The organism is Aquabacterium humicola (assembly GCF_030167915.1).
Lineage (GTDB): Bacteria > Pseudomonadota > Gammaproteobacteria > Burkholderiales > Burkholderiaceae_C > Pseudaquabacterium > Pseudaquabacterium humicola.
Genome location: NZ_JARGNB010000007.1, coordinates 54,921 through 109,058, shown reverse-complemented (window position 1 = coordinate 109,058; position 54,138 = coordinate 54,921). Strand labels below are relative to the sequence as shown.

Sequence of the window (54,138 nt, the reverse complement as noted above, 5' to 3'; positions counted from 1 at the left end):
GGCTGCTCGCCGCCGGCCGACGAGCCCGCGGGCAGCGTGCGCGCGACGTCCTCGGCCAGCGCGTCCAGGGCCGGGGCCGCGTGCGCCGGCTCGGCCGGCAGGCGGTGGTGCGCCGCGGTGTCACCGGCACTGTCGCCGAGCACGATCGCACCCGGCGCGTCGTGCAGCTGCAGCGCGGCGAAGAGCTGCATCTCCAGCGTCCAGCGCTCGGGATTCGCCTCGAGGCCCGCGGGCGCCAGGCGCTGCGCGAGCAGGCGGCCGAGGAAGCCCTGGGGCCGCAGCGGCGCCAAGTACCACGGCAGCCGATCGTGCTGCAGGTCGTCGAGCAGCTCGCCGCCGACGTGCAGCCGGCGACCGTCGCCCAGCAGGCTCAGCGTACCCAGGCGATGCGGCACGCCGCTGGCATCGATCCACCACAGCGGCTGCTGCGCCGGGCGGCCCAGCATCGGCCGCGCCAGCCCGTAGCGGGTGCGCCGGCCGCGGCCAAGCGGCAGCACCTGCGACGACAGCCCGGCCAGCAGCCGCGACAGCGTCGGCTGGCTCTTGCCCAGCGCCGCCTGCAGCTCGGCCGAGCTGGCGACGCCGCCCCGCGCCTGCAGTTCGGCGAGTACCGCCAGGCGGTCGGACTCGAGAAGATTCATGAATGGATGTTCGGCACCTTCTTCACCTGTTGGCAGCCGACATCCATGAATGGTATATGAATGGTTTTTGAATAGATCGATCTATCGCACGCCAGTCCAAGCGGCCGCCGCGGAACCGGCTCTGCCGGGCCGCTGGGGGCCTTGCAGGCCGCGTCGGGCCTTGCGGCCCGACCGCTCGCCAGGCGTGGAAGCTGCGCTTCCACGTCCGGGCTCGCCCCCCTTGAGGGGGAGAGGCCGAAGGCCGAGGGGGCCTCGCCGAAGGCGCTCCGGGGGTGGGCCAATCACTGGGCTGCGAAGCAGTACAGCAGCCCGTCGCCGCCGGTGCCCTTCAGCGCCGGCAGGCTGCAGCCGCCGCGCGACTGGTGCGACGAGTTCCACGAGGTCGCCCACGGGTCGCCGGTCGGGCCGATCTTGTCGTGGTGGCCGACCATCACCGCACCCTCGGCGCCGCTGCGCGTCCAGTTGCCGCAGGTCATGTCGGGGTCGTTGGGCGAGAACGCGTTGCCGTCGCTGCGCGAGCCGGTCAGGATGTCGTGCCGGTTCGGCGTGTCGCCGCGGCCGCTGACCACCTCGCCCTTCTCGTTCAGCGCGGTCGCCTTGGCGATGTTGTTCGATGCGCTGTGCAGGTGCTCGACGTCGCGCGCGATCAGCTCGCCCTTCTTGTTGTACCAAGGCCCCTTGCCGATGCGGTCGCGCGCGTTGACGGTGGCCGCGCCGTCCCTGGCCTGCGTGCTGAGGTAGGCGCGCCAGGTCTGGCCGCCGGCGCCTGCCGCCGCCGCGAGCGACTGGCAGTGCTGGTCGGCGCCCGTCAGCCCGCCGAGGTTCGCACCGTTGCCGGTGCCGGTGCTGGTGACGAAGAAGCTGAACGGACCGGAGCCGCCGCCGCTGCCGCCGCCGGCCATGCCGGCACAGGCGACGATGCCGAACGGGACGGCCAGGACAAGAACCGACGACAGGGTCACGCGCAAACCTCGGGCCATGGATCACTCCTTGTGGTGGGTGGGGAGAAGGACGAGTGAGCGGTGTACGCGAGCGCGGGCCCATTTCTTCCGAAGACCCCGTTGCCGGCGTAGCATCGGCGCCCCGCAGCCCGATTCCCCTGTCCCGATGTCCGTGCGCCCGGTCTTCCTGTTCCTGCCTGTGCTCGCCGCTGCCCTCGCCGCGGCGTTGTCCGGCTGCGGTTCGTCCCCCTCGGCGTCCGACAGCGCGCCGGCGAAGCCGTCGGCCCCCGCGCTCTACACCCGCTCGTTGACCGGCGCGGCCGCGGCGGCGGCGGTGGCTGCCGCGATGGACGACGCCGACCTGCGCCGGCTCGGCGCGGTGATCGAAAAACCCCAGGGCGGCCCCGGCCGCTGGACCGGCGCGCGCGGCCACGACTTCGTCGTCACCCCCGTCAGCAGCTTCGCCGGCGACCACGGCACCTGCGGCGAATTCCTGGTCGACGCCACACGCAACGGCGCCACCGAACGCTGGCGCGCCAGCGCCTGCCAGCAGGCCGACCGGCGCTGGCAGGTGCTGCGCTGACCAGCGCGGCTGGCGTCAGCGGTCGGCCGCGGGCGAGGGCAGCACCGTGCCCTCGCAGTCGCCGAAGCCGATGCGGCGCACGCCGTCGCGCTGCCCGTAGGCGCGCAGGCGCACGCTGTCGCCGTCCTGCAGGAAGCTGCGCGTCTCGCCGTTGGCGAGGATCAGCGGCTGCTTGCCGCCGGAGGTCAACTCGAGCAGCGAACCGCCCTGGCCGGCCTCGGGACCCGATTGCGTGCCCGAGCCGAGCAGGTCGCCGCTGGAGAGGTTGCAGCCGTTGCTCGCGTGGTGCGTGATCAGCTGCGCCAGCGTCCAGTACGAATCGCGGAAGTTCGACGCCATCAGCTTCTGGTGCGGCAGCCCGGCCTCGCGCATCGCGGCGGTCTGCAGCCACACCTCCAGCACCAGGTCCAGCCCGCCGCTGGCGCGATTCGCTTCGCTGTCAAGGTAGGGCAGCGGCTGCGGATCGCCCGCAGGCCGCTCGAAGGGCACGCGGAAGGGCGCTAGCGCCTCGGCGGTGACGATCCAGGGCGAGATCGTCGAGGCGAAGCTCTTCGACAGGAACGGGCCCAGCGGCTGGTATTCCCAGGCCTGCACGTCGCGCGCCGACCAGTCGTTCAGCAGCACCAGGCCGAAGAGGTGGTCCTCCGCGCGCTGAATGCCGATCGGCTCGCCCAGCGCATTGCCGCCGCCAACGAAAGCACCGAGCTCCAGCTCCCAATCGAGCCGGCGGCACGGGCCGTGCACCGGCGCCGCATCGTCCGGGCCCTTCATCTGGCCGAGCGGACGTCGGAAGGGCGTGCCGCTGGGCACGATCGACGAGCCGCGGCCGTGGTAGCCGATGGGCACCCACTTGTAGTTCGGCAGCAGCGGGTTGTCCGGCCGGAACAGCTTGCCGACGGTCGTCGCGTGGTGGATGCCGGTGTAGAAGTCGGTGTAGTCGCCGATGCGGCAGGGCACGGCAAGCTCGACCTCGGCCTGCGGCACCAGGCACAGCTCGAGGAAGGGCCCCTGCTCGCTGCCTTCGGCCAGCGCCTGCGACAGCGCGGCACGCAGCGTGCGACGTGCGGCGGGGCCGAGGTCCATGAAGGCATTCAGGTCGCCGCCGGCCAGCGGCTCGAGCAGCCGCGACACCTCGGTCGGCCAGGGGCACTGCGCGGCCGCCAGCTTCAGGTCCAGCACCTGGTCGCCGATCGCGACGCCGATGCGGAACGGCTCGTCGGCCTTTCGGCGCTTGAAGCGCCCGAACGGCAGGTTCTGGATCGGGAAATCGGTGTCCGCCTCGTTGGCGGAGGCGACCCAGCTGCGCAGCGCGGGGTCGTGCGTCGCGTCGATGAGGGTGTTGCTCATGCGCCGCCCTTCGTCGTGAACTGGTCCTTCAGGCCCTGCCAGCATTGCGCGTACGCGGCATCGAGCGCACCGCCGTTCATCGCGAAAGCGGTCGGCACGAAGCGCAGGCGGCTCTCGAACATGAAGGCCAGCGTGTTGTCCAGCTTGTGCGGCTGCAGCGGCGTGCTGCTGGCCTTCTCGAAGGCCTCTTCATCGGGGCCGTGCGGCACCATGCAGTTGTGCAGCGACGCGCCGCCGGGCCGGAAGCCCTCGGGCTTGGCGTCGTACTGGCCGTAGACCAGGCCCATGAACTCGCTCATCAGGTTGCGGTGGTACCAGGGCGGGCGGAAGGTGTCCTCGGCCACCATCCAGCGCGGCGGGAAGATCACGAAATCGCAGTTCGCGGTGCCAGGCGTGTCGCTGGGCGAGGTCAGAACGGTGAAGATCGACGGATCGGGATGGTCGAAGCTGATCGAGCCGATCGTCATGAAGTTCGCGGTGTCGTACTTCAGCGGCGTCAGGTTGCCGTGCCAGGCGACCACGTTGAACGGCGACTGCGGCATCGTCGCGCGCCAGAAGCGGCCGCCGAACTTCTTGATGAGCTCGTAGGCGCCGCCGGTGTCTTCGTAGGCCGCCACCGGGGCCTGGAAGTCGCGCGGGTTCGCGAGGCCGTTGGAGCCGATCGGGCCCAGCTCGGGCAGGCGGAACTGCGCGCCGTAGTTCTCGCAGACATAACCGCGGGAGGCGCCGTCGGGCAGCTCCACCTTGAAGACGACGCCGCGCGGCACCAGCGCGATCTCGCCCGGCTTCACGTCGAGCACGCCCATTTCGGTCGTTATCACGAGTCGCCCCTGCTGCGGCACGATCAGCAGCTCGCCGTCGGCGTTGACCAGCGCGCGCCGCCCCATCGATCGGTTCGCCAGGTACACCAACGCGCCGATGCCGGATTGCGCCTCGGCATCGCCGTTGGCCGCGACCGTGTGCAGCCCGTCGACGAAGTCCGCCGGCGCGTCGGGGATCTGGAACGGCCCCCAACGCAGCGGTTCGGGCGGCAGCACCGTGCCGGCGGCCGCGCCGGTCAGCCAGTGCGGCTGCGCGTAGGGCGCATAGGCGCCGCTGACCACCGACGGCTGGCGCCGGTACAGCCAGGTGCGGCGGTTCTCCGCGCGCGGCGCGGTGAACGCGGTGCCGGAGATCAGCTCCGGGTACAGCGCGAACGGCGCGCGCTGCGGGCTGTTGCGGCCCTGCGGCAGGGCGCCGGGCACGGCCTCGGTGGCGTGTTCGTTGCCGAAGCCGCTCTGGTAGCGGCGGGTGGAGTCGCTCATGGCGTGTCGATCCAGGTCGGGAGGGTGGAAGGTGAAAGGTTCAGGCTGCGTCGCGCGCCGCCTGCAGCGCTTCGCGCAGCACGGCCAGCGAGCCGATGTGGTTCGCGAGCAGGAGCACGAGGCGGGCGTTCAGCGCCTGGCTCTGCGCGGCATCGAGGCCGCGGTGCGCGTCGATCAGCGCTTCATAGAAGTCGTCCGGCGCCTCCAGGCGCGGCGTGGTGATCAGGTGTTGTTCGCTCATGCGGTCCTCGGCCATCAGGTGAGTGCCAACGCCCGCCGCAGCGCGGCGCGCAGCGCATCGCCGTCGGGTGTGCGCCAGCGCGCGCAGACGTGGTGGTCGGGCCGCAGCAGCACCGCGCCGCCCGGCTGCAGGTCGTAGCGTTGCGCGACGCAGCCGTCGCTGTCGACCAGCGGCGCGTCCGAGCCCGGCGGGCCGATGACACGCCAGGTGAGCGGCGCCAGCCCTTCGGCGGCGTTCCGCAGCTCGTCGGCCAGGCGCGAGATGCCGGGCCCCGCGCCCATCAGCAGCGTGAAGCCGTCGCCGAGCTGGCGCAGCAGCCAGGTCGGTGCGCCGGCCGCATCCTGCAGCGGGGCATCGACCGCCGGTGCGCCGGGCACCAGCCGGCCGGCGAAGGCCTCGCGGTCGGGCGTGCTCAGCGCCGAGCCGTGCAGGGTCGCCGGCACCGACAGCCGGCCGCTGTTGACCAGCGTGCGCGCGAAGGCATGCCGTCGCGACAGCTGCAGCACCGCGTCGCGGAAGACGCGGCTGATCTCGCTCTTCGGCGTGATGAAGTCGGTGGCGCGGGTCGAGTTCAGGATGTTCTCGTCGGCCGCGTACGCGCGCTCGGCCGCGTAGCTGTCCAGCAGCGCATCCGGCGCCGCGCCGCGCAGCACCGCGTCGAGCTTCCACGCCAGGTTCTCGGCATCCTGCACGCCGGAGTTCGCGCCGCGCGCGCCGAACGGCGACACGCCATGCGCCGAGTCGCCGGCGAAGAGCACGCGGCCATGGCGGAAGCTGTCCATGCGCAGGCACGAGAAGGTGTAGACGCTGGCCCATTCCAGCGTGAACTCGGCGTCGCGCAGCGCCGGATTGCCCGACGCGGCCAGCAGGGCCTTCACGCGCGGAACGATGCGCTCGGGCTGCTTCTCCTCGTCCGGGTTCGCGTCCCAGCCGAGCTGGAAGTCGATGCGCCAGACGTTGTCGGGCTGGCGGTGCAACAGCACGCTGCTGGGCGTGCTTCGCCCGCCGGGCACGCTCTGGCCGGGATGGAAGGGCGGGTCGAACCAGAACCACCTTTCGGCAGGGAAGTCCGCCTGCATGCGCACGTCGGCGATCAGGAAACGGTCCTTGAAGGTGCGGCCGTGGCTTTCCTGGCCGATCAGCTGGCGCACCGACGAACGCGAGCCGTCGCAGGCGATCAGCCAGTCGGCATCGAGCGTGTACGGGCCGTCCGGCGTGTCGACCGTCAGGCGTGCGCCGTCCTCACGCTGCTCGACGCCGCTGACGGCGTGGCGCCAGCGCAGGTCGATCAGCGGCAGCTCGGCCGCACGTTCGGCCAGGTAGCCCTCGACGTAGTACTGCTGCAGGTTGATGAACGCCGGACGCTCGTGCCCGGTCTCGGGCAGCAGGTTGAACTCGTAGACCTGCTCGTCGTGGAAGAACACGCGGCCGAGGTTCCACGACACGCCCTTGTCGACCATGCGCTGGCCGACACCGAGGCGATCGAAGATCTCCAGCGTGCGCTTGGCGAAGCAGATGGCGCGCGAGCCGGCGGACAGCTTGTCGTCGTTGTCCAGCAGCACGACCGGCTGCCCGCGCTGGGCGAGGTCGATCGCGACGCTGAAGCCCACCGGGCCGGCGCCGACCACGACCACCGGATGGCGGACGGGCGACGCCGCGTCCTGGTCGGGCGAGCGGCGGTACGGGAAGGTGAGGGTCTGGTAGTCCACGACGGCAGCAGCCCCGGCCCTCAGGATTCGAGGGCTTTCCACATCGCGACGTCGCGCTCGGCGGTCCAGATGCGCGGATCGGGGTACTGCGACACCTCGTCGAAGCAGCGCGTGACGTCGAACGGCAGACAGTGGTCGAAGATCACCCAGTGGCCGTACTTCGGCTTCAGGGCCGCGTACGTCTCGCGATAGACGGTGTTGAGGTCCTTGCCCGCGGCGACGCCGGCCTGCACGCTGGCATGCATGTCGGCGATGAACGATCGTGTGCCGGCCAGGCCCTGGGCCACCGCCTCCGGCGTCGTCAGCGCCGCGCCGCGCCCGGGCACCAGCGCGCGCGGCTGCAGCGCGGCAAGCTTGTCCAGCGTCTGCGGCCAGTCCTTGAAGTAGGCGTCGCCGGCATAGGGCGTGGCGTCGAACTCGACGAGGTCGCCCGAGAACAGGATCTTCTGCGCGGGCAGCCAGGCCACCGTGTCGCCCTTGGTGTGGCCGCGGCCGAGCTGGATCAGCTGCACCTCGAGCTTGCCCAGCCAGATCGACATCCGGCCCTCGAAGGTGATGGTCGGCCAGGTCAGGCCCGGCGGCACCGATTCGACGTTGCGGAACAGGCGCGGGAAGCGGCCGATCTCGCTGGCCTTGTCCTGCTCGCCGCGTTCGACGATCAGGTCGTAGGTGTCGCGGCTGGCGATGATGTGCTGCGGCGCATAACCCGACGCGCCGAGCACGCGCACCGCGTGGTAGTGGCTCAGCACCACGTACCGGATCGGCTTGTCGGTGACCTCGCGGATGCGGCGCACCACGTCCTGCGCCATCACCGGGGTGGCTTGCGTGTCGATCACCATCACCGCGTCGTCGCCGACGATGACCCCGGTGTTGGGGTCTCCTTCCGCGGTGTACGCATAGGCGTTGTCGGACAGCTTGGTGAAGCTGACCTGCTTTTCTTCCAGGTCGGCCTGGCTGGCAAAGGTTTTGCTCATGACGAACGCGTTAGGCTATGTGAAAGTCGGTTGATGATAATCAACCGGTTCGATAATGTCGAATCGATTTTGTTAAGTGAAAGTACCGAAGGGGTGAGGCAGCGGCAATGGACAGCACCGAAGACGATGGCGAGCGCGGCTCCCGCGGCATCCAGAGCATCGAGGTCGGCGGCCGGTTGCTGCTGGCGCTGGTACACCACGGCCGTCCGATGGCGCTGAAGGACCTGGCGCGCGAGGCCGACATGACGCCAGCCAAGGCCCACCCCTACCTGGTGAGCTTCGGCAAGCTGCGCCTGATCGAGCAGGACGCGGCCAGCGGCCGCTACGGCCTGGGCGCGCTGGCGCTGCAGCTGGGGCTGATCGGCCTGCAGCAGACCGACCCGATCCGCCTGGCCAGCGCCGAGCTGCCGGCGCTGGCGCTGGCGGTCGGGCAGACGGTGGGCATCGCGATCTGGGGCAACCGCGGTCCCACCTTCGTGCGGCTGGAAGAAGGCCCGACCGCGGTGCACGTGAACATGCGCCACGGCACCGTGGTGTCGGTGCGCGGCACCGCGTCGGGCCGGCTCTTCGCCGCCTTCATGCCGCGCGAGCAGGTGCTCGCCGCGCTGCGTGCCGAAGCCGGCAAGGCGGTGCGCATCGACGCCGCCTTCGACGACGAGCTCGCCCGCATCCACGAGGAACGTTTCGCCGCCATCGTCGACGGCACGGTGCGCGGCGTCACCGCACTGGCCGCGCCGGTGTTCGACGGCTTCGGCGAGATGGTGCTCGCGCTGACGGCGATCGGGCCGAGCGCGACGCTGGAGCCCTCGCGCGACGGCGCCGCGGCGAGGGCCCTGATCGCATGCGCGGCGGCCTTGTCCAGCCGCATGGGCGCGCGGCCGGCGGCGGCGGACGCGGGCTGACGCGGACCAGGCCGCCACGCCCGGCGGCCCTGTCGCGTCGCTCGCGGCTCGGCGGCCAGTGCCGCGTCTTTCAGCCGTTACGGAACAGGAAGCTGTAGGCGTTCAGCGCCGGCACGCCGCCCAGGTGCGCGTACAGCACCTTCGAGCCCGCGGGAAACTCGCCGCGCTTGACCTTGTCGATCAGGCCCTGCATGGACTTGCCCTCGTACACCGGGTCGGTCAGCATGCCCTCGGTGCGCGCGCACAGGCGGATCGCCTCCAGCGTCTGCTGGCTCGGCAGGCCGTAGGCGGGCGCGGCGTAGCGGGTGTCGAGCACCACGTCGGACGCGACGATGTCGCGCCCCAGCTCGACCAGCTGCGCGGTCGACTGCGCGATGCGCAGGATCTGCGCATGCGTCTGCTCGGGCGTCGCCGAGGCGTCGATGCCGATCACCTTGTCGGCACGGCCATCTGCCGCGAAACCGACCACCATGCCGGCCTGCGTGCTGCCGGTGACCGAGCAGACGACGATGTAGTCGAAGCGCAGCCCCATCGCGGCTTCCTGCGCGCGCACTTCTTCGGCGAAGCCGACATAACCGAGACCGCCGAGCGGATGCTCCGAGCAGCCGGCCGGGATCGGAAAGGGCTTGCCCCCGGCGCGCTTGACGTCGTCCATCGCGCGCTCCCAGCTCGGCCGGATGCCGATGTCGAAGCCCGCGGCGTCCAGGCGCACGTCGGCGCCGAGGATGCGCGACATCTGGATGTTGCCGACGCGGTCGCACACCGCGTCGTCATGGTCGACCCAGTGCTCCTGCACCAGCACGCACTTCATCCCGAGGTGGGCGGCCACCGCCGCCACCTGGCGCGTCTGGTTCGACTGGATGCCGCCGATCGACACCAGCGTGTCGCAACCCTGCGCCAGCGCCTGCGGGATCAGGTATTCGAGCTTGCGGGTCTTGTTGCCGCCGAAGGCGAGGCCCGAGTTGCAGTCCTCGCGCTTGGCATACAGCTCGACTTCACCGCCCAGCGCGGCCGACAGGCGCTTCAGCGGCTGGATCGGGCTGGGGCCGAAGGTCAGCGCATGGCGGGGGAATTTCTCGAGGTTCATCGTGGCGGCTCCGGTTCGAAGGGCAAGGCCCCGATGCTAGGCAGCACGGCGGTCAACATGGTTGCAAAATCTCGGCGCTTGACGCACGCTTTCCGGACCATCTCGCGACAAGCGGCTTCCTTCGTTGTGCCAAACAAGCCATGAACGCAACAAAATCTCGTCCATCGCCGAAGCGCCGGGCTGCCGTGCCGCGCAGCATGCCGGCAGCCCCTCCGCCTCCCCCGGCCCCCGAGCTCGACCGCACCGACCGTGCCATCCTGCGCCAGCTGCAGCGCGACGCGTCGCTGTCGAACGTCGCGCTCGCCGCCAAGGTGCACCTGAGTCCCGCGGCCTGCCTGCGCCGCGTCGAGCGGCTGAAAGCCAATGGCTGGATCCGCGGCATCGTCGCGCTGCTGGAGCCGCGGCGGCTCGACGCCGGTATGCTGGTGATGATCGGCGTCGTGCTCGACCGCTCGACACCCGACTCGTTCGCGGACTTCGAGAAAGCCGCGGCCGGCGTGCCGGGCTGCCTCGAATGCCATGTGATCACCGGCGAGTTCGACTACTTCATGCTGCTGCGCACCCGCGACAACGACAGCTTCAACCGCCTGCATGCCGAGCAGCTGCTGCAGTTGCCCGGCGTGCGGCAGATCCGCTCATTCATCGGGCTGAAGCAGGTGCTCTCGACGACGCAGCTCGTCCTCTGAACGGCCTCGACACCGCTGCCGCCCCGCCATGCGACGCCGCCGCCTGCTGCAGTTGATGGCCACCACCGCGTTGGCGGACGAGGCGGTCGCGCAGCCCGCGCCGGCGCAGCGCCGCATCCCGTCCAGCGCCGAGTCGATCCCGGCGATCGGCCTCGGCAGCTGGATCACCTTCAACGTCGGCGGCGACGCCGCGTCCCGCACCGCGTGCGCCGAGGTGATGCGGGCCTTCCTCGAGGGCGGCGGCCGCCTCATCGACTCGTCGCCGATGTACGGCTCCTCGCAGGCCGTGATCGGCGAGGGCCTGGCCCGCATCGGCGGGCTGCCGCGGGTCTTCGCGGCCGACAAGGTGTGGATCGGATCGGGCGCGCGCGGCCCGGGGCAGATCGAGGCCTCGCGCCGCCTCTGGGGCGTGCCGCGCTTCGACCTGCTGCAGGTGCACAACCTGCTGGGCTGGGAAGACCACCTGCCGGCGCTGCTGGCGATGAAGGCCGCGGGCCGGCTGCGCTACGTCGGCATCACCACGTCCGAGGGCCGGCGCCATGCCGAGATGGAACGCATCATGCGCACGCAGCCGCTGGACTTCGTGCAGCTGAGCTACAACCCGCTCGACCGCGAGGCCGAGGCCCGCCTGCTGCCGCTGGCGCAGGAACGCGGCATCGCGGTGATCGCCAACCGCCCCTTCCGCGAAGGCGCGCTGCTGCGCGCGCTGGCGCGCCATGCGCTGCCGGCCTGGGCCGCCGAGCTGCAATGCGACGGCTGGGCGCAGCTGGTGCTGAAGTTCATCGTCTCGCACCCCGCGCTCACCTGCGCGATCCCGGCGACCGGCCAGGTGGCGCACGTGCGGCAGAACCTGGCCGCCGCGCGCGGCCCGATGCCGGACGAGGCGATGCGGCGGCGCATCGCGGCACACATCGCATCGCTCTAAACCATCAAGTGAGCGGCCGATGAGCGAGTGGTGGACTTACCGGCCGTCCGACTTCCTGATGTTCTCGCCGCGCACCTACCAGCGGCTGTTCGAGCTGATGAATGCCGCCACCTGGCCGGCGCCGCTGCTCGGCCTGCTGGCCGGCCTCGTCGTGCTGGCACTGCTGGCGCGCCGTCGCGCCGGTGGCACGCGCGCGCGCATCGCCTTCGCGCTGCTGGCGCTCGCGTGGGCCAGCGTCGGCCTGGTCTTCCATGCGCGCTGGTTCGCGCCGATCAACTGGGCGGCAACGGGCTTCGCGGCCGCCTTCGTCGCGCAGGCGCTGGTGTGGCTGGCGCTGGCGGTGAGGCCCGCGCTGCAGCGGGTGGATCGGCGCCGTCCGCGGCATCACGCGGGCATCGTGCTGGTCGGCATCGCGGTGCTGGGCTGGCCGCTGCTGGCACCGGCGTTCGGCCGGCCGTGGCGGCAGGCCGAGCTGTTCGGGCTGGCGCCCGATCCGACGGTGCTGGCGACTTTCGGCGTGCTGCTGCTGCACGAGATGCCGTCCGTCGCGCTGCGCCTGGCCGCGTGGACCGTGCCGCTGCTGTGGCTCGCGTGGGCGCTGCTGCTGCAGTGGACGATGGCGTCGCCGTGACGGGCGCGGCAGCCCCTCAGCCGGCCGGCACCGCCGCCAGCAGCCACGCCGCCTTCGGTTGCGCATAGCGGTCGATCACCTGCTCCTCGAGCGCCAGGTGCTGCCAGTGCCGGGCATCGAACAGGCGCTGGACGTCGGCGCGGTCGAAGAAGCGCTTCGGCTGGCCGTCGACGAGGCGGAAATGCGGGTCGCCGTCGATCGCCGGATGTCCACTCGCGCCCCAGTGGTGGTCGGCGGTCGAGTTCAGCCGGCACAGCAGCAGCCCGCCCGGCGCCAGCGCCCCGGCCACGCGCTGAACCAGCGTTTCGGTGGTCGGCCAGTCGAAGTAGTGCAGCGACAGGCTGGCCAGCACCGCGCCGTACGGGCCGGGCGGCCAGGGATCGCGCAGGTCGCCGCGGCTGAAGTGCGCGCGGCCGCCACCGGCCGGTCGCAGCAGCCGCCCGCGCGCGACCAGCAGCGAACCGCTGGAGCGGTCGAGCGCCTGCACGTCGAAGCCGGCGCCGGCCAGCACGGCGGTGTCGCGGCCATCGCCGCAACCCAGCTCCAGCACCGGCCTTCCGCCGGCGTGCTGTCGCAGCGTCTGCAGCCAGGGGTCCAGCCATCGGTCGTCGTCCCGCATCGCCTTCATCGCTCCTTCGATCCGTGTCGCTCGTTCATCTTGGCCCCCGAGGAGGTGAGCGCCTTCGGAACGGCCGCTCGGCACTCACCGGTACACCGCCGCGTGACGCACATAGTCGACGCGGGCATCCAGCGCCCGCCACCCGCCACCGCGCCGCTGCATCGGCGGCACGCGGCCCTCGTAGCGAAGCACGCACCGCGTGGCCTCGTCGAACTCCACCCGCAGCGGCGCCACCGCCAGCCGCACCCACCAGCGCACCGGCGTGATCGTAAAGGCGCGGCGGCCGGGTGCCGCATGCGGCGCCTGCCGGATGCGGAAGCCGTAGCTCGTGCGCTGCGCGAGCACGATCATCCGGACGTCGATGGCGGCGCCGGTGGCCAGGTGCGCCCAGTGCTGCAGGATGTGGCCGTGCAGCGACGGACCGCTGACCGCCGGGGCGTCGATGTGCTGCTGCGCGGTCCAGGTGCGGTTGCCGCGCTGCAGGATGAACTGCAGGCGCCGCCCTTCGCGATCGACGGTCACCGAGCCGCTGTAGCCCTGCTGAGCGTTCACCGCGTCGAAGCGGCGCAGCGTGTAGTCGCTGCCCATCACGGCGGACTCGACGATGATCGGCGGCGCGTCGGGCGCCGCGGCGTCGTGCGTGACATGCGAGGCGACCAGGCCGGACGGTGTCTCGCGCAGCCGCCGCTGGTAGCGGAACAGCTGGGGCGCAACGCCGTGACGGTGGCGCAGCGCATGCACATCGCCGTCGTAGATCCAGGTGCCGGCGGCATCGGGCGTGGTGTGCAGGGTCTGCAGGGTGTGCAGGGTCTGGGGCAGGTCGGGCAGGTCGGGCAGGTCGGGCAGGGCGGTCATCGTGGGCACTCGCAGCAGGGGTTGAAGCAGTGCCGTCACTGTAGGAACCGGGCGGCGCCGCACCCAGCCGCAGCGCCGCAAGGCAGCCTTGACGGCAGTGGAAGAATCCAGGCCATGGACCAGCTGCGCGCACTGCGCGTCTTCGTCGCCGTGGTGGACCAGGGCAGCCTCGCCGGCGCGGCACGCCTGCTCGACCTGGCGCCGGCTGTCGTCACCCGCACGCTGGGCGAGCTGGAAGCCCACCTCGCCACCCGCCTGCTGCACCGCACCACCCGCCGCCTCGCGCTGACCGAGCCCGGCGAGGCCTACCTCGCCCACGCGCGCCGCATCCTCGCCGCGCTGGACGAGGCCGACGCCGAAGCGGGCACCGCCAGCACGCAGGCCCGCGGCACCCTGCGCGTGCTGGCGCCGCCGGCCTTCGCGGTGCATTGCATCGCGCCGCTGCTGCCGGCCCTGCGCGAGCGCCATCCGCAGCTGGCGCTGGAGTTCGCGGCGCCGGGGCCGGTGGAAGCGGCGGATGCGAACTTCGACGTGTCCATCGTCTCGCTCGGCCAGCAGCCGCTGCAGGGCGACTTCATCGCGCGCCGCCTCGCGGTGTCGACCTTCGTGCTGTGCGCTTCGCCGCGCTACCTCGATGCCCGGGGCCGGCCGGCCACGCCCGATGAGCTGCTGCCGCACGTCGCGCTGCTGCCGGCCGTCGACGCGGTGCGCCAGGGCCTGCGGCTCTATCGCGACAAGTCAGCGGCCACGGCAGCGGCCACGCCTGCGGCGGCAGCGGCCGTGGCGCCGGTGGTCGACCTGCCGCTGCCGGTGCCGGCGCTGGCCACCAGCCACCTCGAGCTGCTGCTCGCGTCGGCCGAGGCCGGCCTGGGCATCGCCGGACTGCCCAGCTTCCTGGCCGCCGAGGCATTGCGCGCCGGTCGGCTCGAGCGGGTGCTGCCCGACTGGCACGGCGGCCGGCTGACGCTCTACGCCGCCATGCCGACGCGCCGCCATCTGCCGGCGCGCACGCGGGCCTTCGTCGATCACCTCGTCGAAGCCTTCGGCGGCGCCGACGAGGAGGCGGAAGCCGACCGATGGCTCGCGGCTACTGCAGCTCGACGCCCGCCTTCTTCACCAGCGCCGCGTACTTCGTCAGCTCGCTCCGGAAGAAGTTCTGCGCATAGTCGGTCGCGCTGACGTTGATCACGTTGCCCTGCTTGGCCATCGCGTCCTTGACCTCCGGCTGCGCGAACGCCGACACCACCGCGTCGTGCACGCGCTTGACCTCGGCGGCCGGCAGACCCTTCGGCCCGATCACCGCGAACCAGGCCTCGACCACATAGCTCGGCACGCCCTGCTCGACGAAGGTCGGGATCTCGGGCGCGGCCGGGATGCGCTGCGAGGTGGCGACGCCGATGGCCTTCAGCGCGCCGGTCTTCAGGTGCTGCTGCACGCTGGGCAGCGCGACGGTGGCGAACTCGATCTGGCCGCCGATCAGGTCGGTGACCATCGGGCCGACGCCCTTGTACGGGATGTGGCGCGCCTTGGCGCCCACCGCGTCGAGGTACATCTCCGACGCCAGGTGCAGGATGGTGCCGTTGCCGCCGGAGCCGAAGTTCAGCTCGCCCGGCTTGGCCTTCAGCAGCGCGGTGAACTCCTTCGCGTTGCTCGCCGCCACCTTCGGGTTGACGACCAGCACCACCGGCGTGAAGCCGCAGATGGCGATCGGCGTGAAGTCCGCCGGCATGTTGAAGGGCAGCGTCTTGTAGACGCTGGGGAAGATCACGACGTTGTTCGACACCACCGACAGCGTCATGCCGTCCGGCGCCGACCGCGCCAGCGCCTGCAGCCCGACGATGCCGCCGGCGCCCGGCTGGTTGTCGACGATCACCTGCATGCCCAGCGCCTTGGCGAGCGCCGGCTGCGCCGCGCGGGTGATGGCGTCCACGCCCGAGCCGGTGGCATTGGGCAGGATGAACTTCACCACCTTGTCCTGGGCCCCGGCCATCGGCAGCCACGCGCCGGCACCGGCGGCGGCCAGGCCTTGCAGCGCGCGGCGGCGGGAGAGGGAAGGGTCGAGGCTCATCGATGTCTCCAGGTGTTGTGGGCCGCAGCGCAGCAGGTCGCAGCGAGGTCGAAGCTCGGCGCACTCTAGGCCTTCCGCGAGGCGTCGCAAGCGGTATTTCGGCAATGCCGACTTTCCGCCAGGGAAAGTCAGGCGTGCGCCGCCACGTCCTGCAGACGCGTGGCATTGACGGCGCAGATGGCGCGGAAGGCCTCGCTCAGCCGAGCATCCGCCGCCGCGGCATGCCAGAAGGTGAGCGCCGCGTCGAAGGCCGCCAGCCAGGGCAGGCGCTGCGGCGGCCGCGGCAGCGGCGGCTCGAACTGCCGCACCGGCACCTCGCCGCCAGCGAGCGGCGCATAGAGCATCGGCAGCATGTCGTAGGCCGGCGCCAGTGTCAGCCGCTGGTCCTCGGGCCGGAAGCTCAGGTTGCCGGTGTGCATGTCGGTGTTGGCGATCTGGCGGCCGAACCACCACAGCATCTGGATGCGCGCTTCGTCATCCGTCTCGAGCAGGCCCGCCGCGACCAGCCGTTCGGCCAGCAGGGTCCAGTCCGACGTGCCGATGCCGAGCAACGCGCCGTCGATCAAGGTCAGGCTCGTGAGCCGGCTGCGCCCGAAGAAGCCGTGTCGATCGAAGCGCTCGACCTCGAGCAGCGTGCGGCCGCCAGCGCCCAGCACGCGGCTGCGCGCGACTTCGACGCCCGGCAGCAGCGCGCAGCACTGCAGCGCGAGGTGCTCGCACACCAGCAGGTCGGCCCAGCGGCGTTCGGCCGGCGAAGCGGCATCGGCGCCCGAGAACTTCACCAGCACATGCGGCGTGCGGCTGTCGGCACCGGCTTCGGCTTCGCGCAGCGCGGTGAACTTCGGAAACTCGCCCGCCGCGCTGGACCGGAAGACCCCGCGCGAGACGGCCTGGTCCGCCAGCGCGGCATAGGCCTTCGCCAGGCCACGCGCCGGCAGCGGCTCGTCGCGCTGCAGGCGCTGCCGCTGCCAGCGCTCGAAGGCCGGATCGCCGAGGATCAGGTTGCCGATGACGTCGGCGCCGGCGCGGTTCAATACATGCACGATGTGCTCGTCGCGCCAGCGCTCGGGGTCGTCGGGCACGGCCAGCGCCGCGTGTTCGGCGCGCGCGAACTGGCGGCCCAGGTAGCCCTGCGGCCGCATGTCGTAGAAGGGGTAGGGCAGGCCTCGCCACCAACCGTCGCGCGACTCGTCCGGCACCGGCCAGCCGAGCGCCGCCAGGTCCAGGCAGCTGCCCTCGGGCTGGATCAGCGCGAACTCGGCCACGCGCTCGGCGCGGCCTTGTTGATCCACCTCGTACAACGGCAGCGGCGCCAGCTCGCCCCGCAGCGGCTGGCGCAGCGCATGGCGCGTGCGGCGCGCCCGTCCGGTGGTGACGATCTCGTCGGCGAGCTCGGCGAACAGCCGGTGCAGCGTGGGCTTGCTGATGCCGAGCTCGGCCGCGATGTCGGCCGCGGCGCCGGCCGGGCGTCGCGCCAGCACGCCGCGCAGGCGTTCACGGGCGGTCTGGTTGCGGGGGCGCATGGCCTCATTATGAAACGATTACTGAGACGATATCTCAAGCATTCTTCCTGTGACGGTGTCTCAGGTCGTGAGGATTTATGAAACGATTCACGCAGCGATGGAAGCTCGCAGCGCCGCCCGCGCCAGCAGCCGCGTCGAATCCAGCGTCGGCAGCGCCGAATTGCTGTCGTCGATGATCAGCGGGATCTCGGTGCAGCCCAGCACCACCGCGTCGCAGCCGCGCGCCTTCAAGCCTTCGATCGCCCGCTGGAAGGCCGCCACCGAACCGGGCCGCACGTGGCCGGGCACCAGCTCGTCCATGATGATGGCCGACAGTGCGTCGCGTGTCGCATCGTCCGGCTTCACGCAGGCGAGGCCGCGCGCGGCGAGCGCGTCCGGGTAGACCGCGCTGTCCACCAGCCAGCGCGTGCCGGTCAGCCCCAGCGTGCGCAAGCCGCGCCGCGCGGCTTCGTCGGCAACCACCTCGGCGATGTGCAGCCACGGCCGCGGCGACTGCGGCAGCACCCGCGGCAGCGCCTGGTGGATGGTGTTGTCGGGGCACACCAGCAGCTCGGCGCCGGCCGCGGCGAGCTTGTGCGCCGACGCCAGCATCAGCGCGGCCACGCCCGCCCAGTCGCCGCGGTCGAGGCAATGCACGTAGTCGGCCAGCGAGGCGCCATGCAGCATCACCTCGGGGTGCGCGTGGGCCTGGCCGAGCAGCGCCGGCGCTTCGCTGCAGATCGTGCGGTAGCACAGCGATGCGCCTTCGGCGGAGCAGGCGACGATGCCGATGGCACGCGGCGGGCGGTCGGGTGAATCAACAGGGGTTGTCACGAAGGGTCCTCGGGTCGGGTGTCGCGGTAAGTTTGCATCGTCCCCGACAACGATCCGGAGCTTCCATGACCACGCTTCCGCGCGCGCCGCGCCTGGTCTCGATCGCGCTCGCCGCAGCGGCGGTGCTGCTGCCGCTGTGGATCGCGGGTTGTGGGCGACCGGCCGAGCGCGCGTCCGGCCGCGCACCGGACGATGCGCCCGTCACCGCGGCCACGCTCGCGTCGCACGCCCGCTTCGCCGCGGCCTTGAAGCTCGACGACCCGCTCGACTTCGAGGATGCGAAGCGCGGATTCATCGCCCGCCCCGAAGGCCGCATCACCACCGCCGACGGCCGCGTGCTGATCGACTTCGACCACTTCAAGTTCGTCGACGGCCCCGCGCCGCCGACGGTCAACCCCAGCCTGTGGCGGCAGGCGAAGCTCAATGCGCAGACCGGCCTCTTCAAGGTCACCGACGGCATCTGGCAGCTGCGCGGCTTCGACATCGCGAACATGACCCTCGTCGAGGGCAAGAGCGGCTGGATCGTCGTGGACCCGCTCACCTGCCGCGAGAGCGCCGCCTTCGCGCTGGCCTTCGCCCGAAAGCACCTCGGCGACAAGCCGGTCACCGGCATCGTCTACACGCACAGCCACATCGACCATTTCGGCGGTGCGCTGGGCATCGTCTCGCCCGAGGAAGCGAAGCAGCGGGCCCTTCCGATCGTCGCCAGCGAAGGCTTCGTCGAGGAAGCGACCAGCGAGAACGTGCTGGTCGGCACCGCGATGGGCCGGCGCTCGGGCTACCAGTTCGGCAAGGACCTGCCGCGCTCGCCGCTCGGGCTGGTGGACACCGGCCTCGGCAAGGCCGTCGCGTATGGCACCTTCGGGCTGCTGCCGCCGACGGTGCTGATCAACCAGCCGAAGCAGGAACTGGTGATCGACGGCCTGCGCTTCGTCTTCCACAACGTGCCGGGTGCCGAGGCGCCGGCGGAGCTGAGCTTCTCGGTGCCCGAGCGGCGCGCCTACAACGGCGCCGAGATCCTCGCGCAGACCATGCACAACCTGCTGCCGGTGCGCGGCGCCAAGGTGCGCGATGCGCTGCGCTGGGCCGGCTACCTGCAGCAGGCGCTCGACGAGCTGGGCGATGCGGACGTCTACCTCGCGCAGCACAACTGGCCGATCTGGGGCCGCGAGCGCATCGTCGGCTTCATCACCCGCCAGCGCGACCTCTACAAGTACACGCACGACCAGACGGTGCGCCACATCAACGCCGGCCTGACGCCGCGCGAGATCGCCGAGCGCATCGTGCTGCCGGCGTCGCTGTCCGGCTTCGGCGTGCGCGGCTACTACGGCGACCTGCGCCACAACGTGAAGGCCGTCTACCAGCACTACCTGGGCGCATACGACGGCAACCCGGCGAACCTGAACCCGCTGCCCCCGCAGGAATCGGCGAAGCGCTATGTCGAGCTCGCCGGTGGCGCCGACAAGCTGGTGGCCGCCGCGCAGGCCGCCTTCGACCGCGGCGACTACCGCTGGGCCGCCGAGCTCTTGAACCACGCGGTGATCGGTGCGCAGCACGACGGCGCGAAGCGGCTGCTGATCCGCACCTACGAACAGCTGGGTTTCCAGAGCGAAGCCTCGACCTGGCGCAACAGCTACCTCACCGCCGCGGCCGAGCTGCGCGACGGGCCGCCCAAGCGCGGCGTCGACCGCGCCAGCGCGATCGAGCTGCTGGCGCAGACGCCCGTCGAACGGTTCTTCGAGGCGATGGCCGCGTCACTCGACGGCGAGGCGGCGGCGGACAAGACGCTGAAGATCAACCTCGTCTTCAGCGATACGCGCGAGTCCTACGTGCTGTGGATCGAGAACGCCGTGCTGCACCACCGCGCCGCGCCGCCGGCTGCGGACGCCAACGCCACGCTGACGCTGACCCGCCCGGTGTTCGTCAAGATGGTCGCCGGCACCGCCGGGGCGAAGGACACGCTGCTGAACGACGCGGTGAAGGTCGACGGCAGCCGGATCGACCTGGTGCGTTTCTTCAGCCTGATGGAGAAGGCGCCGGGGACGTTTCCGATCGTCACGCGCTGAACCGGCCCCGCGAAAGCGCCGAGCGGTCACAGGGCGTTGCCGGCCGCCGCGGCCGGCGGCACTAGGATCGGCGCTGGCCAGTACCAGCAGGACGACGATGAAGACAGCGGTGATGGGCGCGGGCGCCGTCGGGTGCTACTACGGCGGCATGCTCGCGCGCGCCGGCCATGCGGTCACGCTGATCGGCAGGTCCGAGCACGTCACGGTGATGCAGCGCGACGGCCTGCGGCTGCAGGCGCAGACCTTCGATGAACGCGTGCCGCTGGCGGCCAGCACCGACGCCAGCGCCGCGGCCGGCGCCGCGCTGGTGCTGGTGTGCGTGAAATCCACCGACACCGACGCCGCGGGCCGCCAGCTGGCGCCGCACCTGGCGCCCGGCGCGCTGGTGCTGAGCCTGCAGAACGGCGTCGACAACGCCGAGCGCCTGCAGGCGCTGCTGCAGCGGCCGGTGCTGCCCGCGGTGGTCTACGTCGCCAGCGAGATGGCCGGCCCCGGCCATGTGCGCCACAACGGCCGCGGCGAGCTGGTGATCGGCCCGTCGGCCGACAGCAGCGCGCTGGCCGCGCTGTTCGCGCAAGCCGGCGTGCCGGTGCAGGTGTCCGACAACGTGCGCGGCGCGCTGTGGTCGAAGCTGGTGCTCAACTGCGCCTGGAACGCGCTGTCGGCGATCAGCCGGCGGCCCTACGGCGAGCTGGTGCACGGCATCGGCGTGACCGAGGTGATGCGCGACGTGGTGAACGAATGCCTCGCGGTCGCCGCCGCCGACGGCGTGACGCTGCCGGCCGACCCCTGGCCCGCGGTGCTGCGCATCGCCGACACGATGCCCGCGCAGTTCTCGTCGACCGCGCAGGACCTCCAGCGCGGCAAGCCGAGCGAGATCGACCACCTCAACGGCTTCGTCGTCGCGCGCGGACTGGCGTTGAACGTGCCGACGCCGGTGAACCGCGCGCTGCACACGCTGGTCAGATTGATCGAGCAACGACCGGCGGGCTGAGGGCCGCGACGACGCGCTCGTTCTCGTCACCGCCGAAGGCATCGCCGCATTTCAGCGTGCCGCTGCTCAGTGCGTCGGCGCGCAGCCCGCCGCGGCGCACGAAGGCCCGCACCACATCGGCCGGCCGCAGCTCGGGTGACGCGAGCGCCTGCCCGAGCCCCAGGCAGGGTTCGCAGAGCTCGACGCCGCGGAAGCGCAGGCCGCCGACGGTGAAGGTCTTGCCGACCAGATCGTTCAGCCGCACGCCGCGCGTCACGACGTTGCGTCGCGTGACCAGCAGGTCCACGGGCCGGCCCTGCGCCGCCAGGAAGGCTTCGATCGCTTCCGCTTCGACGAACGTGATGTTCTGCCCGGGCTCGTCGGCGCGGCTGAAGTACCGGTCGCCGACGATGCCGGAACCGGCGATCACGTCGACCTCGGCGAGGTCGCGCAGCGCGTCGTTGTCGGCAGCGTGAATGCAGAGGCGTTCGATGGTCACGGTGAAGATCCGGCGGTGGGAAGTGGCGGGCGATTCTGGCGGCATCCGGCGGTCTCGCCAAGATCCGGCGGCAAGCCCTCGGCGGGGAGCGAATTCGACCGCAAGCGCACGAGTGCGCGCACGCCGCGTGCTGCCTAGAGTGCCATCATGAATACGATCCGCACCGCTTCCACCGAGACCATGCCGCCTGCCCAGCGACCGCCGAGCCCGCCCAGCCGCGCCGAGCGCGCGGCCGCGGTCGAGCGCGACGCGCGCTGGCCCGCCGTCCGGTCACGCGATGCACGAGCCGACGGCAGCTTCGTCTACTCGGTGCGCACCACCGGCGTCTATTGCCGGCCGAGCTGCCCGGCGCGCGCCGCACGGCCGGAGAACATCAGCTTCCATGCCGATGCGGCGGCGGCCGAAGCGGCAGGCTTTCGGCCCTGCAAGCGCTGCCGGCCAGGTGGCCCGGGCAGCGCCGAGCAGCAGGCCGCGGTGGTCGCGGCACTGTGCCGGTACATCGAGGCGGCGGACGAAACCCCGACGCTCGCCCAGTTGTCCGAGCGCGCGGGCTGGAGCCCCTTCCACCTGCACCGCACGTTCAAGGCCCTCACCGGCCTGACCCCGCGCGCCTATGCCACGGCCGAACGCGCGCGGCGCGTGCAGGCGCAACTGCAGTCGGGCGCCAGCGTGACCGCGGCGCTCTACGACGCCGGTTATGCCTCCGCCGGCCACTTCCATGCCGACGCCGACCAGCGCCTGGGCATGACGCCGCGCCGCTACCGCGCCGGCGGTGCGGGCAGCACGATCCGCTTCGCGATCGGGCAGTGCGCGCTGGGTGCGATCCTCGTCGCGCAGAGCGAACGCGGCGTCTGCGCGATCTCGCTCGGCGACGATCCCGACGCCTTGCTGCGCGAACTGCAGGACCGCTTCCCGCGCGCGACCTTGCTCGGCGGCGACCGCGACTTCGAATCGCTGGTCGCGCGCGTGGTCGGCTTCGTCGAGGCGCCGCGGCTCGGCCTGGACCTGCCGCTCGACGTGCGCGGCACCGCCTTCCAGCAGCGGGTGTGGCAGGCGCTGCGCGACATCCCGCCCGGCCGCACGATGAGTTATGCCGAGATCGCCGAACGCATCGGCGCGCCGACCGCGGTGCGGGCCGTCGCGCAGGCCTGCGCGGCGAACGTGCTGGCGGTGGCGATTCCCTGCCACCGCGTCGTGCGCAGCGACGGCGCGCTGTCCGGCTACCGCTGGGGCGTCGAGCGCAAGCGCGCGCTGCTGGAAGCGGAAAGCAGCGCGGCATGAAAGACCTCGCGACGGTGGACTGGGCCGGCGTCGAGGCGACGCTGGATGCCGACGGCGCCGCGCTCGTCCCCGGCCTGCTCTCGGTCGACGAATGCGACGCGCTGGCCGGGCTGTACGAGCAGCCGGTGTTCCGCAGCAAGGTCATCATGGCGCGCCACGGCTTCGGCCGCGGCGAGTACCAGTACTTCGACCATCCGCTGCCGCCGCTGGTCGCGCGGCTGCGCACGGCCGCCTACGAACACCTCGCGCCGATTGCCGACCGCTGGAGCGCGGCGCTCGGCAGCAACACGCGCTATCCCCCGAAGCACGCGGCCTTCCTCGAGCGCTGCCACGAGGCCGGCCAGGTCCGCCCGACGCCGCTGTTGCTGCGCTACGGCCCCGGCGACTACAACTGCCTGCACCAGGACCTGTACGGCGACCACGTGTTCCCGCTGCAGCTGGTGCTGCTGCTGTCCGAGCCCGGCCGCGACTTCCACGGCGGCGAGTTCGTGATGACCGAGCAGCGGCCGCGTTTGCAGTCGCGGCCGATGGTGCTGCCGCTGCGCCAGGGCGATGGCGCGGTGATCGCGGTGCACCACCGGCCGGTGCAGGGCACGCGGGGCGTCTACCGCGTGAGCCTGCGGCATGGCGTCAGCCGGGTCCACGCCGGGCAGCGGCACACCGCGGGCATCATCTTCCACGATGCACGCTGATTCGCAGACCGATCTGTTTGCCGGTGACGGCGGCGTGGTGATGCTCGCCGACGGCGCCTGCGTGCTGCGCGGCTTCGCGACGCAGGCTTCAGCGGCGTTGCTCGACGCGATCGACACCGTGACCACGATCGCGCCGTGGCGCCACATGGTGGTGCCCGGCGGGCGGCGCATGTCGGTGGCGATGAGCAATGCCGGCGCACTCGGCTGGAACAGCGATGCACGCGGCTACCGCTATGCGACGCTCGATCCACTGAGCGAGGCCCCCTGGCCGCCGATGCCGGCGGCGTTCACGCAACTCGCCCGCGACGCGGCCGCCCGCGCGGGCTTCGCCGGTTTCGAGCCCGATGCCTGCCTGATCAACCGCTACGCCCCCGGCGCGCGGCTGTCGCTGCACCAGGACCGCGACGAACGCGACTTCAGCCAGCCGATCGTCTCGGTCTCGCTCGGGCTGCCGGCGGTGTTCCTGTTCGGCGGCCCGAAGCGCGCCGACCCGACGCAGGCGGTGCCGCTGCAGCACGGCGACGTCGTGGTCTGGGGCGGACCGTCGCGGCTGCGCTTCCACGGCGTGCGGCCACTGGCCGATGGCGAACATCCCGCCACCGGGCGCTGCCGCATCAACCTGACGTTGCGCCGAGCCGGCTAGCGCACCGCTGCCGGCGGCGCCCGGCGCGCGAGTCAGCGGCTGTAGATCGTCTCGCCGCCGCGGATCGTGCAGCGCACCTGCGCGAAGCGGCGCACATCGCCGGCCGGGTCGTCGTCGAGCACGACGAGGTCGGCGTCCTGGCCGGCCACCACGCGGCCGCGCCGCGCGCTTTCGTTCCAGCGCGCGGCCGGCGCGGTGGTCAGCGACGCCAGGATCTGCATCGGCGTCAGGCCGGCGCCGGCCATCAGCACGTACTCGTCGGTGGTGTCGAACTCGCTCATGTAGCCGACGTCGGTGCCGAACAGCACCTGGCCGCCGGCGACGGCGAAGGCCTTCAGCTGGTCCTGCGTCCAGCCGATCAGCTTCTGCTGCACCGGCGTCGGCACGCCGCCCTTGTTGAGCTCGAAGCCCCAGAGCTTCAGCGTCGGCACCAGCGAGGTTCCGCGTGCGACCAGGTCCTTGGTCAGGTCCTCCGGCCACGCGCCGATGCCCAGCGTCGTGTGCACCAGCACGTCGACACCGGCGGCCAGCGAGGCACGCAGGCCGTCGACGTTGGTCGGGTGCGCGAACACCAGCTTGCCGCGCCGGTGCGTCTCGTCGGCCGCGGCTTTGGCGACCTCGGGCGGCATCAGCTTCGTGCTGCGGTCGGCCTGCGGGGTCGCGATGAAGAGCTTGGTACCGTCGGCGCCGGCATCGAGGTCGTAACGCACGGTGCGCACCGCGGCCTCCGGCGTGGCGGGCTGCGCCAGGGTGTCCAGCACGGGCTTCGGCAGCCCGGCCAGGTAGAACGGAATGCCGTTTGGCGGAAACAGGCCGCCACCGGCGGTCAGGATGCGCGGGCCCTTGAACACGCCGGCATCGATGCGCTGCCGCAGCAGGATCGTCGTCGCTGGGTTCGACGATGCGTCGAGCACGGTCGTGATGCCCCAGCGCGTCAGCATCGCGGTGATCTCTTTCGACTGCGTGGACGTGTCGCTGCCAGCGAACACCGGCGCCACGAAGTGCACATGGCTGTTCTGGAAGCCGGCCGTGACCACGCCGCCGCCGCAGCCCATCTCGCGGGCACGGGCCGGCACGCTGACCGTCGCGCGCGCGCCGGCGGCAGTGATCTTGCCGCCATCGACCAGCACCACCGCGTCGTCGATCGGCGCTGCATCGGGCGCGGGGTAGAGGCGCTTCGCGCGCAGCACGGCCGGCTCGGCGTGCGCCGCGACGGCGGCGACGGCCAGCGCCGCCAGCAGGGTGGGGAAACGAAGCGTCGGACGGGCGAGGGGCATGGGGAAGGCCGCGAAGGCAGTGAGGGGACGCACGATCATCGCCGACCGTCCGCGGCCCACGCTCACAATCGCCGACCGCCTCCCCAGATTCGAATCATGAGCGATCGTTACCTCAACGTCGACGACACCCTCTACCACTACCTCGTCGAGCACGGCGTGCGCGAGCATCCGGCGCAGATCGCACTGCGCGACGCCACGCGTTCCCATCCCGCCGCCGGCATGCAGATCGGCCCGGACCAGGGCGCGCTGCTGGCACTGCTGGTCAAGGTGATCGGTGCCAAACGCACGATCGAGATCGGCGTCTTCACTGGCTACAGCGCGCTGTCGGTCGCGCTGGCGCTGCCGGACGATGGCGTCGTGCTGGCCTGCGACATCAACGAGGCCTACACGGCCATCGGGCAGCCGCACTGGCGGGCCGCCGGCGTCACGAAGAAGATCGACTTGCGCCTCGCGCCCGCGCTGCAGACGCTGGACGCCGAGCTCGCCGCCGGCCGCGCCGGCACCTACGACTTCGCCTTCATCGATGCCGACAAGACCGGCTACGACGGCTACGTCGAGCGCTGCCTGCAGCTGCTGCGGCCGGGCGGGCTGATCGCGATCGACAACGTGCTGTGGAGCGGCAGCGTCGCGAAGCCTTCGACCAGCGAGGACACGCGCGCGCTGCAGGCGCTGAACGCGAAGCTGAAGGACGACCCGCGCATCGACCTGGTGATGCTGCCGATCGGCGACGGGCTGACCTTGGCGCGCAAGCGTTAGGCCGCTCGACGTGTCTTTTGTCCGCTAGGAATTCACCGCATCGAGCAGCCGCACGAACAGCCGGTTCTCGAAGGTCTCGCCCTCGAAGCTGTAGCTGGTCGTGCCGGCATCGACGTAGCCGCGACGCGGGTAATAGGCCCGTGCACGCGCATTGCCGCTCCACGCGGTCAGCCACATCAGGTCCGCGCCTCCCTTCGCCGCATCGGCTTCGGCCGCGCGCAGCAGCCGCGTGCCGACGCCGGTCGAGGAGAAGCGCTCCAGCACGTACAGGCGCTGCAGCTCGGCCGGCCGCCGCGCCGTGACCATCGCATGCGGCTGGTCCGGCTTCCACTGCACGAAGCCGATCAGGTGCCCGAGGCGCTCGGCGAGGATGAAGCGGTTTGCCGGGTCGGCCAGCAGCGGCGCGAAGACCTCGGGCGCCATCGTCGCCCGCGCTTCGCGCGCGATCGCCGGCCGGATGCCCTCGGTCGCGTAGGTGTCGAGGAAGACCTGCGTCGCGAGCACGCCGATGCACAGCGCATCATCGGGCGTCGCGGCGCGCAGGGTCACGGGGTGGGCGTCTTGCATCCGGTTCATTGTCGGCGACGCCCCGCCGCACGCGGCCGTTCGCGCAGCAGCAGTTCGTACAGCGCCTGCGCCGCGCTGGACAAGCCGCGGTCGGCGCGGCGCACGACGAAGACCTGGCGCTCCAGGCCCGGCGAGTCGAGCGGCCGCGCCACCAGCTCGTCGTGCTCGAAGTGGAACAGCGTCAGCGAAGGCACGACGGTGATGCCCAGCCCCGCGCGCACCATGCCGGCGACAGTGCTCAGCTGGTCGAGCTCCAGCATCGTGCGCAGCTGCGCCGGGTAGATCGCCGCTTCGAGGTACTGGCGCACGCTGCTCGAGCGCGCGAGCTGCACGATCGGGTGCGGCGCCAGGTCGGCCAGCGTCAGCGCACGGCGGCCGCGTGCCAAGGGATGGTCGCGGCGGCAGACAACGTGGAAGCGGTCGCGACAGAAGTCCTCGGTGCGCAGCTCGGGCGCACCCGCGCGGGTGGAGGCCAGCGCGAAGTCGGCGCGGGCCGAGCGCACGCGTTCGAGGCAGGCGTCGGACAGCACATCGGCCACGTCGAGCTCGATGCCGGGGAAGCGCTGGTGGAAGTCCGCCAGCAGCGGCGGCAGCCAGCCGGCCGCCAGCGAGGGCAGCACCGCGATCGCCACCCGCCCGCGGCGCCGCGCGGCATGGGCCTGCAGGTCGTCGCAGGCGGCCTCGGCATCAATCAGCAGCCGGCGCGCGGCATGGACGAAGCCGCGTCCTTCGGCCGTCAGCTCGACGCTGCGCGTCGTGCGGTCGAAGAGCCGTGCGCCAAGCGACTGCTCCAGCCCGCGGATCAGCGCCGAGAAGGCCGGCTGCGACAGGTGGTTCACCGCCGCGGCGCGGGTGAAGCTGCGCTCGTCGGCCAGCGTGACGAAGGCGCGCAGCTCGCGGGTCGACAGATTGATCGGCATGACGGATCAATGTATCGGATCTTTGAGTTTCACAGATCAACGCCGGACGCCTAGAGTCGGCGCATGCCTTCGCTTTTCCCCACCGCCAAGGCCGACACCCTGCTGGTCGGCTGCGCGGCCGGTTTCTCGGGCGACCGCACCGATGCCGCGACGCCGGTGGTGCGGGCGCTGGCCGCGAGCGGCCGGCCGGCGGCACTGATCTTCGAGACGCTCGCCGAACGCACGCTGGCGCTGGCGCAACTGGCGCGGCGCGCCGATCCGGCCACCGGCTACGAGCCGCTGCTCGACGCGATGGTGGCGCCGGTGCTGCGCGACTGCCTGGACCACGGCATCCGCATCGTCAGCAACTTCGGCGCCGCGAACCCGCGCGGCGCGGCGCTGCGCATCCGCGCCATCGCCCGCGCGCTGGGGCTGCGCGCACCGCGCATCGCCATCGTCTTCGGCGACGACGTGTCCGGCCCCGAACACCGCGAGGCCTTGCTGCAGCAGGCCGGCGACGCGCTCGCCGGCCGCGACATCGTCAGCGCCAACGCCTACCTCGGCGCCGAGCCGATCGCCGCGGCCTGGCGCGCCGGCGCGGACGTCATCGTCTGCGGCCGCGTCGCCGATCCGTCGCTCACCGTCGGCCCGGCGCTGGCCCACCACGGCTGGGCGGCGGACGACTGGGACCGCCTGGCCCGCGCGACGATGGCCGGCCACCTGCTCGAATGCGGCGCGCAGGTCTCGGGCGGCTATTACGCCGACCCGGGCCTGAAGGACGTGCCCGGGCTGGCCACGCTCGGCTATCCGATCGCCGCGATCGACCGCGACGGTGGCTGCGTCATCGGCAAGCCCGACGGCACCGGCGGCCTGATCGACCAGCACACGGTGAAGGAGCAGTTGCTGTACGAGGTGCACGACCCGGCCGCCTACCTGACGCCGGACGTCACCGCCGACATCGGCGCGGCCGAAGTCACCGAGCTCGGTGCGGACCGCGTGCAACTGTCCGGCGTGCGCGGCCACGCCCGCCCGCGCGAGCTCAAGGTCAACGTCTGCTTCGAAAGCGGCTGGCTCGCCGAGGGCGAGATCTCCTACGCCGGTGCGCGCGCCGAGGGCCGTGCGCGGCTGGCGGCGCAAGTGCTGCGCGAACGCCTCGCCGGCCTGGGCCCGTTGCGCGCCGACCTGATCGGCGTGGCCAGCGTCTTCGGCGACGACGCCGGCCGCTGGCTCGATGCACAAGCCCCCGGCGAGGCCCGCGACGTGCGCCTGCGCGTCGCGCTGCGCCATGCCGAGCGCGCCTCGGCCGAACGGCTGCTGCGCGAGGTGACCGCGCTGTACACCTGCGGCCCCGCCGGCGGCGGCGGCGTGCGCACCGCCATCCGGCCGACGCTGGGCACGGTGTCCGGTCTGCTGTCGCGCGATGCGGTGCACAGCGGCTTCGAGATGCTGGACTGAAGCCATGCACACCACCGACAAGACCCTCACCATCCCGCTGTGGCGCGCCGCGCACGGTCGCACCGGCGACAAGGGCAACCGCTCGAACATCAGTGTCATCGCCTGGCATCCGGCGCTGTACCCGGCGATCGTCGAGCAGTTGACGGAAGCCCGCATCGCGGCCCAGTTCGCGCACCGCCGGCCCGCACGCATCACGCGCCACGAACTGCCGACCCTGCACGCGCTGAACATCGTGCTCGACGAAGTGCTCGACGGCGGCGTCAACGATGCGCTGAACCTCGACAGCCATGGCAAGGCGCTGTCCTTCCTGCTGCTCGACCTGACGATCGACCTGCCCGCCGAGCTCGCGCCGCTGCTGCGCGGGCCGGCCGACTGAATTCCGCACCCGACACATCCCCAGGAGACAAGCCCATGAACCCGCTGCACTTCACGCGCCGCACCGCGCTGGCCGCCGCCCTCGCCGCCACGTCCTTCGCGGCCTTCGGGCAGGCCTGGCCCGCGAAGCCGGTGAACTTCATCGTGCCCTTCGCCGCCGGCAGCGCGACCGACCAGCTCGCGCGCGCGCTCGGCCAGTCGCTCACCGAGCAGACCAAGCAGGCGGTGGTCGTCGACAACAAGGCCGGCGCCAGCGGCATGCTCGCCGCGCAGGCCGCCGCGCGCGCGCCGGCCGACGGCTACACGGTGCTGATCACCACCAACACCACGCACGCGGCCAACGAGCACCTGTACAAGAAGCTGGCCTACGACCCGGTGAAGGACTTCGCGCCGGTGACCGGGCTCGGCAAGGGCGGCCAGGTGCTGGTGGTGCGCGCCGATGCGCCGTACAAGACCGTGGCCGACCTGCTGGCCAAGGCGAAGAAGGACCCCGGCAAGCTGAGTTTCGGCAGCGGCAGCTCGTCCAGCCGCGTCGCCGGCGAGATGTTCAAGCAGCTGTCGGGCACCGACATCCTGCACGTGCCCTACAAGAGCAACCCGAACGCGGTGACCGACCTGCTGGGCGGCCAGATCGACCTGATGATCACCGACACCGCCACCGGCCTGCCGCAGATCAAGGGCGGCAAGCTGCGCGCGCTGGGCGTGTCGACGACCAAGCGCATCCCGCTGCTGCCTGACGTGCCGACGATCGACGAGGCCGGCGTCAAGGGCTACGACATGGGCTACTGGTTCGCCGCCTACGTGCCGGCCGGCACGCCGGCGCCGGTGGTCGCGCGGCTGCGCGAGGTGCTGGTGGCGGCCGTGAAGAGCGCGCCGGCCAAGGCCTTCTTCGACGGCAGCGGCGCCGAGGCCTGGTCGACGACGCCCGAGGAGCTGGCGAAGTTCCAGGCCGCCGAAACCACCAAGTGGGGCAAGGTGATCAAGGCCGCCGGCATCGAAGCCGAATAACGCCCCCCGCGCGCGCCGCAGCGGCGCAGCGCGTTCCCGCATTGCCTGCCTTCCGCAGCGCGGCCCGACAGCGATGGGCCGCGCGGGCGGCGCTCGTCCGCGCGCCGCATTCCTTCACCGACCGTGAGAGACCCGACCATGAAGCGATCCCTTCTGTCGATGGCGGCCTGCGCCGCCGCCTTGCTGGCCGCCTGCGGCGGCAGCGGCGACGACACGCCACCACCCGCCGCGACACCGCGGCTGACACTCGCGATCACCGCGACCGAGGACGTCGCCGGCAGCTACGGCAACGTCGGCGCCTACGAGAAGCTGACCGGCACGATCAGCGGCGAGCTCGATCCGAAGGATGCGCGCAACCGCGTGATCCAGGACCTGGAGCTCGCGCCGGTGAACGCCAACGGCATGGTCGAGTACAGCGCCGACTTCGTCGTGCTCAAGCCCAAGGACATGGCCAAGGCCTCGGGCGTGCTGCGCTACGACGCGCCGAACCGCGGCAACATCCTGACCATGCCCAACCCGGCTGCCGTGCCGGGCGATGCGGTGTACTTCGAGCGCGGCTACGTGCTGCTGTACTCGGCCTGGCAGGGCGACGTGCCCAAGAGCACCGCGGCGCGGCTGACGGTGAACGTGCCGGTGGCGAAGAACAAGGACGGCAGCAGCATCACCGGCCCGTACCGGACCGAACTGGTGCCCACCGCCGCGACGCCGGTGATGACGCTGCCCGGCGGCGTCTTCAACGGCACGATGATCCCGTACGCACCGGCGAGCCTGGACAACAGCCAGCCCGGCTACTCGCTGACGCGCCGCATCAACGAGACCGACCCGCGCATCGCGATCCCGCCCGCGGACTGGAAGTTCGCGGCCTGCGACGCCGCCGCGAACCCCTTCCCCGGCACCCCGGACGGCACGCGCATCTGCCTGAAGGGCGGCTTCGATCCGAAGTACCTGTACGAGCTGGTCTACGTGGCGAAGGACCCGAAGGTGATGGGCGTCGGCCTCGCTGCGCTGCGCGACACGGTGAGCTTCTTCCGCAGCACGGCGGCCGACAGCAGCGGCAAGGCCAACCCGCTGGCCGGCCGCATCACGCACGTGATCGGGCAGGGCACCTCGCAGTCCGGCAACGCGATGAAGACCTTCCTGCACCTGGGCTTCAACGAGTCGCTGCGCGGCGGCCGCGTGTTCGACGGCCTGTATTCGCACGTCGCGGCGCGGCAGACGCACGTCAACACCCGCTTCGCCGTGCCGGGCGGCGGCGGTGGCCTGCGCACCGACCACACCGCCTTCGGCCAGACCGCGCCGCGCGGGCTGGCGAAGGACTATGTCGACGACGTCGCCGGCCGCCAGGGCGGCGTGATGCAGCGCTGCGAAGCGAGCAGCACCTGCCCGAAGTTCATGCTCGGCCTGTCGGGCACCGAGTTCTGGCAGCTGCAGGGCTCGCCGGTGCTGACCGATGCCTACGGCTTCCGCGACCTGGTGCAGCCCGCGAATGCCCGGATCTACTACTACGCCAGCACGCAGCACGGTGGCCCCGGCGGCACCGCGAGCATCAGCTACGCGCCGGCGCGCAACGTCTATCCCGCCGGCACCGTGGTGCACTTCAACGACACCTTCCGCGCGCTGTTCGTCGCGCTGGAGGACTGGGTGGTGCGCGGCACCGAGCCGCCGGCCAGCGCCGTGCCGCGCATCGCCGACGGCACGCTGGTGCGGCCCGAGGCGCTGCGCTTCCCGGCGATCAAGGGCCTCGCCTGGCCGGTCAACGGCGTGCCGACGCCGGTGCCGGACTTCAACTACCTGGCCCGCCACAACGGCTTCCCGCTGTTCGACTTCGGGCCGAACTACCGGCCGCAGGACGAGTCCGGCATCGCCAGCGTGCTGCCGCCGGCCTACCTGAACCGCGACTACGCGATCCTGGTGCCGCAGGTCGATGTTTCGACCGGGCTGACGAAGGCGGGCATCCGCAGCGTCGAGGCGCGCGTGCCGCTGGGCACCAGCATCGAGTTCAACTACGTCGCGACGCCGGGCATCGTCGACCTGTCGAACCTCACCGGCAGCTTCCTGCCCTTCCACAAGGCGAAGGCCGCGCGGCTGGCGGCCGGCGACGAGCGGCCGTCGCTGGAGGAGCTGTACGTCGACCAGGCCGGTTACGTGGCGGCCGTGCGCGGCGCGGCCGCGGCGCTGGTGGCCGAGCGCCTGCTGCTGCAGCGCGATGCCGACCGCCTGATCGCGCAGGCGATCGCCAACCCGGTGCTGCCGTGACGGCAAGTCGCTGCGCACGCACACGCGCCGGTGTATCGGGCGTGTGTTGTATTGTGTTGGCATGCGCAGCACCTCCTTCGACCTCGACCAGTTCCTCGACGAGCTGGCCCGCGATGCCCGGCCCGGCGACCGCCTGCCGACAATCCGCGAGCTGATGCGCCGCTTCGGCGCCTCGCAGATGCTGGTGCAGCGCGCGTTCCAGAACCTGAAGGCGCGCGGGCTGATCGAGTCGCAGGTCGGCCGCGGCACCTACTTCGTGGGTCGCGGCGGCCCGGCAACGGCGGCGGATGCACCTCGGCCCGCGACCGCCAGCACCGAGCGGACGCGGCAGTCCGGCGCCAAGTCGGTGCTGCTGCTGCGCCGCTCGATCAGCATCGCGCGCGGCCGCGTGCTGGTCGAAGGGCTGCAGCGCCGCCTCGCGGCGGAGGGCCACCGCGTGCTCGAGCTGTCGTACTCCGATCCGGAGCACGCGCTGGCGGCGCTGAAGGGCCTGCCGCGTTTCGATGCCTGCGTCGTGCAGTCGACCTTCAAGACCATTCCGATCGGCCTGCTCGCCGCGCTGCGAGACAAGAGCGAGGTGCTGGCCGTCGACGGCGCCGCGCTGGTCGGCACCGATGTCGAGGCCGTCGGAACCGAATGGGGCGAGCCGCTGGCCGCGGCCGTCGCGCTGCTGCGCCAGCACGGTCACCGTCGCATCGCCTACGCGAGCACCACGCATCCCTTCCTCGCAACGCAGCTCGGGCGTCGGCGCTTCGAGACGCTGCGGCGCACGCTCCCCGAGCTCGAACTGCATGAGGTCGACGTGCCCGGGCTGCCGGACGGCGACTACGCGAGGGCGCTGGTCGAGCAGCTGAAGGCGGCGCTCGGTGCGGGCGGACAGTTGCCCTTCAGCGCGCTGGTGGCGTGGGGCATCGAGGACGGCGCGCGCTTTCGCAGCCTGCTCGCCGAGGCCGGCCTGCCGATACCGGCCGCGTTGAGCGTGGTGCTGCTCGGTCGCACCGACCTGCCCAACGAGCATGCCGACTTCTTCCACACCGTCGGCTGCAGCGTGGCCGACCAGGTCGACGCGCTGAACCAGGTGCTGCACGCGCGCTGGGCCGACCCGTCGGCGCCGTACGGCGTGCGGCTGACGCCGGTCACGGCGCGCGCGGGGGCTTCGGTCGCGGCGCCGGCGAAAGCGGCGGCCGAGCGTTCACGCGCTCGACCGTCTCGACCGTGAGCGCCGCCGACTCGCCGAGGTAGGCCGCGGGGTCGAGCGCCTGCCGCACGTCGTCGGGCAGGCCGCGGGCGGCGAAGGCCGGCAACTCGCCGAGCGCCGCCTCGAAAGGCACGCCGTCGGACTGCGCGCGCTGTGCGGCGTCGTAGAGCGCACGATGCGCCTGGTGGCGCCCCATGCGACGGGTCAGCCGCATCATCACCGCTTCCGACGTGATCAGGCCATCGGAGAGCCCGAGGTTGCGCCGCATCGCAGCCACGTCGACCACCAGTCCGCGCGCCAGCCGGCCCAGCGTCTCGGCGATCGACACGGCGAGGATCGCGATCTCCGGCAGCAGCGTGTCGGCCACGTTGGTCGCCGACGAGTCGCCTTCGTCCATGCGCACCATCGCCTCCAGCGCCAGCGGGATGCGCCCGCGCAGCAGCCGCGCCAGGCTGGCCAGCAGTTGCGCGGTCGATGGATTGCGCTTGTGCGCCATCGTCGAGCTGCCGACCTTGCCGTGGTGGAAGGCCTCGGCCACCTCGCCGACCTCGGTGCGCTGCAGGAACACCAGGTCCTGCGCGATCTTCTGCGCGGTTCCGGCGAGCAGACCGAGCGCGGTGACGTAGTCGGCGGCGCGGTCGAACGAGCCGCGCATCGGCAGCCCGGCCGGCTGCAGGCCGAGCCGCGCCGCCAGGCGCGCCTCGACTTCGCGGCCGGCGGCACCCGTCGCCGCGAAACTGCCGATCGCACCACCCATGCAGGCGGGAAACGAGGGCGCGAGCCGCTCGGCCAGGCGCGCGCGGTTGCGGTCCAACTCGTCGATCCAGCCCGCCAGCTTCAGGCCGAAGCTCATCGGCAGCGCGTGCTGGCCGTGGGTGCGGCCGGGCATCACGGTCAACCGGTGCCGCAGCGCGAGCTCGCCGAGAGCGCCGATCGCGGCGTCGAGGTGGCCCGCGAGCAGCGCATGCGTCTGCACCATCTGCAGCGCCGCGGCGGTGTCGAAGACGTTCTGCGTCGTCGCGCCCCAGTGGATGAAGCCCGCCGCGGGCTCGCCGCAGAGCGCCTCGAAGCGGTGCAGCACCGGCACCAGCGGATGCTGCGCGAAGGCGATCTCTTCGGCCAGGCGCCCGAGGTCGAAGCACTGCGCGTCCGCCTTCTCGCCGATCGTGCGCGCGGCGTCGCCAGGGATCAGCCCGAGCTCGGCCTGCGCCTGCGCGAGCGCCGCTTCGACCGTCAGCCACGCCTGCAGCGTGGCGCGGTCGCTCCACAGGCGCTTGGCGTCGTTGCTGAACCAGTGGCCAGTGACGAAGGAGTCGAACATTCCGATGGACATGGCGGGGCCTGAAGTTGTACGGGGTCGAATACATATTGTATTTGGGACGAACCACCCAGTGAACAAACCTCAAGGGCCATCCACCCTCACATCAGGGCGATCGATACATTACGCTTGACGCAATACAATACATTGACATACGCTTCGACCCATCGGCCATCGACGCCGAGGTCCACCAGGAGACAGACGTGAAGGTTCTTCCATCGGCGCAGCGCGTCGCCGCCGCCGCCGCGATGGCGCTGGCCGCGTTCGGCGCAGCGCAAGCGCAGTCCACGGTCACGATCTACGGGATCATCGACCAGGGCCTGGTCAAGGCGAACAGCGGCACCACGCCCGGCGCCTTGCTGCCGGGGCGCGGCGCGGCACCGGATGTCTGGACGATGAAGGCCGGCAACACCTCGCGGCTCGGATTCCGCAGCCAGGAAGACCTGGGCGACGGCCTGTACGCGCGCTTCCAGATCGAGCACCGCTTCGCCGCCGACACCGGCACGCCGAGCAATGCCAGCGTGTTCTGGCTCGGCCGTTCGGTGGTCGCCGTCGGCTCCCGGACCGCGGGCGAGCTGTACGCCGGTCGCGAATACTCCGCCGCCTACGCCGTCGCGCTGAATGCCGACCCGACCTACTGGAGCTATGTCAGCCAGCTCGGCTCGGCCTACACCTACGCCAACTACACGCCGGTCGCGGCGACCATCGAGGCGTCCAACATCCGCTGGAGCAACACCGTGGGCTACAAGTCGCCGAGTTGGGCCGGCGTCAGCGTCGAGCTGGCCACCGCGTTCGGCGAAGGCACGCGCAAGCGGGCGTCGTCGGGCAACGTGCAATACCGGCAGGGGCCGCTGTGGGTCGCCGCCGCCTTCGATCGACTCGATGCGGCCACAAACCTCGCGCTCGTCGCCGCGGGCTACGACTTCGGCTTCGTCCAGCCCAAGGCCAGCTTCAGCCGCGCCGAAGGCGGGCTGAATGGCGATGCGACGTCCTGGACCGTCTCGGCCCTGATGCCGCTCGACTTCGGGCGAACCTACGTGGCCTTCGGCCGGCTGAGCCCGGCGACCGGGTTGGACGCCTCCATGGTCGGCGGCGGGCTGCAATACGACCTCAGCAAGCGCACGCTGCTGTACACCAACGTCGGGTCGGCCAAGCGCGACGGGCTGACGCGCACGACGGCGGTGGACGTCGGCGTCAAGCACACGTTCTGAAGGAGAACACGCACATGATCCGCAGAACCTGCAGTTCGCTGCTCGCGCTGGTGGCCTGGACGGCCCTCGCCGGTCCCGCACACGCCCAGGCGGACCGCCCGATCTCGCTGGTCGTCGGCTACTCGGCCGGCGGCAGCGCCGACTTCGTCGCGCGCGTCGTCGGCGCGGAGCTGGCCAGGCGCCTGGGTCGGCAAGTGATCGTCGAGAACGTTGCCGGCGCCAGCGGCATGCTGGCCGTGCAGAAGGTGCTCAATGCCCCCGCCGACGGCAGCCTGATCTACCTGGGCGGCACCGACACCGTGCTCGTTCCGATGGTCAATGCGAAGGTCCGCCTCGACTGGGAGCGCGACCTGCTGCCGCTCGGCCGCATGACCACCGTGCCGATGGTCTTCGCGGTGCCCAAGGCCTCGCCGCACGGCACGCTGGCCGAACTGCTCGCCGCCCTGCGCAAGAGCGGCAAGGACAGCTTCAACTACGCCACGCCCGGCATCGGCACGATGCAGCACCTGTACGGCGCGCTGATCAACAAGCAGGCGCGGATCTCGATGCTGCACATCCCCTACCGCGGCGGCGCGCAGATCGCCAACGACCTGGTCGGCCAGCAGGTCGACAGCGCGATGCTGGTGCTGTCCACCGCGATGCCCTTCCTGAAGGACGGCCGCATCAAGGCCCTGTCGGTGTCCGACCTCGCCCGCGTGCCGCAGCTGCCCGACGTGAAGCGCATCGGCGAGGAAGAAGGCTTCGCCGGCATGGCGCTGCCGCTGTGGCAGGGGCTGTTCGTCAAGGCGGGCACGCCGGCCGCGACCGTGGCCGCCTACGAGAAGGCGCTGCTCGAGGCCATGGCGCAGCCCGAGCTGCGGGCCAAGCTGCAGGACGCGGGCTTCAACGTGACGCCGGTGAACGGCGCCGCGCTGCGCGCCTTCATCAAGCCGCAGGCGGCACTGGTGCGCGAGATCGTCAGCAGCGCCGGGATCACGGCCGAGTGAGGTCTCTGCGTGCTCAGGTGCCGCCGAACAGGTCCTTGTAGGCCACGTAGGCGGTGAGCAGCGCCACCGGCGCCAGCACGATCCAGCCCAGGCCCGCCGGGATCGACGCGACGATCGACGCGACGAGGTAGACCACGCCCCACAGGATGAAGGGCACGAAGTTCTTCAGGCTGGCGGCGAAGCTGGTCTTGATGGCGTCGATCGGCGACAGCTCGTGGAAGACCACCAGCGCCGGTGCGAACCACACGGCCATCGACAGCACGAAGGCGAAGGCGATGCACAGCAGGATGAAGACCAGGCCGGCGCCCATCGCGGCGAACATGCCGCCGGCCGAGCGGTGCGCGCCGCTCATGCCGAAGCCGAAGGTGGCGCCGACACCCAGCACGCTCATCAGCAGGCCGAACACGACCACCGCCGCCAGCAGCAGCGCGCCGATGATCGCCAGCGGCTGCGCATGCGTCTTGAATGCCACGAACAGGTCGGCCGGCTGGGGCGCGACGCCGGCCTCGGCCTTGCGCGCGGTGATCATGAAGCCGCCGACCAGGATCGGCGCCAGCAGCGCCGCCGCAATGCCGCCGAGGAAGGGGATGAAGGCCAGCACGAAGAAGATCAGCAGCAGGATCAGCGACAGCACGATCCACATGCCGGCGTGCTTCGTGAACATCGCCCACGCGTCGGTCCACCAGTTGATGCCGCGGCCGGCGTCCACGCTGCGCGCGTCGATGCTGCCCTTGAATGCGTCGTCCATCGTCAAAGCCTCCGTCCCTTGTGGGGCGCTGTAGTGGCGGCGAGTCTAGCTGCGCGCCGTCGCCGCCAGCCACCCGCGCAACACCTCGGTCACCGCCGCCGGCTGCTCGATCGTCGACAGGTGGCCGCAGTCCTCGATGACGGCCAGCTGCGCCGCGGGCACGCGCTCGGCCATCGCCTGGTGGTCGGCCAGCGGCGTCACCGGGTCCTGGCGGCCGCACAGCACCAGGGTCGGCACGCGCACGCGCTCGAGGTCGGCCCCCGAATCGGGGCGGCCGAGCATCGCGGTCTGCTGGTTGCGCTGGCCCTGCGCGCCCACGGAGCGCGCCATGTCGCCGAGCAGCGCTACCAGCGCCGCGTCGTCGCGGTGCGCCGGCAGCAGCCAGCGCTTGGGCAGCTCGGGGATCAGCGCGTCCAGGCCCTGCTGGCGCACCAGCTCGATGTCCTTGCGGCGTCCATCGGCCTTCGGCGGCGTGTCGGCGGCCGCGGTGGTGTCCATCAGCACCAGGCGCTCGATGCGCGGCAGCGCGCGGCGGATCACCTCGAAGGCCACGTAGCCGCCCAGCGACAGCCCGATCAGCGTGAAGCGCGGCGGCGCCACGGCCAGCACCTGCTCGGCCATCGCGGCCATGGTGTCCTGCTCGCGCAGCACGACCACGCGGCAGCCGTGCGTGTCCAGCAAGGCGGCCGTCTGCGCGGCGTAGAGGCGTTCGTCGGCCAGGTGCGCACAGACGAAGACGAGGGTGGGGCGGTCGGCGTCGGCCATCAGGGCTCTCCCGGAGTTGTTTCGCTTCGGAACAAGGCAATCGTCTCGCCCGATGGTGACAGCGGCAAAGCCCCAATGCGAATGCGGTTGATTGGTGTGAGCATCGCAGCGCCGCGGCCGAGTCGCACACTCGCCGCCTTCCGTTTCCCGTCGCCACACAACGAGACACCATGAGCACCACCTTGAAACTCAACGGCAAAGCGGTGACGCTGCAAGCCGATCCGTCGACGCCGATCCTCTGGGCCCTGCGCGACGAGCTGGGGATGACCGGCACCAAGTTCGGTTGCGGCGCCGCGCTCTGCGGCGCCTGCACCGTGCACATGAATGGTGCGGCCATCCGGTCCTGCGTGACGCCGATCTCCGCCGCCAAGGGCGCCGACATCCGCACCATCGAGAGCCAGGACGCCGACCAGGTCGGCAAGGCGGTGATCGACGCCTGGGTCAAGCACGACGTCGCGCAGTGCGGCTACTGCCAGAGCGGGCAGGTGATGAGCGCGGTGGCGCTGCTGAAGGCCAACCGCAAGCCCACCGATGCGGACATCGACTCGGCCATGGCCGGCAACATCTGCCGCTGCGGCACCTATCAACGCATCCGAGCGGCCATCAAGGACGCCGCCGTGACGCTGGGCATGCAAGGGAGCGCCGCATGATCGCCGACCGCCTGATGCAACGTGCGGCGCAGGCCGCGCTGGACGCCAAGCCTGCCGCCGGTCTGACGCGCCGCCGGTTCGCGACGCTCACCATCGGCGGCAGCGTCGGCCTGGCGCTGCTGCCGTTCGCCACACTCGCGCAGCAGCAGCCCAAGCTGCCGCCGGGCCAGTCGCCGTTCGAGCAGCCGGCCGCCTTCGTGACCATCGGCCGCGACGGCATCGTCACGGTGCTGTGCAACCGCATGGACATGGGGCAGGGCATCGAGACCGCGCTGGCGATGGTCTGCGCCGAGGAGCTCGAGGCCGACTGGGCCTCGGTGCGCACCGGCTTCGGCAACGCGAAGCCGAACTACATCGACCCGGCCTTCGGCATGCACCTCACCGGCGGCTCGAACTCGGTGAAGAACAGCTACCTGCAGTACCGCGAGCTCGGTGCACGCACGAAGGCGATGCTCATCGCCGCGGCGGCCGAGCAGTGGAAGGTGCCGGCCGCGCAGGTCACCGCCGAGCGCGGCGTGTTGAAGGGCCCGGGCGGCAAGAGCGCCCCCTACGGCACGCTGTTCGACGCGGCGATGAAGCAGCCCATTCCCGAGAAGGTGGCGCTGAAGGACCCGAAGGACTTCAAGATCGTCGGCAAGCCGACCGGGCTGAAGGTCTCGCGCGCGAAGTCCAGCGGCCGCCAGACCTACGGCATGGACGTCAAGCGCCCCGGCATGCTGGTGGCGGTGATCGCGCATCCGCCGGTGTTCGGCGCGAAGTTCAAGGGCTTCGACGACGCCGCGGCGAAGAAGGTGGCCGGCGTGCGCGCGGTGCTGCCGGTGGACCTGGACCGCGGCGCGCGCGGCGTCGCGGTGGTGGCCACCGGCTACTGGCCGGCAAAGACCGCACGAGAGGCGCTGAAGATCGACTGGGACCTGAGTGGCGTCGAGAAGAACGACACGCCGAAGCAGCTGGCGCAGTACCGCGAGCTCGCGAAGTCCGGCGGTAACCTGGCGCCGAACCCGAAGCTGCGCGCCGACGTCGCCAAGCTGGCCGACGCACCGCACAAGCTGTCGGCCGAGTTCGTCTTCCCGTACCTCAACCACGCGCAGATGGAGCCGCTGGCCTGCACCGTCGAGCTGAAGGCCGATCGCTGCGACATCTACACCGCCTCGCAGATGCCGGGCGTCGACGCGATGGCCATCGCGGCCTCGACCGGGCTGAAGCCCGAGCAGGTGAACATCCACGTGCAGATGGGCGGCGGCGGCTTCGGCCGGCGCGCGGTGCCGACCTCGGAGTACCTGCTCGAATCGGTGGCCGTCGCGAAGGCACTGGCCGCCGCGGGCAAGGCCGCGCCGGTGAAGGTGATCTGGAGCCGCGAGGACGACCTGCGCGCCGGCTACTACCGCCCGTTCACCGTGCACCGCGCCGAGATCGGCCACGATGCGCAGGGCAATGTGCTGGCCTGGGACCACCGCATCGTCACGCAGAGCATCGTCGGCGGCACGCCCTTCGAGGCCTTCATGGTCAAGGAAGGCGTCGACGACACCGCCGTCGAGGGCATGCGCGATCCGTACAACGTGCCGATGCGCGTGGCCGTGCATCACCCGAAGGTCAACGTGCCGGTGCTGTGGTGGCGCTCGGTCGGCTCGACGCACACCGCGTTCGTGATGGAGACGCTGGTCGACGAGATCGCCGACGCAACCAAGCAGGACCCGGTCGCCTACCGCCTGAAGCTGATGGGCAGCGGCCCCGAACATGCGCGGCACCGCGCCGCGCTGCAGCTGGCTGTGGAGCAGTCCGGCTACGGCAAGAAGACGCTGCCGGCGCACCTGCACTGGGGTGTCGCGGTGCACGAGAGCTTCGAGTCGGTGGTCGCCTACGTCGTCGAGGCGGGGCTCAAGGACGGCAAGCCGGTGATCGGCCAGGTCACCGCCGGCGTGCACTGCAACTTCTGCGTCAACCCGCGCACCGTCGAGGCGCAGGTGCAGGGCGCGGCGACGATGGCGCTGTCGACCACCTTGCCCGGCGCGGCGATCACCTTCAAGGACGGCGTCGTCGAGCAGAGCAACTTCAGCGACTACCCCGTCGCGCGCATGACGGATGCGCTGCGCATCGCCGTGCACATCGTGCCGAGCAGCGATCCGCCCAAGGGCATGGGCGAGCCGGGCCTGCCGCCGTTCGCGCCGGCGCTGGCGAATGCGCTGCGGCGCGCGGGCGCGAAGCCGCAGCGGGAGCTGCCGTTCAAGCTGGCGTGAAAGCCGCAGGCGCCGGCGTGACGAAGTAGGCGGGCGCGTCCGGCGCTGAAACCAACGAAACCGCGGTCGACACGCGGCTGAGATGCAGGGCGCCCAAAGTGGTGCCCTGCTTCGTACCAGCCTTCGGGAGACCGTGATGAACCTGCACCGCCGCCACGCGCTGTTCCTGCTGCCTGCCGCCGCCCTCGCGCCGCAGGCCTTCGCCTTCGACCTCGGCAAGGCGCTCGGCGCCGCCAAGGGCGCTGCCGCTGCCGCCAGCCTGTCCGACGACGACATCCGCGCCCACTCCAGCCGCATGGCCGAGCAGATGGACGCGCAGTCGAAGATCGCGCCGGCCGCCAGCCCCTACGCCAAGCGCCTGGCCGCGCTGACGCAGAGCTGCCGCGAGGACCAGGGCCTGGCACTGAACTACAAGGTCTACCTGACCCCCGAGGTCAACGCCTTCGCGCTGGCCGACGGCTCGATCCGCTTCTACAGCGGGCTGATGGACATGATGACCGACGACGAGATCCGCTACGTCGTCGGCCACGAGATCGGCCACGTGCAGGCCGGCCATTCGAAGAAGCGCATGCAGGTGGCGATGAGCTCCGGCGCGATGCGCGATGCCGCCGCCGCGGCCGGCGGCAAGGCCGCGGCACTGGCGCAATCGGACCTCGGCGATCTCTTCGTCAAGGTGGTGCGCGCGCAGCACTCGCAGTCCAACGAGAACGAGGCCGACGACTACGCGATGCAGTTCCTGTCGCGCCGCCAGCACGACCGCCGCGCCGCGGTCACCGCGCTGGAGAAGCTCGACAAGATGAGCGGCGGCGGCAGCTCGAACTGGCTGTCGACGCACCCGGCCCCGCGCGACCGCGCGCAGCGCATGCGCTCGCAGCTGGCCTGACCGCGACGGGCCCTCGCCGGCCCCGGCGCGGCGCGCGCCGACGCCGCGACTCAGCGCGGCGCGAGGCTCGAGAAGAACGTCCAGATCCGGTCGTTCGCGTCCAGAGCCTGCGACGGGCTTTCCTTGCCGCGCCGCGTGATCGCCGCACCGGGCCAGGAATGCCCGCCGTCGCTGGTGACGCACAACTGCACCGACTGCCGGTCCGCGCAGGCCGCGTACTTCTCGCAATAGGCGCCGGGCACCTCGAGCACCCGCTCAGGCGTGCCCCGGCACTGCGCCCGCTCGACCCAGCGGCGGATGGTCTCGGGCACCGAGACGAACTCTGTCACCTTGCTGCGGTCGCGGAACGCGCCCGCGCCGGCGCCACCGTCGAACAGCACATGGTCGTCGTTGCGGGCGTGGATGTGCAGCACCGAGACCGGCTTCGACGGCCGGCACGCGGCCACCCCCTCGGTGCCGGCGACCGACGCGACGGCGCGGAACACGTCGGCGGCCTCGCAGGCCAGGCGGTAGCTCATCATGCCGCCATTGGACATGCCGACGGCGAAGATGCGCTGCGCGTCCACCGGGTGGCGGCGTTGCACCGTGGCGACCACCTCGCGCAGGAAGCCGACGTCGTCGATCGCCCGGTCGCGCGCATCGCCGCAGCAGTTGCCGGCGTTCCAGGTCGCGAACTTGCCGCCGGGCAGCCTGCTGTAGCCGTTCGGGTAGACGACCAGGAAGCCGGCGCTGTCGGCCTTGCGGTTCAGGCCGTAGCGCTCGTCGTCGGCCATGTAGGCCGCGAAGCCGCCACCGCCATGCAGCGCGACGACCAGCGGCAGGGTCGTGCCCTCGCGCACGCCGGCCGGAACGTGCACGAGCACCGTGCGCGTCATGCCCTGGTGCGAGACCGCGAGCTCCTGCAAATCCGATGGCGTCGCGCGGGGCGGCCGTTGCTGCCGCTGCTCGATGCGCTCACGCATGCGATCGCGCCAGGCCGGCCCCTGCTCGGCCTGCTCGGCCTGCGCGGCTTGCGTGGCACCGGCCGCCAGGAAGATGACGCCGATCGCGAGGCGCAGGAAACCACCGGGTCCGAAGTGCATGGTCAGGCGCGATGTCGTGCGATGCAGAGAGCTTGTGCCGGACGTGTCAAGCGAAGTCGGCCCTTGTGCAACTGGTTCGTAAAGTGCCGCGCCAAGCCGGTCACGAACCGAAGCCCTCGAGCACGTTGACCACGTTGATGCCGACCTCGGCGACCGCATAGCCGCCTTCCATCGTGAACACGGTGGGCAGCCCGAGCGCGGCGATGGCCGCGCCGATCTTCAGGTAGTCCGCGCTCGCGACGCGGAAGCGCGAGATCGGATCGCCTTCGAAGGTGTCGACGCCGAGCGCGATCACCAGCGCCTCGGCGCCGAAGCGCCGCACCTCGGCCAGCGCATGGTCCAGCGCGGCCGACCAGCGCATGAAGTCGGTGCCGGCGGCCAGCGGCAGGTTCAAGTTGAAGCCGAAACCTTCGCCGGCGCCGTGCTCGTCGGCATGGCCCAGGAAGAACGGGTACTCGGTGGCCGGGTCGCCATGGATCGAGACCGTCAGCACGTCGGACCGTTCGTAGAACAGGCTCTGCGTGCCGTTGCCGTGGTGGTAGTCGATGTCGAGCACCGCGACGCGCCGTGCGCCGCCGTCGCGCAGCGCTTGCGCGGCGATGGCGGCGTTGTTCAGGAAGCAGTAGCCGCCGAAGAAGTCCGGGCCGGCATGGTGGCCGGGAGGGCGGGTCAGCGCCATCGTCGCCCGCGGCGCACCCCCGGGCAGCAGCGCGCGGGCCGCGTCGATCGCGCAGGCCGCGCCGGTGCGTGCCGCCTCCCATGTGCCGGCGGTCAACGGCGAGCCGGCATCGAACGAGAACAGGCCGACACGCGCGGCGAAGTTGGCCGGCAGCACGTCGGCACGAAAGCCGCGCACCGGCCACACCGAGGGCAGCACGTCGAGTGCCGCGTTCGCCGGATCGAGCGCCACCCACTCGTCCCACGCCGATGCCAGGAAGTCGACATAACGCGGCGCATGCACGCGGCGGATCAGCGCCCCGTCCGCGTCGCCCGGCGTGCGCAGCGCGCCGACCGGCCGGCGCTGCAGCTCGTCCATCACATGCTGCAGGCGCGCGGGCGTCTCGTGGCAGGGCACCAGCCGGCCGCGGTACATCTCCTGGCGGCCGTCGTGGCGGGCATGGGCGGGGTTGTGGAAGATCAGCATCGAGCGATTGTGTAAGGAATGCAGGCCTGCGACCTACCAATGCCCGTGGCGCCGGCTGCGCTGCGCCGCTCCAACCAACTCCCACCACCCCATCCCCTCAGGAGAACCCCTTGGCCTTTCAAACCACGAAGAAGATTGCCACGGCGCTGGCGCTCGGCATCGCCGCTCTGTCGGTGCAGGCAGCCGATGTGAGCAACGGACTCAAGCAGAACGGCATCTCGATCAACGGGATCCAGATCAACGGGATCTCCATCAACGGGATCTCGATCAACGGGATCTCGATCAACGGGATCTCCATCAACGGCCTCGAAGCCCCCACCCAGCACGCACTGTCGGTGCGCGCCCTGGCCAGCCAGTCGCTGGCGCAGTGATCGGCGGCATGCCGCGCGCCGTCCCGCGTGCGCTGCGGCTGCCCGCGTCCGTGGCGCTGATGGCGGCGTGCATCGGCGCGTCGGCGCAAGGGCCGGCGGGTGAACCCCCCAGCGAACAGCCGGTGCGAACCCTGCGAGACACGCCGCTGACGCAGTCGGCCGACGGTCGGCAAACCCTGAAGTACCTGGTGTCCTGCGCCCTGCCGGCCGGGGCCCGGGTGCGCCATGCGAACGGGGGCGATGCCGTCGTGCTGCAGGGGGACCTCGGCCTGGCGCCGGCATGGCTGGACCGCGGGCTGGATGCCGCAGAGGAACTCGCCGTCTCCGCCTGCATCTTCGCCCGCACGAATCACTTCGCTCGCACGGTACGCATCAGCCTGCGCAGCGATCGCCCTTCGGCACCGGCCGGCCTGCGCGCCGATGCGCCGGAGCAGGCCGCGTTCGACCGCTTCGAAGCCGCCTTCTTCGGCAATCTGTTCGCGGCACAACCCCGGGCCTACGTCTGCGGTCCGACCCTCGACGTCGGCCAGCGCAACGCCCGCGAACGATGGCTCGCGAGCCACAGCCGGGTGTGTTCGCTCGTCATCGGCCAGCACGCCGGCCGCGACATCACGGCCTGCGGCTTCATCCACGTCGGGGAGTGCGTCGCGCCGAACCTGACCCAGGAGGGCATCGACCACGCATCCAGCGCGATCGGCGTCTTCCTGCCTGCGGCCGACGGTCCCGGGCTCGACCGGATGCCCTGACCGGCGAGGGTCGGAAGGGGCGCAGCCGGTCAGCGCGGCCCGCCAAGGAACAGCGGGTACGGATTCACCGGCGTGCCCTTCCACCACTGGCGTTCCGGACCCAGCCGGAACAGCGCGAAGTGCAGGTGCGGCGCTTCGGGCGACGCGTTGCCGGTGAAGCCGACCGTGCCGATCGCATCGCCGGCATCCAGCCACTGGCCTTCGTGCAGCCCGTCGGCATAACGATCCAGGTGAGCGTAGTAGTAGGCATAACGTTCGGTCGGATCGAACTGGTAGACCGTCAGCCCGCCCGGCTCGCTGGTAAACAGCTTGACCACGCGCCCCGGCGCCACCGCGACCACCGGCGTACCGCGCGGCGCCAGGATGTCCAGCGCTTCGTGCGGGCGGTTGCTGCCGCGCCGCTCGTCGTAGGTGTCGCGCAGCATTGACGCATCGACGCCGGCGACCGGCACCCGCAGTGCCCCCGGCGACGGGGGAACGCCGCTGCGCTGCGGGGCGGGCACCACGGGTGGCCCGGGCGCCTCAGGGGCCGACGCCGGGCTGGCCGCCGCCTGCGGCGCCGGCGCGGCCGGGGCGCCCGGCGCCCGCCGCCGCTGCTGGTGCTCGCGCACCGCCTCGTCGCTGCAGCCGCCGATCGCCAGCACGGCGGCCAGCACGGCGACCAGCCCCGCGACGAACGCGCGCTGCCGTCCTGCCATCGGCGGTCACGCCAGCACGTCCACCACGGTGCCGGCCTTGCCCAGGGCCGCCAGCCGCTTCGCGTCCCAGTTCGTCAGATGCACGCAGCCGTGCGTTTCCATGCGGCCGACACGCGACGGTTCCGGCGTGCCGTGGATGCCCCAGTGCGGCTTGCTCAGGCCGAGCCAGGTGCTGCCGACCGGGTTGTTCGGACCGGGGCGGATCTCCACCTTGCGGTGGTTCGGCTTGGCGTCCCACATCAGCGACGGGTCGTAGGTGAAGCTAGGATCGTCGACCTCGTTCTTGATCTGCAGGCGCCCGAGGGGCAGCGGATCGTTCCGGCCGCCCAGGCTGACCGGGAAGGCCGCGAGCGGCCGGCCCTGCGCGTCCAGCACCAGCAACTGGCGAGCCGATTTCAGCACCCGCACGGACGCGGCGGTGTGCTGCGGCTTGGTCTCGAGCACGGCGGGCACGACCCACGCGATGCCCGCGGCGAGCGGACGGCCCCGGTTCAGGTCCTGCAGCAGCCGCGGCGCGGCATGGAACTTTTCGGCCAGGCCTTCGAGCGGTGTCTCGTAGCCGAGCTGCGGCAGCTCTGCGCGGGCCATCAGGTCCTGCGGCACCTTCTGGAACGGGCCGCGCAGGTCGTCGTCGGTGATCGTGTAGCGCACCAGCGGCGCCGGCCGGCCATCCTGCAGCGCGTCCCACGTCGCGCTGTCGACGCGGCCGGTCGGCCGCAGCCCGCGCGACGCCTGGAACGCCGCGACGGCGTGGCGCATGTTCGCCGCGTAGAGCCCGTCGATCTCGCCCGGCGAGAACCACTGCCGGTCCAGCAGCACCTGCGCCCGCACGACCGCCGCGCCCCGGTTGCCGGGGCCGAGGGCAGGCAGGCGGTCGCCGCGTTCGATGGCCAGGATCAGTCCGTCGGACGGGGCGGCGGCGGGCGGCTTCGCCCACGCTGGGCCCGTACCCACCGTACCCAGCAGGCCCAAGATCAACCACGCGAAGACAGGCAGGGGACGCATGCCCAAATAGCGGCAAGCGGTGTTCCCGGCCCGCACGCGCTGCCGGCGAACCCCAATGGCAACGAGCGCCGGCGCGGCTTAGAGTCGCGCGCGTCCGAACTTCCTGCCAGCCGCCGATGCGCAAGACCTGTTGCTCGCTGTCCGTTGCCGCTGCGGTGCTGGCGGTGCTGCCCGTCGCTGCGCAGGCGCCTGCGCAGCCGGCCGCCCCAGCCGCGGCCACCGCCCCGGCCGGAACAGCGCCCGTGCTGCGCGACGTCGTCGTCGTCGGCAGCAACTGGGACGGCACCGCGGAGGTCTTCGATCCGCACAGCTTCAAGGTGCTCAAGCGCTTCAACCTCGTGCCCGACCGCGCCGAGCGCCTGAAGGAGATCGAGGACGCCGGCATCAAGCGCCGTTTCATGTTCTGGCTCATCCGCACCGTGATCGGTGAAGGCCACGACCAGCTGGTCGACGACCTGTTCCCGTCGAAGGACGGGCGCTTCCTCTACGCGTCTCGGCCGAGCTTCGCCGACGTCATCGCGCTCGACGTGCAGACCGGCCAGATCGCCTGGCGCACGCCGATCGAAGGCGTGCGCGCGGACCACGCGGCGCTGTCGCCGGACGGCAAGACCTTCCTCGTCTCCGCGTCCACCGCGCGCAAGGTGCACGCGATCGACACGGCCACCGGCAAGATCGTCGGCGGCTTCGAGTCGGGCGACCAGCCGCACGAAAGCAACTTCTCGAAGGATGGCCAGCGCGTGTACCACGCGAGCATCGGCAAGGTCTACGTGCCGACGACCGCCGGCTGGCTCGACGGCATCAAGGGCGACCGCTGGTTCCAGGTGGTCGATGCGAAGACCTGGGCAGTGCAGAAGCGCATCGACATCGGCGAGAAGCTGAAGGCCTTCGGCCGCCCGTGGGTCGACAAGGCCGTGCGGCCGATGGCCGTGGCGCCGGACGAGCGCCATGTCTACATGCAGGTCTCGTTCTTCCACGGCTTCTTCGAATACGACCTGCAGGCCGACAAGATCACCCGTGTCGCCGAGCTGCCGGTGCCGGACGACATCGCGAAGCTCTCGTACTGGTCGTACCAGCTGAACTCCGCTCATCACGGCCTGGCGATCAATTCCGCAGGCACCAAGCTCTGTGTGGCCGCCACGATGTCGGGTTATGCGGCGATCGTCGACCGGGCGACGCTGAAGCCGACGATCATCAAGCTCTCCGACCAGTCCCTCGGCGCGAAGCCCTACTGGGCCACCGAGAGCGAGGACGGCAGGCACTGCTACGTCTCGGTCAGCGAGCAGGACCGCGTCTCGGTGATCTCGTTCGACGAAGGCCGCGAAGTGGCCAGCGTGCCGGTGGGCGACCATCCGCAGCGGGTGCGCACCGGCAAGCTGCTGATCGCGCCGTAGCGGGCGGGCACTCGCCGGCCGGCGAATGGCGAAGAAGGGAGACCCCATGGGCGTGCGACGTGTCGTCACCGGCCACGATGCCGGCTCGAAGGCTGTGTTCACCAGCGACTCGGTGATCGAGACGCGCACGGTGCACGGCATCCCGTTCGAGTACGTGCCGCTGTGGAGCGCCGAGCAGCCGCCGGTATTGCCGGACGGCGGCGCGCCGCCGCCGCCCGGCAACTACTACCCGCCTCTCGGCGGCCTGCGCTTCGGCATCTTCACGATCCCCCCGGTGCGCGAGACACCCCTGACGCCGGAGGAGCGCCGCGCCGTGCGGACGCAGCTCGAAGCCGTCTTTCCCGGCCTCGCCGCGCACTGGGAAGTGGCCGACCCCGGCATGCACACCACCGACTCGATCGACTTCGGCTACGTGGTGTCCGGCAGCATCTGGCTCGAGCTCGACGACGGCACCACGAAGGAGCTGCGGGCGGGCGACAGCTATGTGCAGAACGGCACGCGCCACGCCTGGCGCAACCGCGGCACGGCGCCCTGCAGCATCCTCGTGGTGATGGTCGGCACCGAACGCACGCCGTCGGGGCTGGCGATCGCCGCGCGCCTGCGCGAAGCCGCGCGAGCGGCGAAATCACAGAAGGGAGAACGATGACGTCCGAAGTACGCGTCGCCAGGTTGAGTGCGGCCGATGTGCCGCGTTACCGCACGCTGATGCTGCACGCCTACGCGGCGGCCGCCGATGCCTTCACCTCGACGCCGGAAGAGCGCGCCGCGGAGCCCGAATCCTGGTGGGTCCGGCGCATCGACGACCCGAAGGGCCTGAGCTTCGCGCTCGGCGCCTTCGCCGGCGACGAGCTGGTCGGCACCGTCACCGTCGAGTTCGCGGCCAAGCCGAAGACGCGCCACAAGGCCCACCTGATCGGCATGTTCGTGCACGAAGCGGCACGGGGACTCGGCGCCGGGCGCGCGCTGCTCGAAGCGGCCCTGGCCGCCGCCGCGTCGCGCGAGGGCGTGCGGGTGGTCACGCTGACGGTCACCGAGGGCAATGCCCCCGCGATCTCGCTCTACGAAGCCTGCGGCTTCCGCGCCTTCGGCACCGAGCCGATGGCCATCGCGACGCCGGACGGGTTCAAGGGCAAGGTGCACATGTGGCTCGAGTTGCCGAAGGCCACCTGATGCGCGGTGTGCTGGCGCGCACGGCGCGGCGCCTGCTCCTGGTCGCGCTGGCATGGCCACTGGCGTCGTGCATCGGGCTCGTGGTCGGCTCGGCCGACTACCGCGAGGTCGGCCTCGAACAGCGGGATCAGGCGCAGGTGCTCGCTCAGTTCGGCGAGCCGGCGCGGCGCGAAACGCTCGACGGGGTCGAGGTCTGGACCTACAAGCTGACCGACCGCGGTCCCGGCCCCCGCAAGCCGGTCCAGCAGACCTCGAGCGCCGCCTTTCTCGTGCTGCTTCCGGTCGTCACGACCACGCGCTACGACGACAACTTCCGTGTCTACTTCAAGGGCACGGCCGTCGTGCGCGCGGAAGAGCGGCGGGCCACCGCCAGCGGCGTCGCCTGCGGCATTCCTTCGCACGCATTCCCCCAAGGCTGCCAGGCGGGATTTCGCAGCGAGGAACAGCCGGCAGAGAAGCCCGCCCCGCCGCGCTACGCCGGCCTGCCGCTCGCCTTGCGGGCCTGCCCGCCGGCGCATCCCGGAGGTGCCTGCACCTGCGACTCACCGCCGTATCCCACCGACGCGCAGCGCCTGCGCGAGCAGGGCACGGTCCGGCTCGTGTTGCTGGTCGAACCGGATCACACCGTCTCGGCGGCTGACATCGTGCAATCCAGCGGCTCACGCGGCATCGACCAGGCGGCACTGGCGCACTTCCGTAACGCCTGCTTCCAGGCGGCCCGCAATGCCGCCGGCGAGCCGGTCCGGTCGGCTGCCTTCGTCGTGCACCACTGGCGCCTGCCTTGAACCGGCACGGCGCGCAGCCGTTCAGAGCTCGAACGCCGCCACCTGCCGCCCGTCGATGTCGGTGAAGCCGTATTCACGGGCCAGGTCTGCCACCCGAAGGACGCAGCCGCTCTTGTGCATCAGCGCCGGGTCGGCCGCCAGCGCGGCGATCGCGCGGCCGAGGTAACGCGGCGACTCGGTGCGCGCCAGTGCCGGACGCTCGCGCCAGCTCGACTCGTCGGCCTGGTGGCCGGCGAGCACGAACTCGGTGCGCATCCAGCCCGGCGATACCGCGACCGAGGCCACGCCGTGCGGCTTCAGCTCCTCGGCGATGCCGAAGGCCAGCCGGTTCATCGACGCTTTCGCGAGGTCGTAGAACAGATTGCCCTGCAGGTAGCGGTCGCGGTCCCAGAACGTGGTGCCGGCGATCAGCCCGCGGCGCTGCCGCACCATGATCGGCGCCGCGAAGCGCGCGGCGAGCAAGTGGTTGCGCACGCCGCGGTCGAACATTGCCTCCCACTGGTCGAGCGGGTGTTCCCAGAACGGCGCCTGGAATACGCCGGTGAAGCACTCGTGGCCGCCCCAGGCGTTGTTGACCAGCAGGTCGAGCCGGCCGTGGTCACGCTGCACGCGCTCGAAGAGCGCACGCACTTCGTCTTCCTGCGTGTGGTCGACTTGCACCGCGATGCCGCGGCCGCCGGCGGCGCTGACCTCGTCGGCGGTGTCCTCGATGCTGCCGGGCAGGCGGTCGAGCTTCGACAGGCCCAGCAGGTCGCGATAGCGGTCCGTCGGCTGCGAGTCGCGCGTGCTGCGTCCGGTGACGTAGACCGTCGCGCCAGCGGCGCCCAGTTCGTGCGCGATGCCGCGCCCCGCGCCGCGGCTGGCGCCGGTGACGATCGCGATGCAGTCTTTCAGCGGCTGGTGGGCCATCGGGGTCTCCCGGGTCGTGAGGCAATGGCCGCACGATAGCCGCCGGACCTCGTCAGGTCTTGGAAGAACCCGCAACCACGCGCTCGAAGAACAGGCCCGGCGACAGCCCGCAGATCGCCCGGAACTCGTTGACGAGGTGCGACTGGTCGTAGAAGCCGTGGTCGACCGCGACGTCGGCCCAGCGCGGCGCTGCCGCCGGCTCGCGCAGCGCGCGCAGGCAGGCGTGCAGCCGCGCGAGCCGCTTCCAGGCCCGCGGCGTCAACCCGATGTGCTGCTGGAACAGCTGCTGCAGCCGGCGCTCGCCGATGCCCAGCATGCGCGCGATGTCGCCGACGCTGCCATCGGCGGGGTCCGATGCGGCGAGCAGCCGCGCCGCCTGCGCGGCCTGCCGGCGCGGCGTCGCATCGTGTTCATCGCATGCTTGCAGCCGCTTCATCAGCGCGTGCTGCAGCAGCGCGATGCGCGCCGCATCGTCGGGCGCCGCGGCCAGCCGCTCGAGCAGGCCGTCGGCCTCGCCGCGCCACAGCTCGGACAACGGCAGCGCCGTGTGCGCAAGCTCGTTCGCCGGCACACCCAGCAGCGCCGCCGCCGCACCCGGCCGCAGCGCCATCGACAGGCCCGCCAGCTGCCCCTGCAGGCGCAGCAGCACCGGCACCGTGCTCGGCCCCACGACCTCGGCCGCGAAGGCCGGCTGCCCTTGGACCTGCGGCGCATCGCCGAGGTTGAAGATCAGGTGCACCGCGCCGTCGGGCAGCACGCGCTCCTCGACCGCCTTGCCCTCCGCCAGGCGCTCGCGATAGACGGCGATGTGCGCGACATGCGCGCGCAGCGGCTCCGCGACGTCGTAGGCCGTCATCGTGCCGGCGGGCACGTCGGTCTCCGGCGCGTACAGCGGGTCGCCGTCGAGGCGAACGAACAGGCGTTCGGGCATCAGCGCCCGCCCGGCCGCCCGAAGGGCGCTGAGGCCCCCTCGGGGGGAGCGAACGAAGTGAGCAGGGGGCCGGCATCTCTCCCGCCCGGCCGCCCGAAGGGCGCTGAGGCCCCCTCGGGGGGAGCGAACGAAGCGAGCTGGGGGCGCACCATCCGGGCGATGCTACGCCGCGATGCGACCGGGGCGGCGCCTCGTCAATCGCCCCCCGATCCGACCTCGTCGCCACGGCGTGGCGACATTTCGCCGCGACGGCGCGTGCCTGCGCGAGTCGCGCATCCGTTCCCGGCCCGCGCCTCAGCGCGCCGCGCGCTTGGGCAAGCCGAAGCCGTCAGCCAGCGCACGGTAGTCGGCCAGCTGTCGCTCGACCACCGATTGCAGCGCCGCGCCGACCAGCGCCGGCGCCTGCAGGCCGGCGCGCTGGCGCAGCGCCTCGAAGCCCGGCGCCGCGAAGGCGGCCTCGAAGGCCGCGGTCCAGGCGCGCCATGCGGCGTCGCCGACCTGCGGCCCGAGGTAGAAGCCGCGCAGGATCGGCCAGCGGATGTCGAAGCCCTGCTCGCGCGCGGTCGGCACCGACGCCCAGCGGCCGGGCAGGCGGGTCTCGGCCAGCACCGCGAGCACGCGCACCGGCGCACCGCCGTCCTGCTGATGCGCGAGCTCGGCCGCGTCGCCGGCCAGCACCTGCACATGGCGCCCGGCGAGCGCGCCCACCGCCTCGCCGCCGCCTTCGAAGGCAACGAAGCGCATCACCCGGTGGCCGATGCCGGCCGCGCGCGCAAGCAGCGCGGCCTTCATCCAGTCCTGGCTGCCGATGGTGCCGCCGGCGCCGAATACGATCGCATTCGGCTGCGCGCGCAGGGCCTCGAGCAGGGCATTCAAGCTGCGCCATGGCGCGTCGCGGTGCACCGCGATCACACCGTGGTCGAAGCCGACGCCGGCCAGCCACCGCACCTCCTGCGCCGGCGCCGGACCGAAGCGGCCCTGCACGATGTTCAGCAGCGTGCCGCTGGAGAACGCCACCAGCGATGCGGCGTCGGCGGCGCGCTGCGCCAGCGCCTGGCGGTAGGCCAGCGCGCCGATGCCGCCGGGCAGGTAGCGCACGCGCATCAGCGGCTGCGCCGGGCCGCTGCTCGGCAGGAGCGGCCGCGTCGCGCCGCTGCTCGGCACGTTCGGCTGCGCCGGGCCGCTGTTCGGCAGCAGCGGCGGCCGCGAACCGTCGGCCAGCTGCAGCGCGGCCTGCGCGAGCCGGCACGACAGGTCGAAGCCGCCGCCGGGCTTGGCGGGGGCGATGCACTCGGCACCCGGCGGCAAGGTGGA

General features: G+C 71.7%; 55 protein-coding genes (2 of these 55 running past the window's edge). 28 read left to right on the top strand and 27 right to left on the bottom strand.

All coding sequences use genetic code 11. The features are described 5' to 3' along the window. Together P1K89_RS25710 and P1K89_RS25705 are read right to left on the bottom strand one after the other, a co-directional pair. Window positions 1-641: the 5' end (the start) of a HipA domain-containing protein gene (locus tag P1K89_RS25710; protein WP_284619390.1), read on the bottom strand. 679 nt of this gene lie to the left of the window's left edge; 641 of the gene's 1,320 nt are visible here — the first part of the coding sequence; its start codon is at window positions 639-641; its stop codon lies beyond the left edge, outside the window. Between the two features lie 281 nt (window positions 642-922). Further along, on the bottom strand, window positions 923-1,621 hold the full coding sequence (locus tag P1K89_RS25705) for a hypothetical protein (protein ID WP_284619389.1): 699 nt from the start codon (window positions 1,619-1,621) through the stop codon (window positions 923-925). A gap of 127 nt (window positions 1,622-1,748) precedes the next feature. Here P1K89_RS25705 and P1K89_RS25700 point away from each other — a divergent pair, with 127 nt between their 5' ends. Continuing rightward, on the top strand, window positions 1,749-2,165 hold the full coding sequence (locus tag P1K89_RS25700; RefSeq protein WP_284619388.1) for a hypothetical protein: 417 nt from the start codon (window positions 1,749-1,751) through the stop codon (window positions 2,163-2,165). 15 nt (window positions 2,166-2,180) lie between these two features. Here P1K89_RS25700 and fahA read toward each other — a convergent pair whose 3' ends face one another. The 5 genes from fahA to P1K89_RS25675 are packed head-to-tail and all read right to left on the bottom strand — an operon-like array spanning window position 2,181 to window position 7,740. Next, window positions 2,181-3,512: a fumarylacetoacetase gene (fahA, locus tag P1K89_RS25695; protein ID WP_284619387.1), complete on the bottom strand. Its 1,332-nt coding sequence runs from the start codon at window positions 3,510-3,512 to the stop codon at window positions 2,181-2,183. Then, complete coding sequence (gene hmgA / locus P1K89_RS25690; protein ID WP_284619386.1) at window positions 3,509-4,816, bottom strand: homogentisate 1,2-dioxygenase; 1,308 nt, start codon at window positions 4,814-4,816, stop codon at window positions 3,509-3,511. Before hmgA ends, fahA begins: the two co-directional genes overlap by 4 nt. 40 nt (window positions 4,817-4,856) lie before the next feature. Beyond that, window positions 4,857-5,057, bottom strand: a complete 201-nt coding sequence (locus tag P1K89_RS25685) for a DUF2783 domain-containing protein (RefSeq protein ID WP_284619385.1) — start codon at window positions 5,055-5,057, stop codon at window positions 4,857-4,859. 14 nt (window positions 5,058-5,071) lie between these two features. Continuing rightward, window positions 5,072-6,808, bottom strand: coding sequence for an FAD-dependent oxidoreductase (locus P1K89_RS25680; protein ID WP_439898033.1), 1,737 nt, complete (start codon window positions 6,806-6,808; stop codon window positions 5,072-5,074). Next, on the bottom strand, window positions 6,787-7,740 hold the full coding sequence (locus P1K89_RS25675; RefSeq protein WP_284619383.1) for an MBL fold metallo-hydrolase: 954 nt from the start codon (window positions 7,738-7,740) through the stop codon (window positions 6,787-6,789). Before P1K89_RS25675 ends, P1K89_RS25680 begins: the two co-directional genes overlap by 22 nt. Window positions 7,741-7,847: 107 nt before the next feature. On the opposite strand from P1K89_RS25675, the gene P1K89_RS25670 reads away from it, so the two are divergent. Next, the gene (locus P1K89_RS25670) at window positions 7,848-8,642 is read left to right on the top strand and encodes an IclR family transcriptional regulator (protein WP_284619382.1); all 795 of its coding nucleotides are present in this window, start codon (window positions 7,848-7,850) and stop codon (window positions 8,640-8,642) included. A 70-nt stretch (window positions 8,643-8,712) separates the two neighbouring features. Here the strand turns inward: P1K89_RS25670 and P1K89_RS25665 are convergent, their stop codons facing one another. Beyond that, on the bottom strand, window positions 8,713-9,729 hold the full coding sequence (locus P1K89_RS25665; RefSeq protein ID WP_284619381.1) for a 1-aminocyclopropane-1-carboxylate deaminase: 1,017 nt from the start codon (window positions 9,727-9,729) through the stop codon (window positions 8,713-8,715). Between the two features lie 197 nt (window positions 9,730-9,926). Between P1K89_RS25665 and P1K89_RS25660 the strand changes: the two genes are divergently transcribed. The 3 genes from P1K89_RS25660 to P1K89_RS25650 are packed head-to-tail and all read left to right on the top strand — an operon-like array spanning window position 9,927 to window position 11,971. Continuing rightward, the gene (locus P1K89_RS25660) at window positions 9,927-10,415 is read left to right on the top strand and encodes an Lrp/AsnC family transcriptional regulator (RefSeq protein WP_284619380.1); all 489 of its coding nucleotides are present in this window, start codon (window positions 9,927-9,929) and stop codon (window positions 10,413-10,415) included. Between the two features lie 28 nt (window positions 10,416-10,443). Continuing rightward, a complete protein-coding gene (locus P1K89_RS25655; RefSeq protein ID WP_284619379.1) occupies window positions 10,444-11,340 on the top strand; it encodes an aldo/keto reductase in 897 nt (298 codons plus the stop codon). Between the two features lie 19 nt (window positions 11,341-11,359). Further along, window positions 11,360-11,971 (top strand): DUF6064 family protein, encoded by a 612-nt coding sequence (locus P1K89_RS25650; RefSeq protein ID WP_284619378.1) that lies wholly within the window; start codon window positions 11,360-11,362, stop codon window positions 11,969-11,971. Window positions 11,972-11,987: 16 nt separating this feature from the next. On the opposite strand, the gene P1K89_RS25645 is transcribed toward P1K89_RS25650, so the two are convergent. Continuing rightward, window positions 11,988-12,599 carry a class I SAM-dependent methyltransferase gene (locus P1K89_RS25645; protein WP_284619377.1) on the bottom strand — a complete coding sequence of 204 codons (612 nt, stop codon included), beginning with the start codon at window positions 12,597-12,599 and terminating at the stop codon, window positions 11,988-11,990. Window positions 12,600-12,674: 75 nt separating this feature from the next. Then, the gene (locus P1K89_RS25640) at window positions 12,675-13,445 is read right to left on the bottom strand and encodes a hypothetical protein (protein ID WP_284619376.1); all 771 of its coding nucleotides are present in this window, start codon (window positions 13,443-13,445) and stop codon (window positions 12,675-12,677) included. 114 nt (window positions 13,446-13,559) lie between these two features. On the opposite strand from P1K89_RS25640, the gene P1K89_RS25635 reads away from it, so the two are divergent. Next, entirely contained in the window at window positions 13,560-14,624 is a 1,065-nt protein-coding gene (locus P1K89_RS25635) for a LysR family transcriptional regulator (protein WP_284619375.1), read from the top strand. On the opposite strand, the gene P1K89_RS25630 is transcribed toward P1K89_RS25635, so the two are convergent. The 3 genes from P1K89_RS25630 to P1K89_RS25620 all read right to left on the bottom strand — a co-directional run bounded on the left by P1K89_RS25630 (window position 14,533) and on the right by P1K89_RS25620 (window position 17,849). Next, window positions 14,533-15,513, bottom strand: a complete 981-nt coding sequence (locus tag P1K89_RS25630; RefSeq protein ID WP_284619374.1) for a Bug family tripartite tricarboxylate transporter substrate binding protein — start codon at window positions 15,511-15,513, stop codon at window positions 14,533-14,535. The genes P1K89_RS25635 and P1K89_RS25630 overlap by 92 nt on opposite strands. A 128-nt stretch (window positions 15,514-15,641) precedes the next feature. After that, a complete protein-coding gene (gene yjjJ, locus P1K89_RS25625; protein WP_284619373.1) occupies window positions 15,642-17,036 on the bottom strand; it encodes a type II toxin-antitoxin system HipA family toxin YjjJ in 1,395 nt (464 codons plus the stop codon). Window positions 17,037-17,123: 87 nt separating this feature from the next. Next, a complete protein-coding gene (locus P1K89_RS25620; protein ID WP_284619372.1) occupies window positions 17,124-17,849 on the bottom strand; it encodes an aspartate/glutamate racemase family protein in 726 nt (241 codons plus the stop codon). Between the two features lie 65 nt (window positions 17,850-17,914). On the opposite strand from P1K89_RS25620, the gene P1K89_RS25615 reads away from it, so the two are divergent. Together P1K89_RS25615 and P1K89_RS25610 are read left to right on the top strand one after the other, a co-directional pair. Then, complete coding sequence (locus P1K89_RS25615) at window positions 17,915-19,915, top strand: alkyl/aryl-sulfatase (RefSeq protein ID WP_284619371.1); 2,001 nt, start codon at window positions 17,915-17,917, stop codon at window positions 19,913-19,915. 97 nt (window positions 19,916-20,012) lie between these two features. Then, a complete protein-coding gene (locus tag P1K89_RS25610; protein ID WP_284619370.1) occupies window positions 20,013-20,909 on the top strand; it encodes a ketopantoate reductase family protein in 897 nt (298 codons plus the stop codon). Here P1K89_RS25610 and P1K89_RS25605 read toward each other — a convergent pair. After that, complete coding sequence (locus P1K89_RS25605; protein ID WP_284619369.1) at window positions 20,878-21,387, bottom strand: MOSC domain-containing protein; 510 nt, start codon at window positions 21,385-21,387, stop codon at window positions 20,878-20,880. The genes P1K89_RS25610 and P1K89_RS25605 overlap by 32 nt on opposite strands. A 180-nt stretch (window positions 21,388-21,567) precedes the next feature. On the opposite strand from P1K89_RS25605, the gene ada reads away from it, so the two are divergent. The 3 genes from ada to alkB are packed head-to-tail and all read left to right on the top strand — an operon-like array spanning window position 21,568 to window position 24,003. Continuing rightward, complete coding sequence (ada, locus tag P1K89_RS25600; RefSeq protein WP_284619613.1) at window positions 21,568-22,668, top strand: bifunctional DNA-binding transcriptional regulator/O6-methylguanine-DNA methyltransferase Ada; 1,101 nt, start codon at window positions 21,568-21,570, stop codon at window positions 22,666-22,668. Then, window positions 22,665-23,360: a 2OG-Fe(II) oxygenase gene (locus P1K89_RS25595; protein ID WP_284619368.1), complete on the top strand. Its 696-nt coding sequence runs from the start codon at window positions 22,665-22,667 to the stop codon at window positions 23,358-23,360. The genes ada and P1K89_RS25595 overlap by 4 nt, the downstream gene beginning before the upstream one ends. After that, window positions 23,350-24,003, top strand: a complete 654-nt coding sequence (gene alkB, locus P1K89_RS25590; RefSeq protein ID WP_284619367.1) for a DNA oxidative demethylase AlkB — start codon at window positions 23,350-23,352, stop codon at window positions 24,001-24,003. The genes P1K89_RS25595 and alkB overlap by 11 nt, the downstream gene beginning before the upstream one ends. 32 nt (window positions 24,004-24,035) lie before the next feature. Here alkB and P1K89_RS25585 read toward each other — a convergent pair whose 3' ends face one another. After that, on the bottom strand, window positions 24,036-25,280 hold the full coding sequence (locus tag P1K89_RS25585) for an amidohydrolase family protein (RefSeq protein ID WP_284619366.1): 1,245 nt from the start codon (window positions 25,278-25,280) through the stop codon (window positions 24,036-24,038). 96 nt (window positions 25,281-25,376) lie between these two features. On the opposite strand from P1K89_RS25585, the gene P1K89_RS25580 reads away from it, so the two are divergent. Continuing rightward, the gene (locus tag P1K89_RS25580; protein WP_284619365.1) at window positions 25,377-26,036 is read left to right on the top strand and encodes a class I SAM-dependent methyltransferase; all 660 of its coding nucleotides are present in this window, start codon (window positions 25,377-25,379) and stop codon (window positions 26,034-26,036) included. Window positions 26,037-26,060: 24 nt separating this feature from the next. Here P1K89_RS25580 and P1K89_RS25575 read toward each other — a convergent pair whose 3' ends face one another. Together P1K89_RS25575 and P1K89_RS25570 are read right to left on the bottom strand one after the other, a co-directional pair. Continuing rightward, window positions 26,061-26,603 carry a GNAT family N-acetyltransferase gene (locus P1K89_RS25575; RefSeq protein WP_284619364.1) on the bottom strand — a complete coding sequence of 181 codons (543 nt, stop codon included), beginning with the start codon at window positions 26,601-26,603 and terminating at the stop codon, window positions 26,061-26,063. A 5-nt stretch (window positions 26,604-26,608) separates the two neighbouring features. Continuing rightward, a complete protein-coding gene (locus tag P1K89_RS25570; protein ID WP_284619363.1) occupies window positions 26,609-27,523 on the bottom strand; it encodes a LysR family transcriptional regulator in 915 nt (304 codons plus the stop codon). A 63-nt stretch (window positions 27,524-27,586) separates the two neighbouring features. On the opposite strand from P1K89_RS25570, the gene P1K89_RS25565 reads away from it, so the two are divergent. From P1K89_RS25565 to P1K89_RS25545, 5 genes are all read left to right on the top strand, one after another. Continuing rightward, window positions 27,587-28,957, top strand: coding sequence for an acyclic terpene utilization AtuA family protein (locus P1K89_RS25565; protein ID WP_284619362.1), 1,371 nt, complete (start codon window positions 27,587-27,589; stop codon window positions 28,955-28,957). Between the two features lie 4 nt (window positions 28,958-28,961). Further along, window positions 28,962-29,333, top strand: coding sequence for an AtuA-related protein (locus P1K89_RS25560; protein WP_284619361.1), 372 nt, complete (start codon window positions 28,962-28,964; stop codon window positions 29,331-29,333). A 35-nt stretch (window positions 29,334-29,368) separates the two neighbouring features. Then, on the top strand, window positions 29,369-30,340 hold the full coding sequence (locus P1K89_RS25555) for a Bug family tripartite tricarboxylate transporter substrate binding protein (RefSeq protein WP_284619360.1): 972 nt from the start codon (window positions 29,369-29,371) through the stop codon (window positions 30,338-30,340). Between the two features lie 138 nt (window positions 30,341-30,478). After that, window positions 30,479-32,596 (top strand): alpha/beta hydrolase domain-containing protein, encoded by a 2,118-nt coding sequence (locus P1K89_RS25550; RefSeq protein WP_284619359.1) that lies wholly within the window; start codon window positions 30,479-30,481, stop codon window positions 32,594-32,596. A gap of 61 nt (window positions 32,597-32,657) precedes the next feature. Beyond that, window positions 32,658-33,815, top strand: a complete 1,158-nt coding sequence (locus P1K89_RS25545; protein WP_284619358.1) for a GntR family transcriptional regulator — start codon at window positions 32,658-32,660, stop codon at window positions 33,813-33,815. On the opposite strand, the gene P1K89_RS25540 is transcribed toward P1K89_RS25545, so the two are convergent. Continuing rightward, window positions 33,733-35,127, bottom strand: coding sequence for a class-II fumarase/aspartase family protein (locus P1K89_RS25540; RefSeq protein WP_284619357.1), 1,395 nt, complete (start codon window positions 35,125-35,127; stop codon window positions 33,733-33,735). The two genes, P1K89_RS25545 and P1K89_RS25540, sit on opposite strands and share 83 nt — an antisense overlap. Before the next feature lie 188 nt (window positions 35,128-35,315). Here P1K89_RS25540 and P1K89_RS25535 point away from each other — a divergent pair, with 188 nt between their 5' ends. Continuing rightward, on the top strand, window positions 35,316-36,323 hold the full coding sequence (locus P1K89_RS25535) for a porin (RefSeq protein ID WP_284619356.1): 1,008 nt from the start codon (window positions 35,316-35,318) through the stop codon (window positions 36,321-36,323). A gap of 14 nt (window positions 36,324-36,337) precedes the next feature. Continuing rightward, window positions 36,338-37,309 (top strand): Bug family tripartite tricarboxylate transporter substrate binding protein, encoded by a 972-nt coding sequence (locus P1K89_RS25530; protein ID WP_284619355.1) that lies wholly within the window; start codon window positions 36,338-36,340, stop codon window positions 37,307-37,309. A gap of 13 nt (window positions 37,310-37,322) precedes the next feature. Here P1K89_RS25530 and P1K89_RS25525 read toward each other — a convergent pair whose 3' ends face one another. Both P1K89_RS25525 and P1K89_RS25520 read right to left on the bottom strand, forming a co-directional pair. Beyond that, window positions 37,323-38,057 (bottom strand): BPSS1780 family membrane protein, encoded by a 735-nt coding sequence (locus P1K89_RS25525; protein WP_284619354.1) that lies wholly within the window; start codon window positions 38,055-38,057, stop codon window positions 37,323-37,325. A 45-nt stretch (window positions 38,058-38,102) separates the two neighbouring features. Then, entirely contained in the window at window positions 38,103-38,822 is a 720-nt protein-coding gene (locus P1K89_RS25520; RefSeq protein ID WP_284619353.1) for an alpha/beta fold hydrolase, read from the bottom strand. Window positions 38,823-38,992: 170 nt separating this feature from the next. On the opposite strand from P1K89_RS25520, the gene P1K89_RS25515 reads away from it, so the two are divergent. From P1K89_RS25515 to P1K89_RS25505, 3 genes are all read left to right on the top strand, one after another. Further along, a complete protein-coding gene (locus P1K89_RS25515) occupies window positions 38,993-39,472 on the top strand; it encodes a (2Fe-2S)-binding protein (protein WP_284619352.1) in 480 nt (159 codons plus the stop codon). After that, window positions 39,469-41,709, top strand: coding sequence for a xanthine dehydrogenase family protein molybdopterin-binding subunit (locus tag P1K89_RS25510; RefSeq protein WP_284619351.1), 2,241 nt, complete (start codon window positions 39,469-39,471; stop codon window positions 41,707-41,709). The genes P1K89_RS25515 and P1K89_RS25510 overlap by 4 nt, the downstream gene beginning before the upstream one ends. A 136-nt stretch (window positions 41,710-41,845) precedes the next feature. Then, on the top strand, window positions 41,846-42,592 hold the full coding sequence (locus P1K89_RS25505) for a M48 family metalloprotease (protein ID WP_284619350.1): 747 nt from the start codon (window positions 41,846-41,848) through the stop codon (window positions 42,590-42,592). A gap of 50 nt (window positions 42,593-42,642) precedes the next feature. On the opposite strand, the gene P1K89_RS25500 is transcribed toward P1K89_RS25505, so the two are convergent. After that, the gene (locus tag P1K89_RS25500) at window positions 42,643-43,674 is read right to left on the bottom strand and encodes an extracellular catalytic domain type 1 short-chain-length polyhydroxyalkanoate depolymerase (RefSeq protein ID WP_284619349.1); all 1,032 of its coding nucleotides are present in this window, start codon (window positions 43,672-43,674) and stop codon (window positions 42,643-42,645) included. Window positions 43,675-43,774: 100 nt separating this feature from the next. Continuing rightward, on the bottom strand, window positions 43,775-44,818 hold the full coding sequence (locus P1K89_RS25495; protein ID WP_284619348.1) for a histone deacetylase family protein: 1,044 nt from the start codon (window positions 44,816-44,818) through the stop codon (window positions 43,775-43,777). A 110-nt stretch (window positions 44,819-44,928) separates the two neighbouring features. Here P1K89_RS25495 and P1K89_RS25490 point away from each other — a divergent pair, with 110 nt between their 5' ends. Both P1K89_RS25490 and P1K89_RS25485 read left to right on the top strand, forming a co-directional pair. Continuing rightward, window positions 44,929-45,189: a hypothetical protein gene (locus P1K89_RS25490; protein WP_284619347.1), complete on the top strand. Its 261-nt coding sequence runs from the start codon at window positions 44,929-44,931 to the stop codon at window positions 45,187-45,189. Between the two features lie 50 nt (window positions 45,190-45,239). Next, window positions 45,240-45,935, top strand: coding sequence for a hypothetical protein (locus tag P1K89_RS25485; protein ID WP_284619346.1), 696 nt, complete (start codon window positions 45,240-45,242; stop codon window positions 45,933-45,935). Window positions 45,936-45,964: 29 nt separating this feature from the next. On the opposite strand, the gene P1K89_RS25480 is transcribed toward P1K89_RS25485, so the two are convergent. Further along, the gene (locus tag P1K89_RS25480; RefSeq protein ID WP_284619345.1) at window positions 45,965-46,633 is read right to left on the bottom strand and encodes a M23 family metallopeptidase; all 669 of its coding nucleotides are present in this window, start codon (window positions 46,631-46,633) and stop codon (window positions 45,965-45,967) included. A 6-nt stretch (window positions 46,634-46,639) separates the two neighbouring features. After that, window positions 46,640-47,638 carry a L,D-transpeptidase family protein gene (locus P1K89_RS25475; RefSeq protein WP_284619344.1) on the bottom strand — a complete coding sequence of 333 codons (999 nt, stop codon included), beginning with the start codon at window positions 47,636-47,638 and terminating at the stop codon, window positions 46,640-46,642. Window positions 47,639-47,754: 116 nt separating this feature from the next. Between P1K89_RS25475 and P1K89_RS25470 the strand changes: the two genes are divergently transcribed. The 4 genes from P1K89_RS25470 to P1K89_RS25455 are packed head-to-tail and all read left to right on the top strand — an operon-like array spanning window position 47,755 to window position 50,984. After that, window positions 47,755-49,029: a YncE family protein gene (locus tag P1K89_RS25470; RefSeq protein ID WP_284619343.1), complete on the top strand. Its 1,275-nt coding sequence runs from the start codon at window positions 47,755-47,757 to the stop codon at window positions 49,027-49,029. Window positions 49,030-49,075: 46 nt separating this feature from the next. Then, on the top strand, window positions 49,076-49,675 hold the full coding sequence (locus P1K89_RS25465; RefSeq protein WP_284619342.1) for a cupin domain-containing protein: 600 nt from the start codon (window positions 49,076-49,078) through the stop codon (window positions 49,673-49,675). After that, window positions 49,672-50,199, top strand: a complete 528-nt coding sequence (locus tag P1K89_RS25460; RefSeq protein WP_284619341.1) for a GNAT family N-acetyltransferase — start codon at window positions 49,672-49,674, stop codon at window positions 50,197-50,199. Before P1K89_RS25465 ends, P1K89_RS25460 begins: the two co-directional genes overlap by 4 nt. Continuing rightward, entirely contained in the window at window positions 50,199-50,984 is a 786-nt protein-coding gene (locus tag P1K89_RS25455; RefSeq protein WP_284619340.1) for an energy transducer TonB, read from the top strand. Before P1K89_RS25460 ends, P1K89_RS25455 begins: the two co-directional genes overlap by 1 nt. 21 nt (window positions 50,985-51,005) lie before the next feature. Here P1K89_RS25455 and P1K89_RS25450 read toward each other — a convergent pair whose 3' ends face one another. The 3 genes from P1K89_RS25450 to P1K89_RS25440 form a co-directional block, all read right to left on the bottom strand. Continuing rightward, window positions 51,006-51,893: an SDR family NAD(P)-dependent oxidoreductase gene (locus P1K89_RS25450; protein WP_284619339.1), complete on the bottom strand. Its 888-nt coding sequence runs from the start codon at window positions 51,891-51,893 to the stop codon at window positions 51,006-51,008. Window positions 51,894-51,945: 52 nt separating this feature from the next. Beyond that, entirely contained in the window at window positions 51,946-52,824 is an 879-nt protein-coding gene (locus P1K89_RS25445) for an AraC family transcriptional regulator (protein ID WP_284619338.1), read from the bottom strand. 294 nt (window positions 52,825-53,118) lie between these two features. After that, window positions 53,119-54,138, bottom strand: partial view of a tripartite tricarboxylate transporter substrate-binding protein gene (locus P1K89_RS25440; protein WP_284619337.1) — the 3' portion only. It continues 57 nt past the right edge of the window; only the last 1,020 of its 1,077 coding nucleotides appear in the window; its start codon lies off the right edge, out of view; its stop codon occupies window positions 53,119-53,121.

What these genes read in the sequence shown, in the direction of transcription:
- P1K89_RS25705 (WP_284619389.1), bottom strand. Translation starts at nt 1,621, where the DNA reads ATGGCCCGAGGTTTGCGCGTGACCCTGTCGTCGGTTCTTGTCCTGGCC.
- P1K89_RS25700 (WP_284619388.1), top strand. Translation starts at nt 1,749, where the DNA reads ATGTCCGTGCGCCCGGTCTTCCTGTTCCTGCCTGTGCTCGCCGCTGCC.
- fahA (WP_284619387.1), bottom strand. Translation starts at nt 3,512, where the DNA reads ATGAGCAACACCCTCATCGACGCGACGCACGACCCCGCGCTGCGCAGC.
- hmgA (WP_284619386.1), bottom strand. Translation starts at nt 4,816, where the DNA reads ATGAGCGACTCCACCCGCCGCTACCAGAGCGGCTTCGGCAACGAACAC.
- P1K89_RS25685 (WP_284619385.1), bottom strand. Translation starts at nt 5,057, where the DNA reads ATGAGCGAACAACACCTGATCACCACGCCGCGCCTGGAGGCGCCGGAC.
- P1K89_RS25675 (WP_284619383.1), bottom strand. Translation starts at nt 7,740, where the DNA reads ATGAGCAAAACCTTTGCCAGCCAGGCCGACCTGGAAGAAAAGCAGGTC.
- P1K89_RS25670 (WP_284619382.1), top strand. Translation starts at nt 7,848, where the DNA reads ATGGACAGCACCGAAGACGATGGCGAGCGCGGCTCCCGCGGCATCCAG.
- P1K89_RS25665 (WP_284619381.1), bottom strand. Translation starts at nt 9,729, where the DNA reads ATGAACCTCGAGAAATTCCCCCGCCATGCGCTGACCTTCGGCCCCAGC.
- P1K89_RS25660 (WP_284619380.1), top strand. Translation starts at nt 9,927, where the DNA reads ATGCCGGCAGCCCCTCCGCCTCCCCCGGCCCCCGAGCTCGACCGCACC.
- P1K89_RS25655 (WP_284619379.1), top strand. Translation starts at nt 10,444, where the DNA reads ATGCGACGCCGCCGCCTGCTGCAGTTGATGGCCACCACCGCGTTGGCG.
- P1K89_RS25650 (WP_284619378.1), top strand. Translation starts at nt 11,360, where the DNA reads ATGAGCGAGTGGTGGACTTACCGGCCGTCCGACTTCCTGATGTTCTCG.
- P1K89_RS25645 (WP_284619377.1), bottom strand. Translation starts at nt 12,599, where the DNA reads ATGAAGGCGATGCGGGACGACGACCGATGGCTGGACCCCTGGCTGCAG.
- P1K89_RS25640 (WP_284619376.1), bottom strand. Translation starts at nt 13,445, where the DNA reads ATGACCGCCCTGCCCGACCTGCCCGACCTGCCCGACCTGCCCCAGACC.
- P1K89_RS25635 (WP_284619375.1), top strand. Translation starts at nt 13,560, where the DNA reads ATGGACCAGCTGCGCGCACTGCGCGTCTTCGTCGCCGTGGTGGACCAG.
- P1K89_RS25630 (WP_284619374.1), bottom strand. Translation starts at nt 15,513, where the DNA reads ATGAGCCTCGACCCTTCCCTCTCCCGCCGCCGCGCGCTGCAAGGCCTG.
- yjjJ (WP_284619373.1), bottom strand. Translation starts at nt 17,036, where the DNA reads ATGCGCCCCCGCAACCAGACCGCCCGTGAACGCCTGCGCGGCGTGCTG.
- P1K89_RS25615 (WP_284619371.1), top strand. Translation starts at nt 17,915, where the DNA reads ATGACCACGCTTCCGCGCGCGCCGCGCCTGGTCTCGATCGCGCTCGCC.
- P1K89_RS25610 (WP_284619370.1), top strand. Translation starts at nt 20,013, where the DNA reads ATGAAGACAGCGGTGATGGGCGCGGGCGCCGTCGGGTGCTACTACGGC.
- ada (WP_284619613.1), top strand. Translation starts at nt 21,568, where the DNA reads ATGCCGCCTGCCCAGCGACCGCCGAGCCCGCCCAGCCGCGCCGAGCGC.
- P1K89_RS25595 (WP_284619368.1), top strand. Translation starts at nt 22,665, where the DNA reads ATGAAAGACCTCGCGACGGTGGACTGGGCCGGCGTCGAGGCGACGCTG.
- alkB (WP_284619367.1), top strand. Translation starts at nt 23,350, where the DNA reads ATGCACGCTGATTCGCAGACCGATCTGTTTGCCGGTGACGGCGGCGTG.
- P1K89_RS25585 (WP_284619366.1), bottom strand. Translation starts at nt 25,280, where the DNA reads ATGCCCCTCGCCCGTCCGACGCTTCGTTTCCCCACCCTGCTGGCGGCG.
- P1K89_RS25580 (WP_284619365.1), top strand. Translation starts at nt 25,377, where the DNA reads ATGAGCGATCGTTACCTCAACGTCGACGACACCCTCTACCACTACCTC.
- P1K89_RS25575 (WP_284619364.1), bottom strand. Translation starts at nt 26,603, where the DNA reads ATGCAAGACGCCCACCCCGTGACCCTGCGCGCCGCGACGCCCGATGAT.
- P1K89_RS25570 (WP_284619363.1), bottom strand. Translation starts at nt 27,523, where the DNA reads ATGCCGATCAATCTGTCGACCCGCGAGCTGCGCGCCTTCGTCACGCTG.
- P1K89_RS25565 (WP_284619362.1), top strand. Translation starts at nt 27,587, where the DNA reads ATGCCTTCGCTTTTCCCCACCGCCAAGGCCGACACCCTGCTGGTCGGC.
- P1K89_RS25560 (WP_284619361.1), top strand. Translation starts at nt 28,962, where the DNA reads ATGCACACCACCGACAAGACCCTCACCATCCCGCTGTGGCGCGCCGCG.
- P1K89_RS25555 (WP_284619360.1), top strand. Translation starts at nt 29,369, where the DNA reads ATGAACCCGCTGCACTTCACGCGCCGCACCGCGCTGGCCGCCGCCCTC.
- P1K89_RS25550 (WP_284619359.1), top strand. Translation starts at nt 30,479, where the DNA reads ATGAAGCGATCCCTTCTGTCGATGGCGGCCTGCGCCGCCGCCTTGCTG.
- P1K89_RS25545 (WP_284619358.1), top strand. Translation starts at nt 32,658, where the DNA reads ATGCGCAGCACCTCCTTCGACCTCGACCAGTTCCTCGACGAGCTGGCC.
- P1K89_RS25540 (WP_284619357.1), bottom strand. Translation starts at nt 35,127, where the DNA reads ATGTCCATCGGAATGTTCGACTCCTTCGTCACTGGCCACTGGTTCAGC.
- P1K89_RS25530 (WP_284619355.1), top strand. Translation starts at nt 36,338, where the DNA reads ATGATCCGCAGAACCTGCAGTTCGCTGCTCGCGCTGGTGGCCTGGACG.
- P1K89_RS25525 (WP_284619354.1), bottom strand. Translation starts at nt 38,057, where the DNA reads ATGGACGACGCATTCAAGGGCAGCATCGACGCGCGCAGCGTGGACGCC.
- P1K89_RS25520 (WP_284619353.1), bottom strand. Translation starts at nt 38,822, where the DNA reads ATGGCCGACGCCGACCGCCCCACCCTCGTCTTCGTCTGTGCGCACCTG.
- P1K89_RS25515 (WP_284619352.1), top strand. Translation starts at nt 38,993, where the DNA reads ATGAGCACCACCTTGAAACTCAACGGCAAAGCGGTGACGCTGCAAGCC.
- P1K89_RS25510 (WP_284619351.1), top strand. Translation starts at nt 39,469, where the DNA reads ATGATCGCCGACCGCCTGATGCAACGTGCGGCGCAGGCCGCGCTGGAC.
- P1K89_RS25505 (WP_284619350.1), top strand. Translation starts at nt 41,846, where the DNA reads ATGAACCTGCACCGCCGCCACGCGCTGTTCCTGCTGCCTGCCGCCGCC.
- P1K89_RS25500 (WP_284619349.1), bottom strand. Translation starts at nt 43,674, where the DNA reads ATGCACTTCGGACCCGGTGGTTTCCTGCGCCTCGCGATCGGCGTCATC.
- P1K89_RS25495 (WP_284619348.1), bottom strand. Translation starts at nt 44,818, where the DNA reads ATGCTGATCTTCCACAACCCCGCCCATGCCCGCCACGACGGCCGCCAG.
- P1K89_RS25480 (WP_284619345.1), bottom strand. Translation starts at nt 46,633, where the DNA reads ATGGCAGGACGGCAGCGCGCGTTCGTCGCGGGGCTGGTCGCCGTGCTG.
- P1K89_RS25475 (WP_284619344.1), bottom strand. Translation starts at nt 47,638, where the DNA reads ATGCGTCCCCTGCCTGTCTTCGCGTGGTTGATCTTGGGCCTGCTGGGT.
- P1K89_RS25470 (WP_284619343.1), top strand. Translation starts at nt 47,755, where the DNA reads ATGCGCAAGACCTGTTGCTCGCTGTCCGTTGCCGCTGCGGTGCTGGCG.
- P1K89_RS25465 (WP_284619342.1), top strand. Translation starts at nt 49,076, where the DNA reads ATGGGCGTGCGACGTGTCGTCACCGGCCACGATGCCGGCTCGAAGGCT.
- P1K89_RS25460 (WP_284619341.1), top strand. Translation starts at nt 49,672, where the DNA reads ATGACGTCCGAAGTACGCGTCGCCAGGTTGAGTGCGGCCGATGTGCCG.
- P1K89_RS25455 (WP_284619340.1), top strand. Translation starts at nt 50,199, where the DNA reads ATGCGCGGTGTGCTGGCGCGCACGGCGCGGCGCCTGCTCCTGGTCGCG.
- P1K89_RS25450 (WP_284619339.1), bottom strand. Translation starts at nt 51,893, where the DNA reads ATGGCCCACCAGCCGCTGAAAGACTGCATCGCGATCGTCACCGGCGCC.
- P1K89_RS25445 (WP_284619338.1), bottom strand. Translation starts at nt 52,824, where the DNA reads ATGCCCGAACGCCTGTTCGTTCGCCTCGACGGCGACCCGCTGTACGCG.